The organism is Emticicia sp. MM (assembly GCF_001649495.1).
Genome location: NZ_LXHX01000014.1, coordinates 1 through 53,501, shown reverse-complemented (window position 1 = coordinate 53,501; position 53,501 = coordinate 1). Strand labels below are relative to the sequence as shown.

At 35.6% G+C, this 53,501-nt stretch carries 53 protein-coding genes and 1 pseudogene; 16 read left to right on the top strand and 38 right to left on the bottom strand.

Annotation, left to right across the window (positions count from 1 at the left end; translation table 11 throughout):
• Positions 1 to 90 precede the first annotated feature (90 nt).
• The 4 genes from A6M55_RS02195 to A6M55_RS02180 all read left to right on the top strand — a co-directional run bounded on the left by A6M55_RS02195 (position 91) and on the right by A6M55_RS02180 (position 2,382).
• On the top strand, positions 91 to 681 hold the full coding sequence (locus A6M55_RS02195) for a Crp/Fnr family transcriptional regulator (RefSeq protein ID WP_064196301.1): 591 nt from the start codon (positions 91 to 93) through the stop codon (positions 679 to 681).
• Between the two features lie 77 nt (positions 682 to 758).
• On the top strand, positions 759 to 1,187 hold the full coding sequence (locus A6M55_RS02190; RefSeq protein ID WP_229235462.1) for a DUF2141 domain-containing protein: 429 nt from the start codon (positions 759 to 761) through the stop codon (positions 1,185 to 1,187).
• 3 nt (positions 1,188 to 1,190) lie between these two features.
• Positions 1,191 to 1,613 (top strand): ABA4-like family protein, encoded by a 423-nt coding sequence (locus A6M55_RS02185; RefSeq protein WP_064196299.1) that lies wholly within the window; start codon positions 1,191 to 1,193, stop codon positions 1,611 to 1,613.
• Complete coding sequence (locus A6M55_RS02180) at positions 1,600 to 2,382, top strand: hypothetical protein (RefSeq protein ID WP_064196298.1); 783 nt, start codon at positions 1,600 to 1,602, stop codon at positions 2,380 to 2,382. Before A6M55_RS02185 ends, A6M55_RS02180 begins: the two co-directional genes overlap by 14 nt.
• Before the next feature lie 204 nt (positions 2,383 to 2,586).
• Here A6M55_RS02180 and A6M55_RS02175 read toward each other — a convergent pair whose 3' ends face one another.
• The gene (locus A6M55_RS02175) at positions 2,587 to 3,183 is read right to left on the bottom strand and encodes a DUF4136 domain-containing protein (RefSeq protein ID WP_015029668.1); all 597 of its coding nucleotides are present in this window, start codon (positions 3,181 to 3,183) and stop codon (positions 2,587 to 2,589) included.
• 182 nt (positions 3,184 to 3,365) lie between these two features.
• On the opposite strand from A6M55_RS02175, the gene A6M55_RS02170 reads away from it, so the two are divergent.
• Positions 3,366 to 4,004 carry a murein L,D-transpeptidase catalytic domain family protein gene (locus A6M55_RS02170; protein ID WP_082892901.1) on the top strand — a complete coding sequence of 213 codons (639 nt, stop codon included), beginning with the start codon at positions 3,366 to 3,368 and terminating at the stop codon, positions 4,002 to 4,004.
• Complete coding sequence (locus A6M55_RS02165; protein WP_015029666.1) at positions 3,976 to 5,688, top strand: murein L,D-transpeptidase; 1,713 nt, start codon at positions 3,976 to 3,978, stop codon at positions 5,686 to 5,688. The genes A6M55_RS02170 and A6M55_RS02165 overlap by 29 nt, the downstream gene beginning before the upstream one ends.
• Before the next feature lie 163 nt (positions 5,689 to 5,851).
• Here A6M55_RS02165 and A6M55_RS02160 read toward each other — a convergent pair whose 3' ends face one another.
• The gene (locus tag A6M55_RS02160) at positions 5,852 to 6,220 is read right to left on the bottom strand and encodes a hypothetical protein (RefSeq protein WP_064196297.1); all 369 of its coding nucleotides are present in this window, start codon (positions 6,218 to 6,220) and stop codon (positions 5,852 to 5,854) included.
• Positions 6,221 to 6,433: 213 nt separating this feature from the next.
• Between A6M55_RS02160 and A6M55_RS02155 the strand changes: the two genes are divergently transcribed.
• From A6M55_RS02155 to A6M55_RS02145, 3 genes are all read left to right on the top strand, one after another.
• Positions 6,434 to 6,988, top strand: a complete 555-nt coding sequence (locus A6M55_RS02155) for a hypothetical protein (RefSeq protein WP_156510962.1) — start codon at positions 6,434 to 6,436, stop codon at positions 6,986 to 6,988.
• Between the two features lie 13 nt (positions 6,989 to 7,001).
• Positions 7,002 to 7,955: a hypothetical protein gene (locus tag A6M55_RS02150; protein WP_064196296.1), complete on the top strand. Its 954-nt coding sequence runs from the start codon at positions 7,002 to 7,004 to the stop codon at positions 7,953 to 7,955.
• Between the two features lie 929 nt (positions 7,956 to 8,884).
• Entirely contained in the window at positions 8,885 to 10,228 is a 1,344-nt protein-coding gene (locus A6M55_RS02145) for a PAS domain S-box protein (RefSeq protein ID WP_064196295.1), read from the top strand.
• A gap of 112 nt (positions 10,229 to 10,340) precedes the next feature.
• Here the strand turns inward: A6M55_RS02145 and A6M55_RS17655 are convergent, their stop codons facing one another.
• From A6M55_RS17655 to A6M55_RS02015, 27 genes and pseudogenes are all read right to left on the bottom strand, one after another.
• Positions 10,341 to 10,451: an alanine racemase C-terminal domain-containing protein gene (locus A6M55_RS17655; RefSeq protein WP_304439653.1), complete on the bottom strand. Its 111-nt coding sequence runs from the start codon at positions 10,449 to 10,451 to the stop codon at positions 10,341 to 10,343.
• Positions 10,408 to 10,734 carry an alanine racemase C-terminal domain-containing protein gene (locus tag A6M55_RS17530; RefSeq protein ID WP_082892900.1) on the bottom strand — a complete coding sequence of 109 codons (327 nt, stop codon included), beginning with the start codon at positions 10,732 to 10,734 and terminating at the stop codon, positions 10,408 to 10,410. The genes A6M55_RS17655 and A6M55_RS17530 overlap by 44 nt, the downstream gene beginning before the upstream one ends.
• A 26-nt stretch (positions 10,735 to 10,760) precedes the next feature.
• Positions 10,761 to 11,003, bottom strand: a pseudogene (locus A6M55_RS17525) (alanine racemase); the annotation flags it as partial.
• Positions 11,004 to 11,018: 15 nt separating this feature from the next.
• Positions 11,019 to 11,570, bottom strand: coding sequence for a bifunctional nuclease family protein (locus A6M55_RS02130; protein ID WP_015029660.1), 552 nt, complete (start codon positions 11,568 to 11,570; stop codon positions 11,019 to 11,021).
• Positions 11,563 to 11,808 (bottom strand): hypothetical protein, encoded by a 246-nt coding sequence (locus A6M55_RS02125; protein ID WP_015029659.1) that lies wholly within the window; start codon positions 11,806 to 11,808, stop codon positions 11,563 to 11,565. Before A6M55_RS02125 ends, A6M55_RS02130 begins: the two co-directional genes overlap by 8 nt.
• A gap of 20 nt (positions 11,809 to 11,828) precedes the next feature.
• Positions 11,829 to 12,449 (bottom strand): hypothetical protein, encoded by a 621-nt coding sequence (locus A6M55_RS02120; protein ID WP_015029658.1) that lies wholly within the window; start codon positions 12,447 to 12,449, stop codon positions 11,829 to 11,831.
• Positions 12,450 to 12,455: 6 nt separating this feature from the next.
• Positions 12,456 to 13,598 carry a hypothetical protein gene (locus tag A6M55_RS02115; protein WP_064196292.1) on the bottom strand — a complete coding sequence of 381 codons (1,143 nt, stop codon included), beginning with the start codon at positions 13,596 to 13,598 and terminating at the stop codon, positions 12,456 to 12,458.
• A 29-nt stretch (positions 13,599 to 13,627) separates the two neighbouring features.
• Positions 13,628 to 14,680, bottom strand: coding sequence for a hydrogenase expression/formation protein HypE (gene hypE, locus A6M55_RS02110; RefSeq protein ID WP_229235461.1), 1,053 nt, complete (start codon positions 14,678 to 14,680; stop codon positions 13,628 to 13,630).
• Positions 14,681 to 14,709: 29 nt separating this feature from the next.
• Complete coding sequence (gene hypD / locus A6M55_RS02105; protein ID WP_015029655.1) at positions 14,710 to 15,813, bottom strand: hydrogenase formation protein HypD; 1,104 nt, start codon at positions 15,811 to 15,813, stop codon at positions 14,710 to 14,712.
• A gap of 40 nt (positions 15,814 to 15,853) precedes the next feature.
• Complete coding sequence (locus tag A6M55_RS02100) at positions 15,854 to 16,153, bottom strand: HypC/HybG/HupF family hydrogenase formation chaperone (RefSeq protein WP_015029654.1); 300 nt, start codon at positions 16,151 to 16,153, stop codon at positions 15,854 to 15,856.
• Positions 16,154 to 16,406: 253 nt separating this feature from the next.
• Positions 16,407 to 18,671, bottom strand: a complete 2,265-nt coding sequence (hypF, locus tag A6M55_RS02095) for a carbamoyltransferase HypF (protein ID WP_064196291.1) — start codon at positions 18,669 to 18,671, stop codon at positions 16,407 to 16,409.
• A gap of 4 nt (positions 18,672 to 18,675) precedes the next feature.
• A complete protein-coding gene (gene hypB / locus A6M55_RS02090) occupies positions 18,676 to 19,374 on the bottom strand; it encodes a hydrogenase nickel incorporation protein HypB (RefSeq protein ID WP_015029652.1) in 699 nt (232 codons plus the stop codon).
• A gap of 38 nt (positions 19,375 to 19,412) precedes the next feature.
• Entirely contained in the window at positions 19,413 to 19,754 is a 342-nt protein-coding gene (locus A6M55_RS02085) for a hydrogenase maturation nickel metallochaperone HypA (protein ID WP_015029651.1), read from the bottom strand.
• 127 nt (positions 19,755 to 19,881) lie between these two features.
• On the bottom strand, positions 19,882 to 21,396 hold the full coding sequence (locus A6M55_RS02080; protein WP_015029650.1) for a hypothetical protein: 1,515 nt from the start codon (positions 21,394 to 21,396) through the stop codon (positions 19,882 to 19,884).
• Complete coding sequence (locus A6M55_RS02075) at positions 21,371 to 21,694, bottom strand: hypothetical protein (protein WP_015029649.1); 324 nt, start codon at positions 21,692 to 21,694, stop codon at positions 21,371 to 21,373. Before A6M55_RS02075 ends, A6M55_RS02080 begins: the two co-directional genes overlap by 26 nt.
• Positions 21,695 to 22,000, bottom strand: coding sequence for a hypothetical protein (locus A6M55_RS02070; RefSeq protein ID WP_064196290.1), 306 nt, complete (start codon positions 21,998 to 22,000; stop codon positions 21,695 to 21,697). It lies immediately after the preceding gene.
• Positions 21,997 to 22,539 (bottom strand): hydrogenase maturation protease, encoded by a 543-nt coding sequence (locus A6M55_RS02065; RefSeq protein ID WP_064196289.1) that lies wholly within the window; start codon positions 22,537 to 22,539, stop codon positions 21,997 to 21,999. The genes A6M55_RS02070 and A6M55_RS02065 overlap by 4 nt, the downstream gene beginning before the upstream one ends.
• A 101-nt stretch (positions 22,540 to 22,640) precedes the next feature.
• Complete coding sequence (locus A6M55_RS02060) at positions 22,641 to 24,233, bottom strand: nickel-dependent hydrogenase large subunit (protein ID WP_082892898.1); 1,593 nt, start codon at positions 24,231 to 24,233, stop codon at positions 22,641 to 22,643.
• Between the two features lie 56 nt (positions 24,234 to 24,289).
• Positions 24,290 to 25,273 (bottom strand): hydrogenase, encoded by a 984-nt coding sequence (locus A6M55_RS02055; RefSeq protein ID WP_015029645.1) that lies wholly within the window; start codon positions 25,271 to 25,273, stop codon positions 24,290 to 24,292.
• Between the two features lie 262 nt (positions 25,274 to 25,535).
• Positions 25,536 to 26,150, bottom strand: coding sequence for a TetR/AcrR family transcriptional regulator (locus A6M55_RS02050; protein ID WP_015029644.1), 615 nt, complete (start codon positions 26,148 to 26,150; stop codon positions 25,536 to 25,538).
• Positions 26,151 to 26,207: 57 nt separating this feature from the next.
• A complete protein-coding gene (locus A6M55_RS02045; protein WP_015029643.1) occupies positions 26,208 to 26,570 on the bottom strand; it encodes a hypothetical protein in 363 nt (120 codons plus the stop codon).
• A 56-nt stretch (positions 26,571 to 26,626) separates the two neighbouring features.
• Positions 26,627 to 27,268: a TetR/AcrR family transcriptional regulator gene (locus A6M55_RS02040; protein WP_041693551.1), complete on the bottom strand. Its 642-nt coding sequence runs from the start codon at positions 27,266 to 27,268 to the stop codon at positions 26,627 to 26,629.
• A gap of 145 nt (positions 27,269 to 27,413) precedes the next feature.
• Complete coding sequence (locus tag A6M55_RS02035; RefSeq protein WP_015029641.1) at positions 27,414 to 29,888, bottom strand: bifunctional UDP-N-acetylmuramoyl-tripeptide:D-alanyl-D-alanine ligase/alanine racemase; 2,475 nt, start codon at positions 29,886 to 29,888, stop codon at positions 27,414 to 27,416.
• 73 nt (positions 29,889 to 29,961) lie between these two features.
• Positions 29,962 to 30,390, bottom strand: a complete 429-nt coding sequence (locus A6M55_RS02030; RefSeq protein WP_015029640.1) for a hypothetical protein — start codon at positions 30,388 to 30,390, stop codon at positions 29,962 to 29,964.
• A 21-nt stretch (positions 30,391 to 30,411) separates the two neighbouring features.
• Positions 30,412 to 30,867, bottom strand: coding sequence for a pantetheine-phosphate adenylyltransferase (gene coaD, locus A6M55_RS02025; RefSeq protein WP_064196288.1), 456 nt, complete (start codon positions 30,865 to 30,867; stop codon positions 30,412 to 30,414).
• A gap of 57 nt (positions 30,868 to 30,924) precedes the next feature.
• Positions 30,925 to 31,803: a DUF3822 family protein gene (locus tag A6M55_RS02020; RefSeq protein ID WP_015029638.1), complete on the bottom strand. Its 879-nt coding sequence runs from the start codon at positions 31,801 to 31,803 to the stop codon at positions 30,925 to 30,927.
• Positions 31,804 to 31,949: 146 nt separating this feature from the next.
• Positions 31,950 to 32,423 (bottom strand): NUDIX hydrolase, encoded by a 474-nt coding sequence (locus A6M55_RS02015; RefSeq protein ID WP_064196287.1) that lies wholly within the window; start codon positions 32,421 to 32,423, stop codon positions 31,950 to 31,952.
• 160 nt (positions 32,424 to 32,583) lie between these two features.
• Between A6M55_RS02015 and A6M55_RS02010 the strand changes: the two genes are divergently transcribed.
• Positions 32,584 to 34,011, top strand: coding sequence for an ATP-dependent RecD-like DNA helicase (locus A6M55_RS02010; RefSeq protein WP_064196286.1), 1,428 nt, complete (start codon positions 32,584 to 32,586; stop codon positions 34,009 to 34,011).
• Positions 34,012 to 34,022: 11 nt separating this feature from the next.
• On the top strand, positions 34,023 to 35,105 hold the full coding sequence (gene corA / locus A6M55_RS02005) for a magnesium/cobalt transporter CorA (RefSeq protein ID WP_064196285.1): 1,083 nt from the start codon (positions 34,023 to 34,025) through the stop codon (positions 35,103 to 35,105).
• 168 nt (positions 35,106 to 35,273) lie between these two features.
• Here corA and A6M55_RS02000 read toward each other — a convergent pair whose 3' ends face one another.
• Entirely contained in the window at positions 35,274 to 36,260 is a 987-nt protein-coding gene (locus A6M55_RS02000) for a glycosyltransferase (RefSeq protein ID WP_064196284.1), read from the bottom strand.
• A 4-nt stretch (positions 36,261 to 36,264) separates the two neighbouring features.
• Positions 36,265 to 36,888 (bottom strand): polysaccharide deacetylase family protein, encoded by a 624-nt coding sequence (locus tag A6M55_RS01995; protein WP_064196283.1) that lies wholly within the window; start codon positions 36,886 to 36,888, stop codon positions 36,265 to 36,267.
• A 91-nt stretch (positions 36,889 to 36,979) separates the two neighbouring features.
• On the opposite strand from A6M55_RS01995, the gene A6M55_RS01990 reads away from it, so the two are divergent.
• Positions 36,980 to 38,863: a M1 family metallopeptidase gene (locus tag A6M55_RS01990; protein WP_064196282.1), complete on the top strand. Its 1,884-nt coding sequence runs from the start codon at positions 36,980 to 36,982 to the stop codon at positions 38,861 to 38,863.
• Between the two features lie 49 nt (positions 38,864 to 38,912).
• Here the strand turns inward: A6M55_RS01990 and A6M55_RS01985 are convergent, their stop codons facing one another.
• Positions 38,913 to 40,355 carry a sodium:solute symporter gene (locus A6M55_RS01985; protein ID WP_064196281.1) on the bottom strand — a complete coding sequence of 481 codons (1,443 nt, stop codon included), beginning with the start codon at positions 40,353 to 40,355 and terminating at the stop codon, positions 38,913 to 38,915.
• A gap of 185 nt (positions 40,356 to 40,540) precedes the next feature.
• Here A6M55_RS01985 and A6M55_RS01980 point away from each other — a divergent pair, with 185 nt between their 5' ends.
• The 3 genes from A6M55_RS01980 (at position 40,541) to A6M55_RS01970 (ending at position 42,373) form a co-directional block, all read left to right on the top strand.
• Positions 40,541 to 40,834 (top strand): ATP-dependent Clp protease adaptor ClpS, encoded by a 294-nt coding sequence (locus A6M55_RS01980; protein ID WP_052315383.1) that lies wholly within the window; start codon positions 40,541 to 40,543, stop codon positions 40,832 to 40,834.
• Between the two features lie 122 nt (positions 40,835 to 40,956).
• Positions 40,957 to 41,562 (top strand): recombination mediator RecR, encoded by a 606-nt coding sequence (gene recR / locus A6M55_RS01975; protein WP_015029629.1) that lies wholly within the window; start codon positions 40,957 to 40,959, stop codon positions 41,560 to 41,562.
• Positions 41,563 to 41,668: 106 nt separating this feature from the next.
• Positions 41,669 to 42,373, top strand: coding sequence for a superoxide dismutase (locus A6M55_RS01970; protein ID WP_015029628.1), 705 nt, complete (start codon positions 41,669 to 41,671; stop codon positions 42,371 to 42,373).
• Positions 42,374 to 42,445: 72 nt separating this feature from the next.
• Here A6M55_RS01970 and A6M55_RS01965 read toward each other — a convergent pair whose 3' ends face one another.
• From A6M55_RS01965 to A6M55_RS01945, 5 genes are all read right to left on the bottom strand, one after another.
• The gene (locus A6M55_RS01965; RefSeq protein ID WP_064196280.1) at positions 42,446 to 43,789 is read right to left on the bottom strand and encodes a sialidase family protein; all 1,344 of its coding nucleotides are present in this window, start codon (positions 43,787 to 43,789) and stop codon (positions 42,446 to 42,448) included.
• A 278-nt stretch (positions 43,790 to 44,067) separates the two neighbouring features.
• Positions 44,068 to 46,524: a TonB-dependent receptor gene (locus A6M55_RS01960; protein WP_064196279.1), complete on the bottom strand. Its 2,457-nt coding sequence runs from the start codon at positions 46,522 to 46,524 to the stop codon at positions 44,068 to 44,070.
• Between the two features lie 91 nt (positions 46,525 to 46,615).
• Positions 46,616 to 49,042: a TonB-dependent receptor gene (locus tag A6M55_RS01955; RefSeq protein WP_064196278.1), complete on the bottom strand. Its 2,427-nt coding sequence runs from the start codon at positions 49,040 to 49,042 to the stop codon at positions 46,616 to 46,618.
• A 142-nt stretch (positions 49,043 to 49,184) separates the two neighbouring features.
• Positions 49,185 to 49,646 carry a Fur family transcriptional regulator gene (locus A6M55_RS01950; RefSeq protein ID WP_015029624.1) on the bottom strand — a complete coding sequence of 154 codons (462 nt, stop codon included), beginning with the start codon at positions 49,644 to 49,646 and terminating at the stop codon, positions 49,185 to 49,187.
• Positions 49,647 to 50,066: 420 nt separating this feature from the next.
• Entirely contained in the window at positions 50,067 to 50,282 is a 216-nt protein-coding gene (locus A6M55_RS01945; protein WP_064196277.1) for a hypothetical protein, read from the bottom strand.
• 208 nt (positions 50,283 to 50,490) lie between these two features.
• On the opposite strand from A6M55_RS01945, the gene A6M55_RS01940 reads away from it, so the two are divergent.
• Entirely contained in the window at positions 50,491 to 53,079 is a 2,589-nt protein-coding gene (locus tag A6M55_RS01940) for a DNA gyrase/topoisomerase IV subunit A (RefSeq protein WP_064196276.1), read from the top strand.
• 44 nt (positions 53,080 to 53,123) lie between these two features.
• On the opposite strand, the gene A6M55_RS01935 is transcribed toward A6M55_RS01940, so the two are convergent.
• Entirely contained in the window at positions 53,124 to 53,354 is a 231-nt protein-coding gene (locus tag A6M55_RS01935) for a PspC domain-containing protein (RefSeq protein WP_015029621.1), read from the bottom strand.
• Positions 53,355 to 53,501: the final 147 nt, after the last annotated feature.

Here is a 53,501-nt window from a genome sequence, read left to right as displayed (position 1 = left end):
TAAATTATTGACTATAAGATATTTATACAATATTTATAAACCGAACCTTCGTAAATTTTATAAAATTTTCACCTTTTAAGTATTAAATATTTGGAAACTCCCATCAAGTTATATCTCGAATCATACCAACAAATTTGTAAGGAAATTAATGATGAAGAACTAAGCTTTATCGAAGAACATTTGAGTATTTCTGAAATTAAAGCCAAACATTATTACTTAAAAGCAGGTCAAATTCAAAAATCAATCGGTTATGTCATTGAAGGCCTTATTAGGTCATATTACATTGACGAAAAAGGAGATGAAATCACCGTTGGTTTTATCAAAGAAAATGAATATGCCACTGATTATGGGGCATTTATTCGCCAAAAACCAAGCAAATATTATTTTAAATGCATCGAACCAAGCATTGTTGTTAATTTGCCATACACAACCATGCAGGAAGGATATAAAAAATATAAAAGTATCGAGCGTTACGGAAGATTAGTTACCGAAGAGGTTTTAGTCTTACAACAAACTCGCATTGAAAGTTTCTTATTCGAAAATGCGGAAGAACGTTACCTTAATTTTGTCAAACGTAATCCCAATTTATTCAATCGAATTTCACTTACTTACCTTTCCTCATATTTAGGTATTGAGCGTCAATCTTTAAGTAGAATCAGAAAAATGCTAATATCTAAATAATTTTGTAACAAATGTGACAAGTAAATGCTTATATGATTTCAGAATTTTGCCTCATCAAACAAAAAATATTCAGAATTATGAAATCTATTCTTTTGCTTCCTTTATGCTTTTTGCTGTGTATGAATATTACACACGCCCAAACACCACAATTTTCACTAAAAGTATCTAATATTAAAAGTTTAGCTACACTAAGAATTGCTTTTTACAAAAAAGAAAATAGCTTTCCTGACCAAAACAAATTTGAATTTGGCAAAGAGGTAAAACCCAGCAAAACTGGTGAAGTGCTACTCACATGGAATGATATTCCAGTTGGTGAATATGCCTTGGCTATTTATCAAGATTCCAATGGTAATAAAAAGTTAGATACCAATTTAGTTGGATATCCGAAAGAACCATTTGGTTTTAGTCAGAATATTAAACCTAAATTTTCAGCTCCCAATTTTGCTGAATGTAAAATAGTATTCAATAATCAAAATAACACCTTTTTCATCAATCTAATCGATTAATTTATGAATGCTTCAACTATTTTTCAGCTTGGTAACTCGATAGTACTACTAGGTTGGCTACTGCTTTTTTTCGCTCCCAAATGGAAATATACTCAACCTTTTATTCTCAACGGATTACTTGTACTGTTTGCTATTGTTTATGCTTACTTACTGCTCAGTGATATTGGTGATTTTAAATTTGATAGCTTTAGTACCCTACAGAATGTACGTGCTTTGTTCGAAAAAGACAATGCACTTGCCGCAGGTTGGCTCCATTATTTGGCTTTTGATTTATTTGTGGGTGCATACATTGTTAGAGAAATTCGAAGGCTACAAATGCCCCATTGGCTGGCCTTCATCGCCCTACCTTTTACTTTTATGTTTGGACCAATGGGCTACCTAATTTTCATCATCATCAAAACCATCAGGAAAAATGCAGTTGATTAATGATATATATAGAAGAAACAAGATTTTAGGGCATTTAGGAACCATAAATCTTCTCCTAGCGGGCTTATTACTAGCTTATTCATTTTTCAATGAAGAAGTTATTTTGGGAATAAACTCAATGATAAAACCGCTAAAATTTGCCTTAAGTATCTGGATTTACAGTTGGACGATGGCCTTTCTGTTGTATTATGTGAATGACCAAAAAAAAGTGAGAAAGTATTCTTGGTTAGCCGTCGTAGCTATGGGGTTTGAACAGTTTGCTATTGTTTCTCAGGCATTACGTGGAGAATTATCACACTTCAATCGTTCAGGTATTTATGGTATCGTATTATATGCTTTAATGGGTATTTTTATAGTTATACTAACCATACAAACACTTAGAATTAGCATTGTTTTTATACGTCAAAAAAAATATTCGATAGATAAACCTAAAGTTTTAAGCATTCAAATTGGACTTATTCTATTCGTAATTTTTAGTTTTTGGGGCGGCTACATTAGTGCAGCCAACACCCATACTGTTGGAGCAAATGATGGAGGCAAAGGGCTACCTTTTATCAATTGGAGTACGCTTGTTGGCGATTTACGCGTGGCTCATTTTATGGGTATCCATGCTTTGCAAATTATTCCAATCTTTGGTTTTTACATTTCGCAGAAGCTAAAAGAAACATCGGCTACGAATGCTGTTTGGGGATTCTCTGTTGTTTACTTTGTCTATGTCCTATTTACGCTTATTCAAGCAATGGCGGGTTTACCATTTTGGCGGATGTAAGTATTGATTTTCCTATATAAACGACCAAAAGGATTTAACCTTAAAGTTTTGGTTGTTGAGCGAAGTCAAAATGCCCAAATTTGGGCTTAGCCTTCGCTCAACAACTAATTTTGAATATATTACCCAATTTTGTATATTTTTAATACTTAAATCTTTGAAAATTTGCGATTTGAATATTTCTTTCTAACCAAAAACTATAAATCTTCAATTCACCGAAATCACTTTTTCAACATCTTGCTTTTTTGCTTTGGTTTCTCCTTTACTTGAAGGGAATTTTCTCAGAATACGTTTTACTTTTTTCTCGAAAACAGTAGCTGCATAAGCAGGATTATCAATGATTTCTTCAGCTGCTCCACGCCACACTAATTGTCCTGTTTGAGCATCTACAATATCAATAATCAGCGTCCCGTTATCATAATTTACAATTTCTGGACTTTCACAATATGTTCTTTGACTTAAATCGGGTAAATATCTTTCACCACGGTAAAAACCAGCCCCGCAAACCAAATTTTGAAACTTTTGTTCTTCGACATAAATATGAAAATCTACAAAAAAATCGGGTGTGGCAATATTTCTACGAAAACCTTTTTGAGCCAAAATCTTATCTACTTTTCGGATAATGGTTTCGTTTAGTTCTTCTGAACTATATAAAGGATGTGATGCCTTGGTAGCTTCGAGTTTATTCCAAGTATAATTTCGATATTTTTCAATGGCAATATTGGGTTCTCGCTCAATATGTAATTTTCTGCTACAAGCTCCTAATCCAATAACTAAAAATATTACAAAGCCTATTCTTTTCATGATTCTACAAAATTTTTATCAAAACTATAAATTTGGCATACATTCTATTATGATTTCGGTCAGTATTTTAAAATTTCATAATAATCAATTCTTAGAAAAATCTTATTTCTTGCAATATTTTTTATCAGAATTTTGTTAATATAAATAAGGTCTAAATCTCACCTGATTTTCTATTTTTTATCATGTTATCAAGTCTTCAATTTCTATATTTTTTTCTTAATTTTTATACAGTAAGTCCTCAAGAAGCTACCACCAATCCTTCTAAAGTTTACCACGAAACCGATGCCATTCATCAATTATATGACGAATGTAAATTGGCTGGAATCGTAAAATATGAGGCCTTTAGAGAATCAATTAAAGGGCTTTCGAAGTTTCATCCTGCCAAACCCATCATTACTATTGTGGATTTTTCTCTACCCTCAGACGTGGAACGATTTTTTGTGATTGATATTTCGAAGAAAAAATTGTTAATTTCATCTTTGGTAGCTCATGGACAAAAGTCTGGCGAAAATATAGCACACTCGTTTTCAAATAAAATGAACTCACACCAAAGTAGTTTAGGATTTTATTTGGTTGGAAGCCCAATAAAAAGTCCAAAACATGGTGATGCTCTCCTGCTGGAAGGTTTACAAAAAGGATTAAACGATAATGCTCGTCGTCGAGAGATAATTATTCATGGAGCTGCCTATGTAAGCAAATCATTTATCAATCAGTTTGGCAGACTCGGCCGAAGTCATGGTTGTCCAGCTCTACCAAACGACCTAATTCCACAGGTTTTACCTGTTCTTGCCAATGGAAGTTTGTTATATATTAGGAGTTAGAAAAACTAAAATTTTCTTAAAACTCATCACATTTTTTACTTTAATCTCAATAGTTGGCTCGATTTCGAGTTGTAAAAATAAGCAAAAAAAGAAGGTTATTTTAGCCGATGAAAGCGTTTATTCGGCAGAAAACTTTACTCATTTAACCGTTGATAGCCTTGAAATAGCTGATTTTTTCAAAACATTTGAAGCTAGCGATTCTATCAAGAATGAAGTTTTAGAGTTTTATAAGCGTAGAAACTTTCAATTTGCTTGGATTAATAAAGATGGACTCACTCATGCAGCTCCCGATTTCTACGTACAACTACAAAATTTTAGCGATGACTTTCAAGATAATTCACTAAAAAACCATACACTCGATAGTTTATTAGCTGAAGCTGAAAGTGACAGTAAAAGCTTTTTGAAGCAAAAAGACCCCATGCATAATTTAGAATTATTGCTCACCAGTACATTTTTCAAATTTGCCGATAAAGCCTATACGGGCACAACCAAAGACCCTATTGACCTTGAGTGGTTTATTCCTCGAAAAAAGAAAAACTACCAAATACTATTAGATTCTCTGGTGTCAGCGAAACAAACCAATAGAGTACAAGAGCCTGTTAATCAATACTATATCGCCTTAAAAGAGAAGTTACGTCAGTACAGAGAGATTCAGAAAAAAGGTGGTTTCCCGAAAATAATAACAACGCAAAAACCATTAAATACAGGAGATAGAGATTCTTTAGTGCAAAGTCTGAATGATTATTTAGTCTTAACTGGCGATTTAAAACAAAGAGATACTTCTTCAGTGTTTAGCGATTCTTTAAGTGTTGCCATCAAGCGTTTTCAGCAACGGATGGGTTTGAAAGAAACAGGAAAAATAAATGCGGCAACTTTATCCGAACTCAATATACCGATTGAAGCCAGAATCAAGCAAATGATGATTAATATGGAACGACTTCGCTGGGCCCCCGTTGAATTAGAAAATAATTATTTAATGGTAAATATTCCAGAGTTTAAACTTCACATATTCGAAAACAAAAAATTATCATGGGATATGTCGGTAGTAGTAGGGAAAGCCGCAACGAAAACCAGTATTTTTAGAGGCGATTTATCAATGGTTGTTCTAAATCCTTATTGGAATGTGCCAACGAGTATCATTCAAAACGAAATCATGCCAAAGCTTCAAAATGGCATTTCGTATCTTTCAAAGAATGATATGGAAGTCCTATCGGGAAATAAAGTCATCGACCCTTCAACTGTCGACTGGACTAAATATGCCAACAGCATTCCACCTTATAACTTCCGCCAGAGGCCTGGTAATAAGAATTCTTTAGGCAAAATAAAGTTTTTATTTCCAAATAGTTATAGCATTTATCTGCATGATACCCCCTCGAAAGGTTTATTTAATGAATCCGCACGAGCATTCAGCCACGGTTGTATTCGCCTTTCAGAACCTCGAAAATTAGCCTTGTATTTGCTTAGAAACAACCCAAATTGGAGTAGTGAAAAAGTTGATGAAATATTGGAAAAAGATGAAGAAAACTTCATTAAGCTCAAACCAGCCTTACCTGTTTATATTGTTTATTTCACAACTTGGGTAAGCAGCAACGGTCAACTCAATTTCAGGAAAGATATTTATGGTTTAGACAAAAAGCTTTCAGAGGAAGTTTTCAGTGAAATTACTGCAAAAAAAACTTTGTAAGGATTTCAGCAAGCAATTAAAATAGTATTTTTAAAGATTTTGAGTTCCTTAGGAGCTATCTATTTAGCAGCGATAGGTCGTTTCCTAAGGAACTCATTTCTATCAAATTAGGCTTCAGCACCGCAATTTTCAATCTCAAAACAGTCGAAAATTGACACGTTTCTTATTCCCCTATAACTTGTGTAGAATCTAATTTATGCTTTGTTTTTCGATTGACTTCTCTGCCTTTGTTGGTTAGTAAGTTTTTCTGCTTATAATTTCGTTGGATATCATCATTATTAACAGCCACCACAATATTTGACTTTTGATTGTTTTTGGTTTTTGCTTTATAATTTCGATTATTGGCATGCGGGTTCGTTGAATAAGCATTATTCAACTGGACTTTTGCTGGAGCATTAGAGGTATTTTTTCTACCCAAAAGCTGGTTTTGCTGTTTGTAGTTAGCCGAATTTGGAGCACTCGACTGTGCAAAGCTGGTGGTAGTTACCGACAACGTCGATAACACCACTAAGGCGTTTAGTATATTTTTCATTTTTCGAATAATATTTATTTTTTGTTTCTTGCAGAAACAATTCAAAATTATAGCTCAAATAAATACCGAGCAATAAAATAGATAAATTTTATAGGTAAAAATACCTATATTTCCAATTTTTTCAAGAATAAACAAAAGCCCCGCGAAGTTAAATATGAAGAAAACCATATATTTGTAAAGCTGTTTCTATTAAAACCAAACTACTTGTAGCCCGTGATAAAACTTTACACAATTACCTTACTATTACTTTGTTTCTCATTTTCCACCATTGCTCAAGATAAAGTATCATTTGGGGCCTCGTTCATGTATAATTTTCCTCTAAAAACTGTTGGCGTGGGTCTTCGTTCGCAGATACCTGTAAATGATAAGCTACTCTTGGTGCCTTCAGTAAAGTATGCACCACAATTCAATGAAATTCACGAAATTTATGCAGGCGTTAATGCCCACTTAGTGCTAATTTCCTCAGTAAACAAAGTTAGTTATAGAAGAAGTCAAGTTCAGCCACAAAAGCCTAATTTATATTTAAGCGTTGGAGCTGATTATAACCAATGGTTTAACTATATCAGCAGTGCTAATAGTAAAGCTGATAAGCAAAATATTCTACCTATGGTTGGCCTTGGCACCTCTTTTGGCTCTCATACCATGCGTTTTTTTGCGGAAGTAAAATATAATGCTCTTTGGAATGAATCAAACGGCGAAATAGGGCTATTAATTTATCCGGGATTTATTAAAGATAAGAAAAGAAACAATTGTCCAGTTATCCGATAATTCACTAAAAGAGATGAAAATTAAGCATTTATTCAAATTATTGCTCAGTACAGTACTTGTGGCGAGCATCCATGCCTGCTCTACTGACCGCTTGATTCCGGCCGAAGAGGCCGTTGACCCATTTAAAGATAAAGTTTTTGAAGGAGAATATGATTTACCCATTTTAAATAAACTGGCAAGTGGATCACAGAAATACACTGTTAAGAGTGTGGAAGACTTGCCAATTACAACTCCCAAGGGCACTAAAATATGGCTCTATGAATGGAATCTTGTAAGTCCGCAAGGTTCAGAAGTTAAATATCCATTTGATATTGAAATTATTGAGCTTTATAGCCTTAAAGACATGATTTTACATCGAAAACCTACCGAATCATACGGACGATTATTGAGTACGGGTGGTGCTATTTATCTTAGTGTATCTAAAAACGGTACCCCACTGCAGGTAAGTTTATATCCTCCAAATATCTCCATTCCTGCGGCCGTAGTCGATAAAGAGATGTCGTTATTTTATGAAGGATATGGAAGAAATGATAGATTCACTTGGCAACAGGCACCACCAGATACGGCAAACAATCCTAACCAACAAGAAGGGCGTGTTAGCATATTGGCTGGTAAAGGTTCGTATGAAATTTTCCCGAAAAGATTTGGCTGGATAAACTGTGATAAATTTGCTAATGACCCCAGACCACAAACAACTGTTTCGTTTGTATCAACCAAAGTACCATTAGAAAATGTTGCCATTTTTATGGTACTGCCTAATATCAACTCAGTTATTCAAGTCTTTAATGGCAAGTCATTAAATGTTCCTATTGGTGAAGATGTGAAGATTGTAGCCATCGCCCAAACAACCAAAGAAGAGGTGTTTTCCTTTTTCAAAGATATAAAAATTGAGGACCTACAAACCATTGAAATAGAACTTAAACCATCTACCGAAAAAGAGGTTTTAGATGCTTTAGAAAAACTCTAGGCTAATATGAGTTATCACAAATTTAGTTAGAAAAACTATTCATTGCCGTCAGTTAAAGCAGAAGGGGTCGCCTAGACGGCAATGAATTACTATTTGCTCTCTTGTTCGTTACTTTTATACAAACAAAACTTCAATAATCTTCTTTTACCTCCTATCTTGTTAGGCTTAATACAGAACTTTACTAATAAACTATCTTTTCTCGATTTGCCTAATAATAATCAAGCTATTACCACTTAGAGCAACATTTCTAAGTTTCTTAAGCATATATTTTTTGAAGGAAATAATACAAAAAGCATCAATGATTAATCGCACGAAAACTATCATTATGTTTTCTTTTGTCATTCAAGAAATTTGCTTTAACTTTCCATTGAAAATTGGATTAATCTAAAAATAGCTTTGAGTCACTTTAAATAATAGCCATTTAAAACTTAATAGACCTCATTTTGACTTCAATAGCTCAAAATTTAAACACATAAAGTACAACTCAAAGAAATTTAGTAAAAATCAAATGGTTCATACAAACTAACTACTACTTCAAATTCTATTTAAAAGAACTAGCAAAACATGTTGTTCGATTAACCTTAGACACATAACTAGAAATAGACCAAACAATACGTTAGTTTGAGTATCAATACAAAAGCAGGAATGAAAGCTAGACAAATCACGGAAAGCTTTTTGCTAGAAGCGTATATGCATAAGAACCATTTTAAGTTTTTTCAAATCAGATAATTATTTCTGGTTAACTGACAATTTGCTACCGAGAAGATAATCGAAACAAAATTTCTAAGGAGCATCAACTTGGCTAAAAAAAGTTGATGGGCTTCTTATCCATGTTTATAGATAGGAATGCTAATCAACGACATAGCTAATGAACGCTACCTTAGAAAGTCAATTAAACGTTGGACACAATCTTTTAATAAAACCTAAAAATGTTACAAAAGTATTTCAAAGCAATTTTGGATAATAGCCCCGACAACATTGTCTTAATAGGCAAAAATCATGAAGTAATGGCATTTAATAAGTCTATTAAAGAAGTGTTGTTTGAATACCACAAAAGGGAAATACAAGTTGGCGATTTATATTATCCTAACTTTGTTATTGAAGCAAACCGAAAAATTTATTTAGATGCTTTTGAATCTGCAATAAATGGAATTCCATTTACCATTCAAAACCTAACCCAACATGAAAATACCTCTTATTGGTTTGAATACAAAACTTCACCCGTTTACGACGAAGACGAATTAATTGGTGTGACTTTAAGTGCCAAGAATATAACAAATGAAAAAATAGCAGAGAAAAAAATATCTAATATGAGTGAAAATATAAAAGCCATATTAGATAATACTGATGAATCTATTACTTTACTTGATTTGGACTATAAGATTATCACCATGAATCAGATAGCCTTCCAAACAACCCTAAATAATACAGATGTCAATGCTATCATAGGCATGGATTTTCGAAATTTTATGCCCGACAAAGCCAATCTATTTTATGAATATTACCCCAAAGCAGCTAGAGGTGAAAGCTCATTAGTAGAAATTCCTTACCTTACAGCCTCAGGCCAGGAAGTATGGTATCAAACAAAGTTTAATCCTGTTTATAATCAAGAACTCAAACTTTATGGTGTTTCTATTTTCGCAAAGGATATTACTGAAAAGAAAAAGCTAGAACAATCACTAATCGAAAGTGAAGAGCGATTTAGAAAAATAGCCAATTCGGCACCAATTGGCATTCTTATTTCCGATAAAAGTTTAAAAATTTCATACGCAAACTTTTACGCCATGAAATTATTCAAATATGATTCTAAAGCGTTTTTAGAATTATATCTTACAGATATTATTGAAGATATTGAATTTGAAAGTCAGGATGTAATAAACATAGACAATTTTTCAATGAATATCGAAAATTTCATATGCAACAATGAACGTTTTACTGGTATTTCAAAAGAAAATGATAAAATAGAAATACTCTTGAGTTCGGAGTTTTTTAAAAGTAAAAAGCAAGATAACATTATATTTATTATTCAAGATATCACAGAACTTAACAATAAAAATAATACCATAATACTACAAAACAATAAGCTAAAAGATATTGCCTGGCATCAATCACATATCATAAGAGCTCCTTTGTGTAGGCTCATGACGATTGTTGAGTTGCTGCAAATTGATCAAATAGATGAAGCAGAAAAAAGATATCTATTTGATTCAATCACTACCAGTGCCCAAGAGTTAGACAATGTAATTAAAAATATTGTATCTCAAGCTGAGTAAACTATGGGAAAAGAGTGTTTTCAACTACGACTTTGTTTCTATTAAAAATGTATTGCCACCAACCATCTTTGATGAGAGGTAATATAGGAGAGTTAATTACTTAACTCCTATATTATTCTTTATAAAATACTCGTTTTACTCGTTCACTTACTCCCGTAAAAATTTCATACGGAATTGTATCATTCGTTTTGGCTAATTCTGTAATTGAAAAGTCTTTTCCCAAAAATTATTACTTCATCAGCTTCCTCACACTCTACGTCGGTTACATCAATCATGGTGATATCGATACAAACATTACCTACGACAGGACAAGCCACTCCATTAACCAAAACTTTCCCAACACCTTTGCTACAACCACGGTCAAAACCATCGGCAGAACCAATAGCAATCGTGGTAATTTTCGAATATCGTTCCAATACACCCTTTCGAATATATCCAACGGTTGTGCCAGCCTCTAAATATTTGATTTGAGAAATCACGGTCTTCAGCGTTCCAACCGTTTGCAAAGCATTTTATTTTGTTCTACTTCCTGTTACTTCCACGCCACTAAGTCCAATACAATACCTAAGCGAATCATATCAAATTGGGCTTCTGGGGAACGGATAATTCCAGCTGTATTACAGATATGTCTAAGCGGTTTTTGTCTCGATTTAGCAGCTAAAATTTGTTGTAATATTTGCTCGAATTTCTCAATCTGCAGTTTAAAAAAGGCATTATACTCACTTTCGTCTGCCCCTACTAAATGACTAAATATCGAAGCCACTTGAATAGTAGGGTTTTGATTGAGTCTTCACCTTTTTCTTCTTTCAATGGCATCTCTTACCCGAGCCGCACTTTCGTAATCTTCTTTTTTTAGAATCTTTTCTAATAACTCCTCTAATTCTGCTAAGGTATATTCTGCATAAGAACCCTTCTTTTCTTTGCCTTTATCATCAATTTCATAGCCTGCACTTTCTAAAACAGATTGACTAACATAAATCGGGCAAGAAAAACGCACAGCTAAAGCAATGGCATCGGATGTGCGAGAATCTATATCAAACACTTCACCATCAACTGATTGCAGGATAATATTTGAGTAAAATATTTCATTTTCGAGCTGATGGATATTCACTTCACGAAGCTTTGCCTTCAATTGGTCAATTACATTTTTGAATAAATCATGCGTTAAAGGTCGAGCAGGTTGAAGTCTTTCTAAGTGAATAGCAATGGCCTGTGCTTCCTGATTACCTACAATAATCGGAATCCGTTTTTTTGATTTTTGTTCTTCTAATATCAAAACATAATACCCTTTTTTGGATTCACTTTCGGCTAAAGCAATCACCGAAACTTCAAGTTTATTCATTTTGCTGTGAGATTTCGAGGTTTTTCTTAATAAACTCGCACATTTTACCAATATCTTCAAATGGTGAAATTACCCAATCTTCTACCGATAATCTATAAAGATCTTTGCCTTCCACTTCAACCGAAAAACCACCTTCTAAATCAAAGTATTTTCCCTCTTGTCTAAGAATCTTTATATTCATCTGATTCAGTGCATAAGCTACAAATTCGGACTCATTATAAATGGGTGAGTTTGACATAAAGTTTATACAGATCTATGTTATTGAAAAATGTTTTTATAAACAATGCTTATTCCTAAACCAACACAAAGCGAGGCAGAAACCAAGCCTAAACCAAATGAAAGCCAACGATTATTTAGGATTTTTGATGAAAATGGAAGGCTAAAAATTCCAGCAGCAAGCATCATACCTACAACCGAGCCAAGGCCAAACAAGGTAATATAAGCAAATGCTAATACATGGTCTTTGATTTGTGTGAGTACCGAAATTAATAAACCCCCGCTTCCTGCTAAACCATGAACCAAACCTACGCCATAAGCTAAACCAAATGTAGGCTCATTAGCATGTATATGCCCGTGCGAACGTTCTTGGAAAATACGATAAAAGCGAACAAACCCTAAACCAATTAACATTATACCTACACCTGCTTCAAAATACTTAAAATCGTTTTCATTTAAGATAAATTTACCAATCAGATAAATTGCCGCTACAATCAGAATAGTTGACGTATGCCCCAAACCCCAAAAAATACCATCTTTAATTGCCGCCAAAGTATTATCTCTACGTGTAACAATGCTGCTCACTGCCACCAGATGGTCGGCCTCAAACGAGTGAGAAAAACCAATGATTGCCGCCCCAACTAATGCAATAACATTTTCCATAATACATTATAAGATATCATAAATAATGAGTCGATGATTTCCTGTATCGGCCAAAACTAATTTTTCTCCATCAACGCAAATCGAAAAAGGCCAATAGAGTTGTGTATCGGTTCCAAAACGTGTTTGAGTATTTTCACTTCCAGTATTGAAATCATAATGCCCTAATAAATTATCGGCCTCAGGAGCGTTGCTACTCGGAATATTTTCAAACCACAAAAGCCTACTATTGCCAGTATCGGCTACAAAAATGCCATTTTTATAAAAAAACGAATCATAAGTCCAACTCATGGAATCTTGTTTAGGAGCGAGACTAAACTGATTCATTCCATTAGAATCAAAGTCGGGCTGACCAATAATTACATCAGCCGTTTTTGTAAAAGCATCTTTCCAATGATGCCAAATAAGTGTTCGATAAAATTGCGTATCGGTTATTGCCAAAACACCATTAGAACTAACTCGTAAGGAATACGGCCAAATGGGTTCATAATTTTCATAGTCACGCTCCGTAAAACTTGGCTTACCAATTACTTTACTGGCTGCGGCAAAATTTTCGGTTGGAATAGAATTATAAAATAAAATTCTTCGATTTCCCGTATCACAAATCCATAGATGCGTGCCATCAGAGAAAACACCATAGGGCCAATTTAGGCTTTGTGCAGAGGGAGTTGAACCAATACCTCTGATATTGGGTTCGTTTTGCTCGAAATTAGGTTGTCCAATGACCACATCAGCGGCTTGACCATTTTTCGTTGGAAAAGAATGCCATATTAAAACCCGATGATTCCAAGCATCGGCAATGATGAGTTTAGTGCCATCTGTCCAAATGCCTGAAGGATATTGAAGCGTACTGGCACTGACGGTACTTCCTGCATTTCTACCAGTGTCGGATTGCTCAATTTGCCCCAACACAATATCTGGATTTGCATAAGTATCTGAAGGAATTTGATTCCAAATGAATACTCGATTCTGCCCAGTATCAGAAACCATCAAATAATTTTGGTATTTCCAAACGCCTCTTGGTGCTAATAAAGGGTTATGCTCATTTCCTTTGAATATCTGATAAGAACCCACTAATGCTGGTTTATCAATTGCTGTTGCCGATAGACCACTACCAAGTGAGGGCGGTATTTTGGAAAGACTAATATTCATTTGAAAGTATTATTAAACTAAAAACTGGCTTAGCAAATTCGAGGTAATTGTTCACCAACGAGCATATTTATAACTCGTTTTCCACCAATTTTACTCTGCAATACTACTTGTTTAGGGTGTTCTTCAACCACTTCTCCGATAATAGCCGCATCCAATCCATTCTCTAAAGTTTTTAGCTTTGCTAGAAAATCATTTGCCACATCGGCTGATACTACGGCCATAAAAACACCTTCATTCGCTACATATAGTGGGTCAAGGCCAAGCAATTCGCAAGCACCATAAACCTCTTCTATGACTGGAATATTTTTCTGTATAATATTGATACCCAACTTAGTATCTCGTGCAATTTCATTCAGAACCGTGGCAACACCACCCCGTGTTGGGTCACGGAATAAGTGAATATCCGAACCAAATGTATCTAAAAGTTCTTTAACAATATGATTAAGATTGGCGGTATCACTTTCGATGCTAGTTTCGAATTCTAAACCTTCACGTACCGACATGATGGCGATTCCGTGTGTAGCAATGTTTCCACTGACAATGATTTTATCGCCCGCTTGTACTTTTCGGGATGAAATTTCAGCCTTAGGATGAATTTGTCCAACACCCGCAGTATTGATAAAGATTTTATCGCCCTTTCCTCTTTCTACAACTTTAGTATCGCCCGTAACAATGTAAACACCCGCTTTTTCGGCTGCAAATTTGATAGACAGTAATATCTCCCAAAACTCCTGCATGGTAAGCCCTTCTTCAAGGATAAAACTTAGCGAGAGATATTTGGGGATAGCTCCACACATGGCCAAATCATTCACAGTACCATTGATAGCCAATTCACCAATATTTCCACCTGGAAAGAAAACAGGGGAAATAACATAACTATCGGTCGAAAAGGCCAATTTACCTTCTAATTGAAAAATTGCACCATCGTGATGCTCATCTAAAATCGGGTTTTTCAGTAAATCAAAAACCCCTGATTCGAGTAATTTATTAGTTAATACGCCTCCACTTCCATGACCTAAGGTAATTACCTCAAAATCGAGTTGTGGCATGGGGCAAGAAAGGCTAAGTATTGAAGTATGCATTGAATTTTGAACTGAAATTTTAAAATCTTTTAAGCTAACACTTCTTCAGTAGCTTCAGAGTAATGATAATATGCTGCACAAGCACCTTCTGAAGAAACCATCGGAGCTCCTAATGGATTGAGCGGCGTACAAGCTTTACCAAATTGGCTACACTCAAAAGGCTTTTTAATACCTTTCAAAATTTGTCCAGCAATACAATCTGCACATTCTGGGACTTTCTGAATATTCACCGAAAACTTCTTATTGGCATCAAATTCAGCCATTTCATCGCTTACTTCCCAACCACTTTTCGGAATAGTTCCGATTCCTCGCCACTCTCTGTCATCGGTTTTAAATACTTTTGCTATTACTTTCTGAGCTTCTAGATTTCCTTCAGCTTTTACCACTCTACTGTATTGATTTTCAAGTTTTGCTTCGCCGTTTTCAAGTTGTCTGACAGTCATTAAGATTCCTTGAAGTAAATCTACTGGTTCAAAACCCGTTACAACCATCGGAATTTTATATTTTTCTACAATCGGTTCGTATTCATTCATACCCATAATCGTACAAACATGACCCGCTGCTAAAAAAGCTTCAATTTTTGCTTCTTCATCGTTTATTACTGCTTCCATAGCTGGAGGTACTAAGACATGTGAAGCTAAAATTGAATAGTTTTTTAATCCTAATCGTTGTGCATGAAGTACAGAAAGTGCATTGGCAGGTGCTGTAGTTTCAAAACCGACTGCAAAGAATACGACTTCTCTTGAAGGATTTTCTTGAGCAATCTTAACGGCTTCTAATGGAGAATACATAATACGAATATCTGCTCCGCTAGCCTTTGCTTCAAGCAAACTTTTCTTTGAACCAGGTACACGAATCATATCGCCATACGAACACAGAATTACATTTTTCTCTTCTGCTAAGTACAAGGCTTTATCAATCAATGTTAAGGGAGTTACACAAACTGGACATCCTGGTCCATGAACCATCGTGATTTGCTTTGGTAGAATATTCAAAATACCATTTTTCACCAAACTATGTGTTTGGCCACCACAAATTTCCATGATTGTCCATGGGCGAGTGGTAATCTTGTGTAATTCGGCAATGTATTGCTCTACTACCTCGGGGTCTCGGAATTCGGATAAAAATTTCATAAGCCCAATTGGGAATAAGTTCAAAATGATTTAAAATGCATTATAAAAACTTACTAATACCTTCATCAATAGAGTTTTTATCAATTTGTGCATGTTCTACAAGCTCATCAATCTCACCTATTTCCTCTAAATATTTAAAGGTTTTTTGTGCTTCTTCTTCATCCACTTTACTTATGGCCACACCTACGTGTACAAGCACGTAATCGCCTACTTGGGCATCAGGAACCATTTCGAGTGAAGCCTCTTTGGTAATACCTCCGAAAACTACTTTTGCCATTCTGACCAAACCATCGTATTGATATTCGATTGATTTTATTTTACCCGGAATTGCCAAACACATGTGAGTTCTATGTTTAAATTTAGAAATTTAAAAGCCTAATATTTTTGATTCATTGAATAAATTCAATGGTTATAAGAACAAGGGAATAATTTTGATTTACCTAAACCGTATAAATTCAGTTTGGGTGTTTTTTTAGGTTGAACGCTTTAAATACCTCTTAATTTGGTTAAAAGACATTCCATTAGACACTATAAAATAAGTATCCATATTGGGACAAATTAAATGCGTTTAACCTTGTACTTTTTGAAACTTTTTAAGGTGTTTTCAAAAAACTATAAAAAGCTAGTTGTCCAAATGAAATGCACTCATCATTGGGAGATAACTGCTTATGAAAAAAGAGTTCAAAATCATCAAGGTGCTGAAAGGCTAAATCTACCAAAACTGCATTTTGCCAAACTCCTCCCGAAAACGCCAATCGTTTGATTTTTAGACGATTAGCTATTCCTTGAATAAGCTTTATCAACGAAAAATGAATTTTAGCTGCTATTTTTTCTATACTTACATTTTTCTGAATATCTTCAAAAATTTGCTTAATCATTGGGTTTAAACTAACCTTATTTTCAGCATTACACACCAAATTATAACAAGTTATTTCAGTTGAGTTTTTATCAAAAAATTCCCTTGCTTTAGCCTCTAAATACATAGCAGCTTCACCTTCATAAGTAGATTTATTGAGGATACCTAACAAAGAAGCCAAACCATCTAATATTCGACCAACAGATGAAGTTTTGATATTTGAATTTTGAGAAAGAAACTTCTGGTAAAGATTCCATTCTGTTTCACTAAACTTTCTTCGGATAAATTCTTGGACATCTTCCACTTCATGCGTAATTGCCAAGGCCGATAAACGTGGTTCCCGTGCCATTTTATCTCCCATCAAATTCGAAAAATAATCAAAATGAGCAACTCGTTCTAGACCTAAATCATATTGATATTCAAAGAACTCTCCACCCCAAATTTGTCCATCATCGCCCCAGCCTGTTCCATCCCAGATAATTCCTAAAATTGGTTCTTTGCTTCCAAACAAATCATTTTCAGCCAAAACAGCAGCAAAATGAGCTTGATGATGTTGAATTTCAACTAAATTGAGTTTTTGTTTTTGAGCCATTGCTCTTCCTATTTCACTTGATGGATACATTTTGTGTTTATCAATCAAGATGGTAGATGGCTCAAAACTGATTACTTCCGATAAATGCTTGAGAGTATGTCTATAATTTTCTTGTGTATCAAAATCAGTTAAATCACCCAAATATTGGCTTATGTAAACATTATTTTCATGGGTAATGGCAAATGTACTTTTCAACATTGCTCCCATCGCCAACACATTATTTTTTAAAGCTAATGATGCCTGTATAAATGTTGGAGCTAAACCCCTCGAACGCCTCAGAACAATTTTTTGATTATAAATTGGGCTAAACCTCAGTACGCTATCATCTTGAGGCACTACGATTGCTCGATTATTTTGAATAATACAATCGGCTATTTCCAACAATTCTGCCAAAGCATTATCATCTTGATAAACAATTGGTGAATGACTCAGATTTCCACTGGTGGCAATTATGGGTTTGGCAAACGTTTGAGCAATGAGTTCAAACAAAGGTGTATATGGCAGCATAACACCCAATAAACCAGTAGTTGCCAATGTTGAATCTGGAGCATTTAAAAGCACAATTGAGGCCGTTTCATTGGCTAATGCCTCTTTCTCCTGCTCTTTTAAGCTAATTTCTTCTTCAAGCAATTTTAGGCTTGGATACATCACCGCAAATGGCTTGGTGGGTCGGTGTTTTCTTTGGCGAAGGATAGCAATTGTTTGTTCATTATTCGCATCACACATTAATAAATAGCCACCAATACCTTTAATTGCCAGTATTTTACCTTCCTTCAGTGCTTCAACACTTAGTTTTAATACTTCATCAGATTCGTTCGTAAGCAATGCTCTGTGCTTATTAAAAAATGAAAGTTGAACGCCACATTTCTTGCAAGAATTTGTCTGCGAAAAGTATCTTCGATTCTCAACATTATCGTACTCTTTCTGACAATCTGCACACATACAAAAAGCTTCCATGCTTGTCAATTCGCGGTCGTATGGAAGTTTCTGAGTGATTGAATACCTTGGTCCGCAATAAGTACAAGTTGTAAAAGCATATAGAAATCGACGGTCGCTTTGGGTATGAATTTCCTTTCTACAAGTTGGACAAATAGCAAAATCAGGGCTTAGTAAAACATTTGTTTTGGTATTTCTTTCACTTTTGATGATATGAAAACCTTTTTCAAATACTGGTTTTCGCTCGATTTCTTCAAAAGAAATATTTGTTATTTTCGCTAATTTTGGAGCTTCCTGTTTAATCTTTTCACAGAAACTTTCAATCTGATTAACAGGCAATGATACTTCCACTAAAACGCCCTCATTGGTATTATTTACCCAACCATTTACTTTATTTTCGATTGCTAAACGATAAATAAATGGTCTAAAACCAACCCCTTGTACCTGCCCTTTTATGCGAATTTCAAATACCATTATTTCATGCTAAGACACCTTTCTTTTCTTCTACCTTTTTCATGAGCCACTCACACCATTCATCCATTCCATCACCTTTTAGACTCGAAATCGTAATTACCTCAATATCAGGATTCACATCTCTTGCATCTTTCGTTACAGCTTCCACCGAAAATGGCACATAAGGTAATAAATCGGCCTTTGAAACAACCATTAGCTCACTTGTGAGAAACATTCGTGGGTATTTTTTGGGTTTATCGTCACCTTCGGTTGCGGCTAGAAGTGTTACTCGATAATCTTCTCCAAGGTCAAAAGCAGCAGGACAAACCAAATTCCCTACGTTTTCGATGAATAATAAATCAACACCTGTGAGGTCAATATGGTCGAGGGCTTGGTAAATCATTTGTGCTTCAATGTGGCACATCCCACCAGTAACAATCTGTAAGGCATTGATACCCACATCACGCATCCTTATGGCATCACGTTCTGTCTCTGGGTCACCTACCAAAACAGCTAAATTTAATTTGTCACGAAGACGTTTCCCCGTTTCTTGCATGAGGGTGGTTTTTCCACTTCCTGGTGAGGAGCAAATATTAATAACCAATATATTTGGCAACCGTTCACGAATGGCTTTTGCCACAAAATCATTGACTTTGAGTAAATTAAGCGTAGTATTATCGCATTGAACTGAGCCAACAGAAGCTTGATTTGACTTTGGTTTCATAGTTTCCGAGCAGGAAATTTTAAAGATTGAATGATAAATTATTCAGCAAATTCTACTCTACTGATCAGGAGTTCTTCGCCTTGCACTACATTTCGGCTCGGCTTACCACAAGTACACACAAAACGATACTGTTCTACTTCGCATGTTTTATTGCATGAATCACAATAAATCAAAATCGGTAGCACTTCTACATGCAAACTGGTATTTTGGTACTTTGGCTGATCTTCGAGCACTGCTTGAAACGCATTTTGCATCAGAATTGGCTGAACATTTGAAAGCAAGCCTGCCTTTAGAAAAATACCACGAATCTTTGGAATATCATTCGGGAATTCTTCTTCGAGGGTCTTAAAAATGTTTCGAACTAATGAGATTTCGTGCATGCCTTTTGCTATTCTTTCTCCAAAAATATCTTTAAAATCAGAGAAAAAATAGTAGATTTTTCATTTTAGAAAATGTTTTCTAAATCTTGACTTAAGCCTTAATTTTCAAGGAAAACACACCAAAATCTTAAGCTAATAGTTTGCTTAGCTCTTGGATTTTTTCTAAATGACGCTGAGCTTCTGACAACAATTTTGTATCGTTGGTTAAAGTAGAGATTTCATAAGCTTTGGCAGTCATTTCATCGAATAGCAATTGCTCTTGAAGTTCGTCTTCGTGATTGACAAACCAACATGCTTCCAAGAAATTTAAAATCGTTAAGGCTCTTTCGTAAGGGTATTCTTCTGCCGAACGAATTTCGAGTGATTTTCGGTAATAGTTTAATGCTTTTGCAAAATTATCACCTTTAACAGAAGGAGGATATTTTGTAAGTGCATTAGCAAAACTATTGCAAATCATGGCATACTCAAAAGGGTGAGTCTCTCTAGTAAAATGATTGAGAGCTTGATGAAATGAACTAACCGAAACAGCAGCCCAAAGACTTTTTTTCTTCACTTCATCAGGGATTTCGGAGTAAATTACCCCCAAATGGTGCTGAATTTCAGCAAAAATATCGGGTGCATTATCATACGTAAATATTTTGAGAGCTTCTTGATAAGCTTCCATGGCAGGTTTATAAAATTGAATATTTCCGACCTGAGCCCATGTGTAAAACAATACCCCTTTTCGGTATTGGGCATTGGCCAACAATTCGGGAATATCTTCGTTTCGGAGTATATCAATAGCACGGTTGATATAGCCCAAAGCTTCGGCAAAACTTTCCGAAATATTAGCTACGTATGCCGCATCTATCAATATGATTGCTACTTGTAAATGGTTTTGCTGCTTTTCGTAATATTTGAGCACTTCCCAAAGGGTATTTTTTGTTTTTTGCAACAAATTTTCATCATAAGGAATACCTAATTGTTTAAGCCAAACACCATACTGAACATTCATTAACTCGAATTTAGCATCATCAGAAATGGCTTTACTGATACAATCTTCAAGCAAAATTTCTGCATTTTCGAGTTCTTCAGTATCTAATAAAAACGAGGCATATTGTTTAGCTGTAAATGCTCGATACTCATCGTTTGGAGCCAACTCTAGGGCTTTTTGGTAAAAATCCTTCATCTGATAAGCACTTACAAAACTAAGAATTTCACCATAATGAGCCTTCACTGCTAGGTTGTGCCAATGGCGATATATATCAAATTTTGAATAGGATTCAATTGGAGTGATATTGGTGTTAAGTCCAATAGAAATGCCGTGTTGCAAACAATTACAAATATCAATATCACTTAATAAAATAGCATTGTTTTCGGCGAAATGATAGGCTTTCTCGAAATTATTAAGCTTAAAATAAATAACTGCTAACAGATTTTGTTCATCGAAAACGATTGGATTTGATAACAGAAAAGGCGGTACATCATTTTCCCAATGAATCGGGATTTTTATCTCCGATTGCTCAACTATTAGGTAATTGGTTGTGACTTTATTTAGGTTTTCCAATAAATCAAGCACTACCACTTCATTTAGTCGATACTCAGCATTGATTACTTCTTGAAGATGAGTAAACAGGTTAGTTGTAGCAAATATTGTAAGCATTTTCGTTAAGTTTTAGGGTTCCTCTGGCATCTTTTCTAATGCCTCTTTGAAATATTTGTGCGTATAGTTCTGCTTTTTTCTGAGAATCGTAGTGATCGAGATAATGACAGCGTAATTTGAGTGGGTTATAAATCGAAATAAAAAGCATCGTCAGGTGCCATCTCCCATTTTTCAAATCTATTATATAGCGAATCTCTGTATCATGTAGCCAAAGGTTTTCTTCGAAAATATCAAAGTCTTTTCTTGCTCCTTTTTGGTTTTCAGAGTATTCGAAATTTATGCTATCTGCGATATACATCTATAATTCGATGCTTAAAATTCCAGTATTTTTTAAATCATAGGTTAAGGTTCTGTCAGTCTCATCTAGGTCATTGTCTAAGATTAGGTCTTGAATAGATATCGTCTTGTCGCCATTCAAGTTTCGAAGTTTTAGTACAGCCCAAGTAGTTTTGTGCATTTTTTCAAAAAACAACTTTGAACGAGCTGCAATCAATAAGGTTTGTCGATCGGGATAATACACTAAATTTACTTTTTCTTCATCTCCAAAAAGTAAATCAACCTGTTCTTTCGCAAACCATATATGGCCGTTTTTCAGTTGAATCATTTTTTTCTACTTATTCCTAAAATATCATCTTTTAAAAGCTCTATAACTTTATCACCAGCACGTTTCACCTCTTCACTCAACTGAATATCAAGCTTTGTATTATTTACTGCAATCAAATAAACTTCAATATCTTCAGGGTAGGCTTCTCGTAGAATTTTCTTTGCATAAGAAAGAGCTTGATCCCATTTAAGGCTATGCAAGAATACCATTGGGTCATCTTGAATTTGTGCGTTGATTTCACTTGCAGGTAATTTATAAATTGTTCCAGCTGGTTCGCCTGTATTGATTACAGCATCAACAATGATAATACGATGATGGCCTTGCAATTGAAACAGCACCTCAAAAGCCGATGTACCCATGTCGAAAAGAGTAAAAGAATCATTATCCTCACTCACCAGTTGCTTCAATTCGTCGATAACATAAATGGCAATACCATCATCACTTCGGCAGGGATTTCCAAAACCCATTATGGCAGTTTTGCCTAATATTGAAGCCTTTTCTTCTATACTAATAGGTTTTTTTTCGTCAATTAAAACCATTGGATATGCTTATTTTAGGACACTTTTAAAATCTAGTCTTTTGTAAAAAAGCCCGTAAATAAAGTTAAATTTACGGGCGTAGTACTTTAGGTTTATTCAGTTTATAGTTTGAAACGTGCCATTTCTTTACCATTTTTGGCATCATGGGCGTGTACAGTACAAACCAAACATGAGTCAAACGAACGAGCCACCATGCCAACTTCTACAGGGTCATGTGGATCTTCAATTTCAGTTCCTTCCAAAGCTGCTTCGATTGGACCAGGGTTACCTCTATCATCGTTCGGGCCAACATTCCAAGTTGTAGGAGCCATTACTTGATAGTTTTTGATAACTCCATTTTCAATCTCAATCCAGTGAGCCAAAGCTCCACGTGCCGCTTCAGTAGCACCAAATCCTTTACCATCTTTTTCAGTTGGTTTAATGTAAAATTCACCGTTAAGGTCAATTTGGCGTAACCACTCATCAATGTAATCATACAAGCGTGCTGCTTCATGCAAGCGTGCTAATGTACGAGTGAATACATTTGGACCTAATTTTTGAATGATGTCTAAGAATAATGGGTCTTGAATCTGATGACTTGCATTTTTAGGATTTGCATTCATCAACACACGTGAAAGTGGACCTGCTTCGGCAGCATGACCAGCATAACGAGGTGCTTTGGCCCAACTATACTTGCCATTGAAATCTGAATTGGCCAAATTTTGAGATGGCATTGGTGTTGGCAAAGGTTCATTCCAAGGGTGAGCAGCATCCACATCTTTATACCAAGCGTGGCTTACGTGTTCCATTACATCCAGGTGATTGAAGTCGTGAAATTCTTTTCCATCGAAAAATCCACCTGAACTTATTACAGCATTTTGACGAGTTTCAATTTTAGGTTTATTCCATAGGTCTTTATGAATATAAGTGCCATAAGCAATAAATTTACCTACACCTTGACCAAATTTATGTAAGCCAAACTCCAAACCTGCTCTTATAAATAAACCTAAATCTGAGTTTTTCTGACTTTCATTTTCTTCTACCCAAGCCAATAAATCATCCCAAGTTTTGATTTGACGATAACGCTCTATCGAACAACCCAAGAAAATACTTTCGAGCCAATCTTTACGGAATTGATTCATAATAGCATGGGCACGAGTAATATCCTTCAAGGTTGGTGCACACATGACGCCACCCGGAACCATATAGCTTGAATGAGGCCATTGTCCACCGAATAAAGCATATACTTGCACTGGCAATGCACTGGCAGTAATGCCTTTCTGAAATGAAGTACCCACATAAGCGGCCCAACGCTTCACTACTTCTGAATAAAGTGGTTTATTAGCAAATTTTTTATTAGCCATGTCGGTTGCAAAAATTGCATAGAACCAACGAGGAATACTCTGAATTGTTTCGGTAGCTTGCCCCAAAGCACGGAGTAAAAGTGCATTAGGCGTAAGTGTGGTTTCCCACACAGTATCTAAGGCCGATGAGGCACAATAGAGGTGCGAGCCCCCACAAATTCCACAAATACGTGGGGTTACGATTAAGCCTGATTGAGGGTCTTTACCTGCCATGATTTGTTCGAAACCACGAAACATGGCAGCTTGTGTATGAGCACGGGTCACCACGCCGTCTTCCATATACACTTTTACGTCGAGGTCGCCTTCTACACGACCTACAGGTGATATATTTAATTCTTTCGAGATAGCCATTTTAACGGTTGATTTTTGAAATGATGATTGGGTAATTAGCAAACCTAGTTTTCTAATTAGATTGAGCTTTCGCTATGCGACTTTGTTACACCGAAAGCTACTTCAGTAGCGTGCATTGTCTTTTCAAAACCAGCTCTTAAATAATAACCAAGCTTAGAATTTCCAGCTGGTACATCTTGCGGAAAATACCCAAGATATTTAAGGGTTTTGAATACACTGCCTTTTTGTAAATCATGGTGTGGAAAACCAGGTTCAGTACAACCCAAACAAGGGTGATTCGCACGTGTTTTACTCGATGTGCGATTCCACAAAATACGGTTACAACTCGCTCTGGTCATCGGTCCACGGCAGCCCACCTCATAAAACAAACAACCATTACCTCTTTTACCGAATCCTCCATCTACTTTGTTGGCAAAGTTTACCACATTCGTACAGCCGGTTTGTACAAAATCAGTAAAAAATGTACTCGGACGATGGAATTCATCAATCTTTATATCACCAATACGGCCTGTTGAAATAGCCACTAAAATCTGTGTTACCCAGTCAGGGTGAGCAGGACAACCTGGTATATTAATTACAGGTAAACCACCTTTAGATTTATAGTTAGCACCCAAAAAACCGCCTTTTTCTTTCTTTAAAAATTGCATACCCGTAGATTCACTCGGGTTTGGGGCAACCGCAGGGATACCTCCCCAAGTAGCACAATCACCGATTGCGACTACATAACCTGCCACAGCAGCGAGTTCTTTTACCCAATCTTTCATTGGGCGGTCGCAGAAGTAGTTCATTGTACCTGTACCATTTGGTCCTTCGATAATACTGCCTTCATAGACAAAAATATCGCACTGAACTTTACCATTGATTATATCTTCGAGAAGATGTGTGACTTGGTGCCCAATTTCCAAGCCAACAGAAGGGTGCCAAAGAATGTTTATGCCAAAGTCAGTCACTAAATCAACGACTGTTGGCTCTTCGGCATTGAGGAACGACATGGTGTTTCCACTACATGCCCCACCTTGTAACCATAGAACATTTGCCATAGGACAGGTTTAAAAAAGAGTTGAAATTGTATTATTTAATGTTCAAATGTAAAATAATAAATTTAATTAGAAAAATTTTTCTAATATTTTTTAGAAATTATTTTCTAATTATAATTATTCTAAATTAAACGAAGAAATTGAGCAGTAAACAATCTTGATTTCCACAGCCCTTCAAACAAAAACATTGGAGAAAATCGTCTATGATTACCTTTTATCAAAGGTGAGACTAATTAGGAATAGAAAATATGATTTACATCATACTTCAAATAAAAATTGGGAGTATTTGACTGGCAAATTCGGAGGTTCCTTTCTCAGTGAGATAAGGACGGATATTATTCCAAACTGCTCCTTTAAATCGGGCTTCAGAAATTGGCTTATTTCGCATTTGTTGTTGGGGTATCCAAAATACGAGTGTCATCCAAATAGCTTCGGCCAAAATATCGTAGGTATTTTCAGGTTGCGGACTGAGGTCACCCCTTCGAGCATGAAAATCAAGACGTTTACGAATCTGAAAAATCATTTTATTCATAAACTCTTGCCATTGTTCTCTTACTTCGGGTAAAGGATGTTCGGAAGCGAATAAATCACTAATATAAAACTGATAATTTTTGAAGAAATCAAAGTAATGACTTATTTGTGAATCAAAATCTAAAAGAGAGGGCGTTTTAAGATAAGAGCCTAAAATTTGTTGAAAATCTTCGAAGAGCTTTTCGTATACAGAATGAATAATGGCTTCTTTATTTTTGAAATGATACGCTAAATTTCCCACACTGATTCCTATTTCGTCAGCAATTTGCTGCAAACGCACACTCGCTATTCCGTGGTCATTAAATAGCTTTATTGAAGCATTAACTATTCTTTCTTTTGTTTTATACATCTCTTCTTACCTTTCTACAAATAATAGATTATAACTAAAATTTGAATCAACTATCTACTAATTCGTACAAATATTAAAATTCTCAACTTTTACCTCCAAAGTCCCCCTTTGGTCTTTGGCAGCCATTCTTCGCATCAAACTCGCCGAAAGCGTTGCTTTTTTGGGGCATGAGTAAGACATGATTTGGCGTTTGATAAACTTCAACGGATTTGTGTGTAGGGCGAAGAGTAACTCAATATTCCATTCTCCACGCTTATAGATCAAATTATCAATTACTGCACTATCAGAAAGCCAATGGTCATCGTGGTAAAACTGAAAATCTTGTATATTACCCTTTGTATCAATAAAATAGGTATCATTCAATAGTTCTAACAAACTATTGTACATACGCTCATCTATTTTACAGGTCGATGAAGTCATTAAAGGTGTATTTAATTGATTTTTAATCAAAATTAGAAATTATTTTCTAATATAAATCATAACCAATTAAAATTTTCATTGTAGTGCATTTGTTTGTACTCAAGATTTCCTATGTGGGTGAAATGAGGTAGCAATAAAGCCCAAAGTGCTAATACATAATCTTCAATATTGATTTCTTCGAAAGTTCTGATTCTACGCTGATACAACCAAAATTCCATGGTCATCCAATATTGCTCAGCCAATTGGAGGTGTAGTTTTTCGTGCGATTCAACCGTAAAAGTACCACGTGCTACATTGAAGGAAATCATGTTTTCGATTTGCTGAATATACCAACGAGTGTATTCTCGGTATTTTTTCTTGATTAGTGGAAAGTTTCGTAGGATTTCAAAGGTATCAGAATAGAAGAAGCTAAATTTTTGCTGAATTGCGTAAGTATCTCGAATATGTTTATCAATATTGATAAAGAGAGGAACAATCTTCAAATCTGCAAGTAAAATCTTCTGGTTTTCTTCGATTTCTTCATAGATAGCCTCAAAGATTGCATCTTTATTTTTAAAATGATAGGCTAAATTACCGACACTGATGCCTACTTCATCAGCAATGTGCTGCAAACGAATACTCACAAAACCAAAACGATTGAATAATTCGATTGATTTTTCAAGAATTCGAGATTTTGTATCGGCCGAAGGTTTCATCATATTACATTTAAAGAATTACAAAAATAGCTTTTTTCTAATTCTTCTAAAACAAACATATTTGGCCATTCTGATGTTTCAGAATAGCCAACCCCAAATACTACTAAAGTATCTTATGAGTTCCAATAATTAAATTAGAAGCCTTGAATTATTCTTTAAAGAAAACCCTTTTTACTCGTTCACTTACGCCCGTAAGAATTTCATACGGAATTGTATCAATCGTTTGGGCTAATTCTGTAATTGAAAGGTCTTTCCCAAAAATTATTACTTCATCACCTTCCTCACACTCTACATCGGTTACATCAATCATGGTCATATCCATACAGACATTTCCAACGACAGGGCACGCTACGCCATTAACCAATACTTTGCCAACGCCTTTACTAAAACCACGGTCGAAACCATCGGCATAACCAATAGCAATCGTTGCAATTTTCGACTCTCTTTCTAATACCCCTTTTCGGCTATATCCAACCGTTGTGCCTGCTTGCAAGTGTTTAATCTGAGAAATTACGGTCTTGAGCGTCCCAACGGTCTGTAATGCATTTTGTTCTACTCCCGTAACTTCCACTCCATAGAGGCCAATACCAAGGCGAACCATATCAAATTTGGCTTCTGGGAAACGGATAATTCCAGCTGAATTACAGATATGTCTAAGCGGTTTTTGTCTCGGTATTGCAGCTAAAATTTGTTGCGACATTTGCTCGAATTTCTCAATCTGTAGTTTCGAGAAAGCATTATGCTCGCTTTCGTCTGCTCCTACTAAATGGCTAAATATCGAGGCCACTTGAATAGTAGGATTTTGATTGAGTAAGTCAATAACCGAAATAATATCTTGCTCCACAAAACCCAAACGGTGCATTCCCGTGTCGATTTTGAGATGAATTTTAAAAATTTTATTAGTAAAACGATTGGTAAAATTCAAGAATTGCTCAAAAAGCTTGAAGCTATAAATCTCGGGTTCTAAGTTATATTCAACCAACTTGGCAAATGATTCTGGTTGAGGGTTTAATACCATAATTGGCAATTTAATGCCATTTTGACGCAAAACCACGCCTTCATCGGTATAAGCTACGCCTAAATAATCAACTTTGTGGTATTCGAGTAAGCTTGCTACCTCAGCACTTCCACTGCCATAGGCAAATGCTTTTACCATTACCATAATTTTAGTACCCAGCCCTATTTTATTTCGGTAAAAATTGAGATTATTAGTGAGGGCATCAAGGTTTACCTCAAAGACAGTACCGTGTACCTTCAGTGTAAGGCGATTGATAATTTTTTCAAATTCAAACTTTCTTGCTCCTTTGACCAATATCAATGAACTTTGAAGCTGGTTGATTGGATATTTTTCAAGAAATTCTTGGGTAGATTGATAGAATACCGTTTTTTTATCTTCAAGGTTCGGCGTGTAAAATGCCTTTTGATTTCTGTAAATTACCTCCCCTATTCCTATTACTTTATCTATTTTTTTTCCTCTTACTAATTCTGCAATACTCTCATACAATTCGTTTTCTTCTAAACCTGACTGCAGAACATCACTGATTATCAGCACCTTATCTCGTTTTGTGTGCTGTTGAATCATAAAATTCAATGCCACTGCAAGACCTGCATAATCATTATTATAAGAATCATCAATTAAATAACAATCATTGATACCTTGCTTTAATTCCAAACGCATAGCTACAGGTTTTAACCAATCTAATCTTGATTGAATATCACCATTTGGAATCTCCAAATGAAGCATCAAGAAAATACAATGAGTAGCATTTTCAATCGAAGCATCATCAGCTAATGGAATCTTAAAATCATGGATTTGACCATTCCAAAGAATTTGTAAAGTACAGTATGTTGCAAATTTCGTTACATTCACAAAAGTTTTACTTCCTGCCTTTCTTGACCAATCAATTAATTTAATTTTGGGATTTACCGCTTTTAATAAAATTCTGATTTCATCATCAATATCTTCATAGTCCTTACAATAAATCAATACCTGGCATCTCTGAAATAAGCGAAGTTTTTCGGTAGCTTTTTGCTTTCTACTTCGAAAACCTTCATCGTGTGCCGAACCAATATTTGTAAAAATGCCAATGGTTGGACGAATAACCGGTTCGAGAAACTCCATTTCGCCAGATTTTGAAATGCCAGCCTCAAAAATACCTAAATTGTGATTTTCGTTTAATTCCCAAACCGATAGTGGAACACCTATCTGAGAATTATAACTACGCGGACTTTTAACTAAATTATAATCTTTGGCCAATAATACACTTAGCCATTCTTTTACAATTGTTTTTCCATTGCTACCCGTCACTCCAATTACAGGAATATCAAATTTTTGGCGGTGTTTTGCTACCAAGTTTTGCAGGGCACGAATAGCATTTTCTACTAAATAAATTTTAGCATCAGTCAAAGTAGATAGTTCGGCCACAAAGGCCTCTGACATGGCTTTTTTCTCAACCACAAATTCTCTTACACCTTTGTTATAAAGCTCTGCTACAAAAGCATGTCCATCATGATGTTCACCCTTAATGGCAAAAAAAACACTGTGTTCGGGTTGAGATACCAAACGGCTATCAGTAAGTAATACCGATGCTTGAGTAATAATTGGTTCGGAAAGGAAATTCACTTGGAAGAAGGGGAAAAATTAAATTCATTGAATCTTCACAAAATTTCGGAAGATTCAATGATAGATATATGTATTAGAATGCAGGCACAAATTCCATATTTACAAACTGCCCTGCACTTATCATTTTATTGTTTTCGGCCTGAAGGACCATTTTATCTTTTGAAAGCACAATAATTTTAAACTGACCTTTAAAGCCTAAAATATCAATATCTAATACTTGGTTATCTTGAATGAGATACCAAGTACCAGCATTTAAGATTTGCTTAGTAATGCGGTCTTTAGCACGAGTTACGTTATCATCACGAAATTCATAATCAAGAGCAAACAAAGCTTGAGCTTGAGAATTTAATTGATTTTGGCTTAAGGTTTTACCTTCGGTATCAGCAAATCGGTCGAGTTTCCAAAAGTTACCCGATAAAACTTTATTAGGTTCGGTAGGAGTCTCTGTTTTTTTACAGCTAAAAACAAACAATAAAGTAGCTAAAAAAAGGAGTTTTTTCATTATTTTAATTCATTATTATACTTAATCTAAATCATACGGCAAGAACTCATTTACTTTTGCACCATATTTATGCAATTCACGAACAATGGTTGAGCTAATCGGAGCTAACTCAGGCGAAGTAATGAGAAAAACTGTTTCTAAACCATCCACTAAATGCCTATTGACTTGTGAAATGGTATTTTCATATTCAAAGTCGGTTGTATTTCTTAAACCTCTCAATAAAAAATTCGCCCCATACGTAACAACCGCATTAGCCGTTAGGTCATCATAAGCAATAATTTTCACTTTGTTGGTATCTTGAAATGTTTCCCGAATTTTATCAGTCATCATTTCAAGCGGGAAATAGCGTTTTTTTGCCGAGTTTGTACCGATTCCAATAATTACTTCATCAAAAAGTTTGAGTCCACGCATCACGATATCGGCATGCCCTTTGGTAAAGGGGTCAAAAGAACCAGGGAAAAGGGCAACTTTTTTCATGTTATTTGTAGCTTTGTTAAGCGTTATTTTTGACTAAATCTCACAATAATCGTTTGATTAATATAGATAATACGAACTAAAAAGTGAGTAATATCGGTGCTCAGGCAAATCACTGAAATATTGACTAAAACGAATTTTTGAAGGATTTAGTGCAAACTTAATATTACTTAATGATTGTCCAAGTTGAATATATCTATCAGAAAACGAAGTAATTTCTCCATAAAAAATCACTGGAGTATCTGTTTGCAGGCCTAATTCATTCATCACAAATAAGACATGATAAACCATATCTTGGGAAGTTCGGAAATGAAAGCGATTACAAAAATGTAATTTTGAATCCTTAAAATAAATTATTGTGATGTAATAATCTTCGAAATAAATGTGTAATCCTTGATTATTTTTATCTTCAACAATTCCCTCAATTAGGGTGCCGATTACTGGTATAGGGTCGATTTTACGAGCGGGATACATTTCCTTGAACCAAGTAATTGTTTCTTTTTCGATACCAAAAATACAAACGGCTCCAAATCGGCTAAATCGAAAATCAATAATTTGTTCTTTTTCAGAAATGTTTCTCCCAGCAGCAAAATTAAGATACTTGGCGGCTTCATTACTCTCATAATACTCTTCAGGAATGAGCGTAAAATGATTAGCATTTACTGATAAACGAATGGTTTTCCAATAATTAGCTGCTAAAAACTGATGGTTTTGATAAACATTTTTTAGCGTTTTGAGTAATTGGTTTTCGTTTAATAATGAAAAAACATGGTAATCTTCCAACCACATGACTAAATCATAAATGGAATTATATACCGTAAAACGAAAACGGTCACGGCTCACCTCAATCAATAAATGACAATCGGCTATCTGATTGGTATCGAAGCGGTCGTCTTTTATCTCAAAACTTGGGGTTATATTTAAAGTAAGATTCTCCAATGAATTATATCAATTTAGGTGTTTAGCAAAAGTATCCTTGAGCAAGTTGGGGTTTTAGATTCAGTATACAATCGATACTCAACTAATAATCAGCACTTTGATAGCCAAACCCACTGCTTCTATTGAAATCAAATGCTCAAACGAATTTACACAATTATCTCGTCAAAACTTCCATATTTTTGCCAAAATTGATGTTTTTCGCTCAAATTTAAACTTTTTATTTCATCTAACGACATCCATTCAATTTTTTGAATCAGTTGCTCTTCATATTTCATTTCGGGGTCTTGTCCTAAAACCAGTTCTCCCCCTATTTTCTTGACTAAAAAAAACAATTCTATGCCGTGCAATGGTAAGTTAACAAACTCATTCATCAATACCATTTTCCCTACCTCTACTTCAAGCCCAGTTTCTTCGAGAAACTCTCTTCGAAGGGCATCTTCTATCATTTCACCTAATTCAACACCTCCTCCGGGCGGAGCCCAAAATGTTGTATCACCCAAAATGGCACGGTGTCCAATCATCAGCACTCGACCATTTTCGATGCAAATTCCGCAGGCCCGCACCCTAATTCTATTGCCATATAGTTTTTGGGCTGTACTTTTAGCATCTATTTCGGTCATTTCTTCTCTATTTTAGAATTAGCCCGCAAAGATAATGAATCAAACATGAGGGATTTAGCTATTCTTGAATGTTTTTAAAATTTAAAGGTTTATTTTGCATAAGAATTTGATGAATAAGACTTGAATAGATGTGTTTCTATTCTTGATGAAATATTAGAAAATGGCATTAGACGAAAATGTAAAACCCTCTGAACGATTCCTTAAAAAGTTTCCTTTTACACCAACATTTGGACAAGCGAAACTCTTCAAATTAATGGATGATTTTATTCTGGACGAAGAGCGTTTTAGAGATACTTTTATTTTGAAAGGTTATGCAGGTACGGGTAAAACCACTTTTGTAAGTACGCTTATCAAGGTTTTAAAAGAGTTTGGTTATAAAGCTGTGTTATTGGCTCCAACTGGTCGAGCAGCCAAAGTGATGTCGAGCTATTCGAAGCGAATGGCTCTAACTATCCATAAAAAAATCTATCGACAAGTAGAAAATGCGTATACTGGAGCCTTGGTTTTTGAGCGAATGAAAAATAACCAAGAAGGCACAGTATATATCGTCGATGAAGCTTCTATGATCTCTGATGAGCGAGATTTTGGCTCTAATAGCCTATTGCACGATTTACTTGATTTTGTATTTGAACAAGAAGCCAATAAGCTTATCCTCATCGGTGATGAAGCTCAGCTCCCGCCAGTAGGTATGCAAGTAAGCCCTGCCCTAAGTGCTCAACATTTAGAAGGGAGATACCATGCTACGGTCACCGAACACGTACTTACGGAAGTAATGCGACAAGGAGAAGGTTCGGGAATTCTGACCAATGCTACCGAACTTCGCAAGCAATTAAGTAATGAAGAGCCTATTATTAAACTAATTACGAGTAAATACAAGGATTTTTATCGAATGACGGGCGAACGTTTGGAAGACGGAATTCGATATGCTTATGATAAATACGGTAGAGAAAATACAACCATTATTACTCGCTCTAATAAAACGGCGGTTCAATATAACCGCTACATTCGAACGGCCATTAATTATTCTGAGAATGAACTTGACTCGGGCGATATGCTGATGGTTGTAAGGAATAACTATTCGATTTTGGGTGAAGAATCAAAAGCAGGTTTCATTGCCAATGGTGATTTCGTAGAAGTAGTAAAGATTCGTAGAGAAGAAGAAATGCATGGCCTACGCTTCGCGAATGTAACCTTAAAACTGGTTGATTATCCTGATGAAGAAGAATTTGATTGCAAAATAATCTTGGATACACTTTATTCAAACTCTCCAACGCTTACGGCCGAGGAAAATAAGATGCTTTACGAAAATGTCATGAAAGATTATTTTTGGGTAAAATCGAAGAAAGAGCGACAAGATTTACTCCGCAAAGATGCTTATCTTAATGCATTGCAGGTAAAGTTTGCTTATGCCTTAACCTGTCATAAATCGCAAGGTGGGCAGTGGGATGCCGTATTTGTTGACCAAGGTTATCTTCCACCCGACGCCGAAATTGATGGAGATTTCATTCGATGGCTTTACACAGCCATTACACGTGGCGTAAAGGAAGTATTTTTATTGAATTTCAACAAGCAGTTTTTGGAAAGCTAAGTAGTAAATCTATGTCGAAGAATCACAAGAAATACAAAAAGTATGTTCAGAAAAAGGCTTTTACTTCGCCCGGTACCCTTGCCTATGTGGGAAAAGATGTACCTATAAGCACCGTTGTAAAACTTACTGAATTTAACGAAGAAAGCTGCCAAATAAAAGAAGTAAAAACTACGAATGCTTGTCAGTTATTTCCAACCGATAATTATGTAAGTTGGCTTGATGTAGATGGTGTGCATGAAGTTTCGGTTATTGAAAGTATTGGTAAACATTTACATTTACATCCGCTTCTACTTGAAGATGTATTAAATACCGAACAAAAACCTAAACTTGAGCATTTTGGCGAACAAAACATTTTTATGGTAATGAAAATGTTACAGTTCAATGAGAATTTGAATGAAGTCGAAACCGAGCATGTTGCATTAGTTTTGGGTAAAAACTATGTAATTTCATTTCAAGAAATGCATAAATCTGATGTGTTTTTACCAATTTTTGCTCGACTAAAAGCTTCGGTAGGGAAAACTCGCAAAGGAAAAGCTGATTATCTATTTTATTCTCTCTGCGATTTGGTGGTTGATAATTATTTTGTGGTTTTAGAGAAGTTTAGCGAAAAATTAGAAGAATTAGAAATTAAAATCATTGAAAATCCTCACCGAAACGATCAAACCAGCCTGTACGAACTTCGCAGAGAATTACTTTTTATCAGAAAATCTGTGCTTCCATTACGTGATATGTTTGGCATACTCACCCGAGAAAACTCAGATTTGATTCACGAACATACAATCATTTACCTCCGTGATGTTTATGACCATATCTTACAAATACTCGAAACCATCGAATCTTATCGAGAAATGATAGAGAATATTCAAAATATCTACCTAACGAGTATTAGTAATAAAATGAATTCAGTCATGAAAACCCTCACGGTTTTTACGGCTATTTTTATGCCTCTTACTTTTATTGCGGGTATTTATGGCATGAACTTCGATAATATTCCCGAACTTCACCATCCAAACGGTTATTTTTATACACTCGGAAGTATGGTTATTATTTCGATTGGATTATGGTTTTATTTCAAATGGAAAAATTATGTTTGAGAGATTAATTGGAATAATATCTTATTCACCAAATGAAACGAAGGATTGTATATTTATTTGGCAAACCTTTGAATTTACCCGAAAATCTTCAACTTAATTAGCACCATTGGATTTCTGACAATCAAGCATCAACGAGAGCTAAAACAGCCTAAAGATTCTTTATAGAAATCAGTATTCTCGCCCTTTCCAAACGAGTTTAGTTGGCAATAAATAAACAACCAATTGCAAAAACCAAAATACGTACATGTAAATAGTATAAGCGGGAATGTATTTTAGCAATTGAGTTTGGTGCAAGGTTTTAAAGATATTTTGACCGATAAAGAAGTTTACCAAAAGATTTAGAATCATTATTATCAGGGTAGTTTTGCACGAAAATACACCAATAATTAGCAAAATAGGCAAAGCCAAGCCTTGAATAATGGCTGGATAAATGAGCAATGAGCCCGTAGAAATTCCGCCTGTAACCCAGCGTTTCCGTTGTTCAAAATAATTTTGTGGAGGTTTAGTTATAGCTAATACTTCTGGCCGAAACAATTGCTTAAAGCCAAATCCTTTATCAATAATTGCCTTGTAAATGGCATAATCTTCAACAATTGAAAAACCTATTTTTTCATATCCACCAACCGCCCAATACGCTTCGGCACTTACCACCATATTATTTCCCATTCCAGTAGTCGGTAGTTTAAAATCTGAAAAAGTTTTCATCAGATTCAAAGCAAAAAGCCACTCAATGGCTTGGCTTGCTTCAAACCAATTTCTGTGTTTTACCAATGATAAACCTACTCCTACCCCAGTGTTTTGCATTTCAGATAAAAAGCCTTCAATCCAATACTCTGGAACTTCAATATCAGCATCGGTAAAGAAAAAATACTCGCCAATGGCCAAATGAGCTAATTGAGCCAAAACGTTAGCTTTACCTTTCAGGTTTGCAACTTGATGCTGAATATTTACTAATTGAAAATCGCTATATCCATTATTTTTAGCAATAAAACTTTCAATAATTTGGGCAGTTTTATCAGTAGAATCATCATTCCCGATAAGAATCTGTATTTGCTCTTTCGGATAACTTAACTTGCTCAATGAAAGTAATAATTCGAGTATATTTTTCTCTTCGTTTCGAGCCGCAACCAGAATGCTTATAGAGGGTTGATTCATATAATTAAAGCTTTGAAAACTTAAATCCTTGTGCAGAAAAATGTTCTAAAAATTTTGGTAAAGCATAGGCCATGCGTTTATTGGCTTTGATGCTATCATGAAAAAGTACAATCGAACCCGACTCCGTGTATTTGATTGTTTTATTGAGAACTGTTTCGGGCGATAAATCTTGCGAGAAATCGCCACTCAGCACATCCCACATAATTATTTCATTGGTTGATAATATACTTCGTGCTTGACTACGTTTAATTCGTCCATAAGGTGGTCTAAATAGTTGCGTTTTTATACCAAACTTTTCAATTTCAGCCTTACATTTTTCAGTATTTTCTAAATATTGCTGATCTTCTGTAGCCCATCCTCGTAAATGATTAAATGTATGATTCCCTACAGAATGGCCTTCTTTTATAACTTTTTTGAATACTTCTGGATGCTTATTGATGTTATCGCCAATGCAAAAAAAAGTAGCTTTTGCCTGATATTTTTCAAGTGTTTCGAGCACAAATTCAGTTACTTCTGGTATTGGGCCGTCATCAAAAGTTAAAAAAATGGTTTTATCCGTTGAAGGTTTTCTCCAAACAAAATTGGGGTACAAAGCCCTCATCAAAAAATTAGTTTTATGCAGAAACATCGCTCATTCTCTTTTATGCAAAAGTCTGAAATTTTGGTTAGAAATAATATTTAATTTCTAAATTGCAATAAAAGAATAACCACAATATTTCATGCCTAAGTTTTTTAAAACTATACCCTTTTTCTTATTATCAATCATAAGCTTTGCTCAAACGCAACCTTTGAGTGGCCGTATTGCTAATTATGATATTTCTGTCAAACTTGACCCAATCAAGCACACACTTGAAGGCAAAGAAACGCTTGTTTGGAAAAACACCTCAACTGATATTATCTCCGAGCTTCAATTTCATCTATACCTCAATGCTTTCAAAAATAAAAACTCAACATTCATGAAAGAATCGGGCGGGCAGCTTCGTGGTGAAATGATGGATAAAAAAAACAAAGGGAATTGGGGTTGGATTGATGTAAAATCAATGAAAATTCGTAGAGGTGAAAACTTAACTTCTCAGATAAAATTTATACAACCCGACGATCTAAACGATAAAGACCAAACCGTAATAAGTGTAAAGCTCAATAAGCCTTTGCATCCTAATGAACGTATCACGCTTGATATAGACTTTAGTGCTCGTTTACCCAAAGTTTTTGCACGAACTGGCTACGCTGGCGATTATCATTTGATTGGACAATGGTTTCCGAAAATTGGTGTTTATGAAACCACAGGAATGAGATATGCCAAGCGTGGTCAATGGAATTGTCACCAGTTTCATGCAGATAGCGAGTTTTACGCAGATTTCGGTGTTTACAATGTCAGCATGACTGTTCCAAAGAACTTTGTTTTGGCAGCTACGGGCATAGTTCAACATGAAAAGCAAAACAGCGATAATACCAAAACCATCCGCTACCGAGCAGAAGATGTACATGATTTTGCATGGACGGTCTCACCAAGATTTGAAGTAAGCGTAAGGCAGTGGAAGCACGTAAAAATCAAGGCAGTAGTTCAGCCCGAACATAGTGGTACTACGGAACGCTTTTTCCAGTCGGCCATTGCGGCTTTAGAATATTTCGAGAAACACTTAGGTAAATACCCTTATACGGTTCTTACATTGGTTGACCCGCCGCTTGCAGGAGCTGGTTCTTCAGGCATGGAATATCCAACTTTTATTACTTGTGGCGAAACGATTTGGGGTTTACCTAAAGGAATTCGCTCGCCTGAAGTGGTAACAATTCATGAGTTTGGGCATCAATATTTTCAAGGAATGTTGGCTTCTAATGAATTTGAAGAGTCTTTTCTCGATGAAGGTTTTAATCAATATTTCGAAACGAGAATCATGGATGCTACTTATGGAAAAGGTTCGATGTTTAATTTATTAGGTTTTAAAATCAATGATTCAGAATTGCCTCGAATTTCATACGTGGGCATGAGTAATGTAAAAGTAACCGAGATTGCTCGTGAATCTTGGCGATACCCCAAAGGTACGTATGGGATAATGACCTACATGAAAACCGCTACCATGCTACAGACTTTAGAGAATTTGATTAGTAAAGAGGTGATGGATGAAGTCATGCAATCTTATTTTATCAGATGGAGATTCAAGCACCCTCCAGTGAAGGATTTTGTAAATATTGTGAATGAAATTGCTCCTAAAAAGACCAATTATAAGTTTGGGAAAGACTTTGATTGGTATTTTGAACAAACACTTTACAACGCTCCTGACCATGACTACGCAGTGAAGGAAATTTCGGGCAATAAATTTACCATTGAAAGACTCGGTGAAATGAAAATTCCAACTGAAATACTAATAAAATTTATTGATGGAAAAGAAGAAGAAATCAATTGGTCTGGCGAAGATTTTTCAAAAACTTTTAATTTCAAGAAAGACATCCAATCGGTAACAATCGACCCTCAAAACAAAATTTTATTTGACTTAAACCTGAACAATAATAGTAAGAGTATTAACCAATCTGCGTGGCCATTTGCGAAATATGCTTTAAAAATAATGTTTTGGTTGCAGAATCTGCTGAGTTTCTTGGGGTAAAGGAAAGAAAAAAGTTAGACTTCGCTTGAAGCGAAGTCTAACTTAAATATTATTCAGCTTTTCTCGACAAAAGCCAAAGCCCTACAAAAGTTATAAATCCATTGAGCATCAACTTCGAGAAACCAAATTCAAAATCAATTGTTGCTTTCGAAACTTCTTCAACTGCGTAAGTCAAAAACGGTGCAGCCACACAAACGTAAGGTACAAATTTATCTTTAAGCGGACGTTTGAGATATAATCCAAATGCAAATAGTCCTAATAATGGCCCATAAGTATAGCCTGCAATATTGAATACTGCAGATATTACCTCTTGACTATTCAGTGCTCTAAAAATGATAATTACAACAAAAAATACAGCCGTAAAACCTAAATGGACATAGTGCTTGAGACGTTGGCGTTTGGCCTCATCATATTTTTCGATGTGTAAAAAATCAACACAAAAGGAGGTTGTAAGAGCTGTAAGAGCAGAATCCGAACTGGCATAAGTTGCAGCGGTAATGCCCAATAAAAATGTTACGGCAGCCAATGTTCCAAATTTATTTCCTAAAGCTAAAGAAGGGTACAAATCATCGGTTTTAGCAGGAATTGGCAAGCCCATTTTCTCAGAATACATATAGAGCAATACGCCCAAACTCAAGAATAAGAGATTCACAAACACCAAAACTACATAAAACCAAAACATATTCTTTTGAGCTTCGTCAATACTCTTACAGGTCAGGTTTTTCTGCATTAAATCTTGGTCAAGACCAGTCATTACGATAGCTATGAATGCTCCTGAGAAGAAATCCTTCAAGAAATGATGTTTATTCGCCCAATCCCAAACAAATACTTTAGAGTATTGGCTATCTTTTACAGTAGAAAACAAGTCAAAAAATCCTAAATCTAATTGTTTACCTATCAAATAAATAGTCAACACTAAGGCTGTTAATAAGAAAAATGTTTGAAGTGTATCGGTAATAATGATTGTCTTTACCCCACCTTTAAAGGTATAAACAAAGATTAAGCCCATAGCTATCAAAACGGTCAATTCGAATGGCACACCCAACGAATCGAAAATAGCTAATTGCAATACCTGCACCGCTACATACATACGCACAGCCGAACCAACTGTACGAGATAATAGAAAAAATGCTGAACCCGTTTTATAAGACCAAAAACCAAATCTTTTTTCGAGATAGCCGTAAATAGAAATTAAGTTTAGACGGTAATACATCGGCATCAAAATTGTGCCAATTACCCAATAACCCAAAGCATAGCCCAAAACTACTTGAAAATAAGAAAATTGAATTTTTCCAACCGCTCCAGGTACAGAAACGAACGTTACGCCCGAAATTGATGTTCCAATCATACCAAAAGCCACCAAATACCATGGCGATTGGCGATTAGCGGTAAAAAAAGTATTAGTATCGGCTCCTTTAGCTGTGTAAAATGAAATGGCAATTAGAACAAGGAAATAGATTACTAAAATAGTTAAAGCAAGGGATGAAGTCATACAAATGCGTACTTATGGTTTAAAATCTTGTTCAAATATCAAAACTTTTTTTTCGATAACAAAACGACTCTTTCGTAAGAATGAATTATCTTAGCATTATAAAATGCCCAAAAGAGTAGACACAAAAGTCCAAATTACTTTTTTTCTTTTATTAATAAACCAAATTTGTGCAAAAGTTTAAACAGATGACAACGTTACCAAGTCCAGAAATTGAAGTTATTGAAGAGGTCGTTGAAGACCTCGCCGATATTAAATTATGGGAATTAGTCGTTTTCAATGATGATATAAATACCTTCGACCACGTGATTGACACCCTTATTGATGTTTGTCAACATACTCCTGAGCAAGCCGAACAATGTACATTAATTATTCATTACAAAGGAAAATGTGGTGTTAAATCAGGTGATTTTGAAGAATTAGCGGCCATGAGAAATGAGATTTGTCGCCGCCATATCTCTGCTGAAATAATGTTGAAATAGGTCAAAGTTAAGAATTGAAGAAATCGTTAAAATGCTTCATGCCTTGAAGAATAGTTTAAACTGATTAAAATAAAATAAATATACGCTGTTGACTGTCAACTGTTGACAGTGGACTTAATTTCATGAATTTCCCCTCAAAACTGATAGAAGAAGCGGTAATTGAAATATCAAAGCTACCCGGAATTGGCAAGAAGTCGGCTTTGAGAATGGCACTTCACTTACTGAAACGTGATGAATCACAGACATTACTCTTAGCTGATGCCCTTACAGCAATGCGAACCAAGACCACTTACTGTAAACAATGCCATAATATATCTGATGAAGAACTATGCCTTATTTGTAGTTCTCCACGCCGCGATACCTCAGTCATTTGCATAGTTGAAGACACACGCGATGTATTAGCTATTGAAAATACAGCTCAGTATCGTGGGTTATATCATATTTTAGGAGGAATTATTTCACCTTTGATGGGTATTGGCCCTAACGACCTTCACATAGAATCGCTTATTAGAAGAGTTGAGCAAAACGCTGAAATTCAAGAGATTATTTTGGCTCTCAGCCCAACTATGGAGGGCGATACAACGGCATTTTACTTACAAAAAAAGCTTAAGCCTTTCGGGAAAAAAATCAGTACTATAGCTCGTGGAATCCCGATTGGAGGAGATTTAGAATATGCCGATGAAGTTACCCTTGGGCGTAGTATTATTAGTCGCGTATCTTATGAATAGATATTCTTCGAAAACGTTAAATTTTCGTTAATGTAAACGAAACACTAATATGTATTGTTAGAAAATAGTAGATTTGATTGTTTAATACCTAATGTCTAATAAACCAATGAATAGAAAAGATTTTATCAAAACCTTTATAGCAAGTACTTTCGCTTTTAAATTAGGCGATGTTTTTGCATCTGCACCTGTTTTTTTCGACGGAATGCACACTCTTGCTCCGCTCCCTTACGCAAACGATGCTCTTGAGCCACATATCGACAAAATGACGATGGAAATTCACCACGACCGTCACCACAAAGCTTATGTCGATAACCTCAACAAAGCCATTGCAGGAACTGATATGGAAAAACTTTCAATCGACCAGTTATTGAGCAATATCAGTAAATATCCTGTTGCGGTAAGAAATAATGGTGGAGGTCACTGGAATCATACATTTTTCTGGCAAATTATGGGACCAAATGCTGGCGGAGCTCCATCGGGTAAATTAGCTGATGCCATTACAGCAACTTTTGGTGGGTTCGATAAAATGAAAGAAGAATTTGGAAAAGCAGCTACTACTCGTTTTGGTTCGGGTTGGGCTTGGTTAATCGTTACGCCTGACAAGAAATTGAAAATAGTTTCGACTGCCAACCAAGATAATCCATTAATGGATGTGGCAACCGACAAAGGAACGCCAATTTTAGCTCTTGATGTTTGGGAACACGCTTATTATTTGAAATATCAAAACAAACGTGCCGATTACGTAGCCGCTTTTTGGAATGTTGTTAACTGGAAAAAAGTTAACGAAAACTTTGAAGCAGCGATGAAGTAATTAGCTAATTGATAGACTAAAAGAGGCTTATTTCGGTGAGAAATTAAGCCTCTTTTTACTTATTTATATTCATCACTCCACAAACTTAGCCGCTAACACAGTTTTTTTATCGGCTTTCAAAACTTCATAAGCTACTAAAACTTTTCCATTCACTACTAAAGTGCTGGCATTTTGTCCAAAGTCTGAGGAAGCAACTTTCTGACTATCAAGTAATTTCCCATTGATTACTTTACTGTAAAAGATATTACTTGGGCCGTTTTCGGCAATTTGTTCCCAAACCCAAACAGCCGTTTTATCATCCGCCGCAATAGAGGCATTCTTTGCCGAAGAATCTAATACTTTCAATAATTTACCTGAAGCATTGGTCAAACGAACACCCGATTGTCCATTCTGTGTACCAGAAAACCACGTAATAAATTGGTCAGTTTTCGTAGAAGCAGAAGTAGCTCCCGAATGTGGACAACCTTTGATTTCCCATTTATCAGCATATAAAGTTTTTGGTGCTGAAAATGTTGCTCCATTATCCTTCGAAACAATGTGGGCCATATCCCGAATATCATTGTTATTATCTCGATAGACCATGTGTAAAGCCCCTGCTTCATCCACAACCATACTTATATTACAACAATCACAAACAACTGGGTCGATTAATCTTTCAGGTTGAAAAACACCATTTTTTGTAATTACCAAACGCAAATCACGTTCTTCAAACTTTGTACTACCTTTTACATCTTTCAAATAAGCTACCGCTACTTCATCATTAGGCAATACCACCGCATCAAAGAAACCACGTGTAAGTTTTGTTGTATCGGTATCAACCGAAGTTGGTGTTGACCAAGTATTTCCTCCATCTTTAGAAACCGTAAATCTTATTTCCGAACTACGTTTTGGTCTGGCTGCTGGTACTTGTTGCGAAGCAAGTGCATTATGATTATTATGATTGGCTTCTTGTGTCTGAGTTGTTGGTCGGGCTTCTCTCGGAGGCGTAGCTCCTACACGGTAAGAAAAAATAGCAACCATTTCGCCATTTTTCTTGAAAAGGAGTTTTGGACGAGCCAAGCGACCATTGCCTAAACCTGCATCAGCAAAAACCAATTTCTTTTCAGCATAAGTTTTTCCATCTTTTGAAGTTGCAAAATATAAAGCAACTTCGTTCTGAGGGTCTTTTTCAGTCCAATATAAAACCACTTCTCCTTTATTGTTTTTGGCCAAGGTTGGTAAATTATATGATTTATTATGGTCTATTGCAAAAGGTGAATCGCCGAAGTTACTTGCAATCCTACCACCTTTATGATTAACTGATACATCAATAGTTTTACAGATAGTCATTTCATGACTATCTTCTTGGATATTAATGAAAGAAAAGCCAAAGAGTCCAACAAAAAATAGGTGAATGGGCACTAATAATTTTAACATTTTTGAATTGTCTTAAGTTGTTTAACAAATATTTCTTAAATCAAAATACAGTTTGTTGCGTACCTACGCTACGCCTATAATCTTGTAATCTTTTACAGTTGCCAATATTTAGTACCTAACGGTACATTTCTAGTAAAATTGCTATTTTAATTCGTTTAAGCACGCTTACAGAAATAGCTTCGACTTGAGTTCTATTAGATAAAAATCCTAATTACAACGGCGAACCATTCGTAAAGCTAAAATTTTGAATAACCCTGTAATTCAATAATTCTCAATATTTAGAACTTATAACTCAATGTTGTTGCAAACTGGCGTGGAGCAATCGGATTGATGCTATAACGGTCATGAACGATATAATTCATGGTATTGAAAATATTTGAAACCTTGGCAAGAACAGAAATTTTACCAAAAGTATATCCCGCCGAAATATCCGTAGTTGTAAAGGCAGTTAATGGAATCAAAGCATTATAAGCACTCAAAGCAGCAGTTGTATTATTTAAGCCACCATTTAAGCCCACCACATTGTTATTCCCTGCAAAACGCTTACCTGTGTAGAACGCTGCAATACCCAATTTTAGACCTTTTAGTTTAGTTTTATCGAAAGTATAGAATAACGAACCGTTGGCCGTATTTCTTGGGTTTCTGATTAGCTGCTCTCCCTCAACTTGCGAACCAACCACACCCGTTGTATTGGTATAACGCATGAAGTTATGGCCATAACCAAGCAAGAAATAGAAGTTTTTCGATAATACTCCGTTGAAATCAATTTCAAAACCATCACTTGTTGTCTCACCCGATAACTCTCTAATACTAGTATTTGTGTTTGGATTACCATTTTTATCAAAAAGAGCCGTTTGAGCAAAATTGCTATTGATAATTTTATAAACACTTGCGTTAACCGATAATTTTCCATCTAAAAACTCATTTTTTACCCCAACTTCGTATTGGTCGATGATTGATGGTTTTAGGGCATCGCCATTAATATCGGTGCCTGTATTGATAGTAAAATTATTGCTGTATGAAGTATAGATAGAGGTTGTCTGGAATGGCTGATAAATCAAGGCGAGTTTCGGAGAAAATGCAGCGTCTGATTTATCGGCAGTTGTGCCACGTCGTGAAACATTTTTTTCAAGATTCAAGATAGTCGATTGAAACGCTGTTTGATAAGAATACCTCAACCCAGCTAATACTTTGAATTTAGGACTAATTGCTATCAAATCTTGTATATAAACACCGTAGCGGTTTTGTGGAGTTGTTGTGCGAGCAGTATCAGCGATGGTCGGAATATCTGTACGAGCCACATATTTTATAGGGTCGAAAATATTAATTTTATCATAGGCAGTACCTACTACCCCAGCAGCTGATATGAATTTAAAAGTATGGCTCACATTCTCTATTCTTAGGAAATCAGCCCCCACTAATAATTGATGATTGATTTTTCCAGTTTTAAAACTTCCATTCAAATTTACTTGAGCAGTATAATCTTTTTCAGCTGTATTCACCGCACTTAATGCTCGTGTGTAGTCTCCATTGGCAGTAATGGCATTGGGTACTCCTGCTCCAAAACCTTTCACGCGTGTATCTTGCACCGAGCCAATAGCGGTAAGCTTCCAGTTGTTATTGAAACGATGGTTGATAGTTAAAAAACCAGCGGTTTGGTCAGTATTATTATAAGCCCACGAAGTATTTATAAAACGATTTCTCGGAGCTTCGGGCAATTCAGTAATCGTAATTCTACTGTTAGGTGTTCCTACGCCTGCATCTGGTACGATATTACTTTTCAAATAATCAGCCTGTAATAAAACATCGGTTTTGTCACTAATTTTGTATAATAACGAAGGTGTAACATATACCCTATTTGTTTTCACAACATCACGGTAGCTTTGAGCATTTTCATAAGTACCCACTGCTCTGAAAGCCAATTTCTTACTAATCGGCCCATAAACATCAACAGTCGGCTTGTACTGATTGTAGCTTCCAACAAGCATTGAGGCCTGCCCACCCCAATCGAAACGAGGCTTTTTCGTAACCATATTGATAATCACACCACCTGAAACATTGCCATAAAGTAAAGCCGAGCTTCCTTTCATTACTTCGACTGATTCTAAAGTGCTGGCATCAGGAAAACCCATGGTATTACTGATTGTACCGTTCTTGAAAATACTTCCTCCTGCTCCGGCAATACCAACACTATATCCACGAGAAGAGAATGTTTCGGCAACGCCCCCACGCGTTTCAGTAAGCGAAACCCCGCTGACATTCTTCACTACATCGCCAAGCCTAATGGCTTGTTGGTCGGCAATAACTGTACTACTTACCACGGCTGTACTTTGTGGCAAATCAAGTGGACGGATATTGGCTTTTCCTAAAGTAGCAGTACGATTTGCGATATAAGTCCCCGAAATAACGATTTCTTTTAGCATTTCGGCATTTTCTAATAATTCGAGTGAAAGGCTAAGTGTTTTTCCTTCTTCAATTCTTATTTTTTGTTCCAACGTTTTATATCCAACAAAAGAAGCTACTAACGTATAATTTCCACCTTTGATATTGCTAATTGAAAACTCACCTTTTTCGCTCGAAGTTGTACCTTTTTTTAGCTCCTTCAATTGAATTGAAACATAAGGGGCAACTTGTCCTTCGCTGTTTTTTACAATTCCTTTGACTTGTCCAGTTTGAGTTTGAGCTTGAACTCCAATCGCCCAAAGCATTAATAAGGAGTAGATTATATTTTTCATTTTTCTTTGGTTTAATTTTTATTTAGACTAATTATAAACAAACTCGATTTTAAAAGGAAATTCTTTGAATTTCCTTTTAGTATATTGGTTATTAAAACTTAAATCCTGCTGAAACGTAGAATGTACGGCCATCAGCTGGTAAAATACCTGGGCCTGGGTATCCACCCGCACGGCGTGTAAAGTATCTTTCATCAGTTAGGTTATTTACCCCTGCTTTAACATTGTAGTGCTTTAAGAATTTAAAGCTTGCCGAAAGGTCTTGTACAGTATAGGCTGGAATCACCCCAGTTGTGGCAGCCGAATTGGCAACTTCGGTATTCGTAGCATCGGCATAAGCTTTGCCAATATCGCTCATTTGCCAAGTAATTGAAAAGCCTTTCTTTGTATAAGTAATTCCAAAACGATTAATTTTTCGAGGAGCATTCTCCACTCTTTTTCCCGAAAGATTACCTTCTACTATTTGTCCATTTACTACCGAAGTCGTCTTGAAATCACGATAAGTAGCATCAATATAAGCTATGGAAGCAAACATACTAATATAACCAATTTTGGATTTTTTGAAGAAAGCCGTGACTGGGTCAAACTCAATATACCCTTCAAAACCTTGGCTAACTGAACGTCCTAAATTGGTGCGGAACTGATAACGTTGGTTGGCTGCATTCGTTTGGGTTATTGTTCCAATTCGATTATTATAATTTACATAGAAATAATCAACATCGAAATTTAAGTAGTTAGCTACTTTTCCACGGTATCCAAAGTCAAAATTATAACCACGGGCATCTTGCAGATTTTCGTCAATCACATCAGTTGTAGCAGGAGGTGTAAGGTCAGAAATCAATACAGGGCGATATGCTTGTGAGATATTACTATAAAACTCCGATTGCTCCGTCAGATGGTACTCCGCTCCTCCACCAAAGAGTAAGAAACTACGATTTCGAGTGGTTGGAGTTAGATTATTGGCAACACCATTTGATAAACCCAAACGTCCGTGCATGGTTGAACTGATATTTTCAATTCTTCCGCCAGCAGTTACTAAAAACTTCTTACTAATGCGGAAAATATTCTCAAAATAAGCAGCTTTATTGATATTATTAAAATCTAAATCACGTGGATATTCGCCTTCGATACTAAATTCCATATCTTCCCCAACCGACCCTTTTCCTAACTGCTTACGGTCGATATTACCATTGTAGTACCTTAAACCACTCGCAACTGTATTATTTAATCCAAAAAATTTATAGTCTGTAATGAAGCGTAATTCTGAACCATAATTATTGTAGTAGTCTGTATCTACCTGACGATTTGAAGCAAGGTTATCTACAGTTGTAATAGCCGCTACATTCCCAACACTACTACGCTCGGCAATCACGCCAAAGGCTTTCCAACTTAATTTTGTTTTTTCACTGAAAACATACTCAGCCGAGAGCGAAGGAACTAACCAAGGCGTACTAAACCAATTTCGACTACGCACACTTTGGCGTGCATCTTGGGCAAACTGAGCATCGGTCAAGCCACCTGCTTGTTGGCTTTTGTAAGTCATGTAGGTAGCCTCTGCTCCTATTTTGAATTTATTCGTAATGGCATAGCTCAATTCGGCGTGAGCGTGGTCAGTGTTGTAATAGCTATTATCTCTCCAACCGTTTCCAAAACGTTTTTGGTAATAGGCAGTATAACTTAAACGACCTTCAGTTCCGCCGATATAATTAAATGTACTAAACAAGCCATTACTACCTGTTGTATTCTGAGATTCTACCGTAATACGAGTAGAAATATCAGGCTTGCGAAGTACGAAATTCATCAATCCCCCAAATTGTGGGCCGTATTGTAAAGAAGAAGCTCCACGGACAATTTCGATGCGGTCAACTACTTCCATTGGTGGTGTGTAATAGGCTTCTGGATAACCCATTGGATCGGGTGTAATGTCATATCCATTCATTCTAACATTAAACTCCCAAGAACGATTCGGACTTAAACCACGAGATGCCACGCCCAACTGAATACCCGAACCATCATTTTCCCAAACCGAAATACCGGGTGTTCGACTAAAAATCTGACGGCTATTGTTCATTGCCAAATTGGCATTGAGGTTGTCAAGTTTTATAACTTCGTTTTTCTTAGTCGCATTTATGGAATAGCCATCTACTTCTGCTAAATGTTCATTCCCTCTCACGCCGCGGCTTGCTACCACCTGTACATCTTTGAGTGTATAAGTCTCTTCCATTAAAGAAACATCTACTATTTTCAATTCATTTTCTTTAAGTTCAACCGCAACTTCTTCAGACTGCAAACCAACGCTCGATACAACTAAAGTATAATTTCCCTCTTTTAATCCTTTAATAATGTATTCACCTTTGCTATTGGTCTGAACTCCCCTTACAGTGCCTTTTAATACGATGCTTGCTCCAATTACAATCTGCTTTTGATTATCTGCAACCTTGCCACTAATAGCCGCTTTTTGTCCATAAGAAAGCATTGGGACAAACAACAAACTTAAAATAGTATAATTCCAAGAGTTCATATTTATTTCTTAATTTTGTTTAGACTAATTCTAAATAACACCACAAATGTAGATACGAATTTTTAAACGACAAGGATTTATTTAGAATAATTTTAAATAAGGATTTGAAATACAAAAAATCAAATGGGTATTCGAACGAGAATTAGGTATTTTTCTTACAATTCTCTCGTTGACATTGACCGTAGATTATTAGCGAATGGTCAATAATAGACATATCATAGAACTCAGAAATAGTATTTTGAATAGCTTGAAGACGAGGGTCACAAAATTCAAATACACGATTACAATCTACACAAATTAAATGGCTGTGTTGTTTTCTACCAAAGGCCTTTTCGTAGCAAGCTGCATGTGAACCATTAAACTGGCGTTTTTTTACAAGCCCCAACTCCACCAACAATTCAAGTGTATTATAAACAGTAGATTTACTTACAGAAAAATTACGTTCGACAAAAACATAATACAATTCATCAGCTTCAAAATGGTCGTTACGCTTATAAATTTCTTCTAAAATCTTATATCGTTCGACTGTCTTACGGAGCCCTAATTCCTCAATTTTGGCATCTAAAATTGCCTTAGCTTCCTTATAATGATTTTGCTCAAGCATGGCTCGTATTTTTTATTATGTGGTTATTAATCTTAGTTTTTGCAATTTCACCATCTCTAAGTGCTATAAAAACTGCTATCAATAAGCTTTATATCAACAAAAACTGACAAACTAATTGATGAAAACTTCCGTCCATTTAAATATTTTATCTCTAACCTTCAGGCTTATATTTTAAAGAACTAAAAGGATTTTAAGAAACTACTAATCTTCACAAGAACAACTCTTTGTTTCTTCTAAGGGTTTTAAGAAACTTTGGTTAAACCCATAAATTTTAACTGATAATATTTCTACTTTCTTCAAAAACTACATTTGTAAATCTAGTTAGTAGTGCATAAAATTTAAAAAAAGTGTGCAGACCTAGCTGTCTTGGCAATTTTAAAACCGAAAATTAAACGGCAGTTTTAGCGTTTATTTAAATTATTAATTACTTATCCTAAAGGATTTAGAATCGAAATCTGCTTTTCTTACTGTACAATCAATTGTTTCATCTTGTATTGAATCTGTACCTAAAATTGAAATCTGCATACTCAAATAATCAATCGTAAAAGCCTTAATTCCTACACTATTCAACTCGTTTTTTAATTTCTGTAAACTAAGAGATTCTTGTAAATCAACTAAAAATTTGAGAATTTTCATGTTAGAATCTAGTTTAAGGTAATAACCAATAGTGCTATTATTTAGAATTAATCTAAATAATAGCACAAAGATAGACAGAGAAAATTAAAACCCAAACTTTATTTAGAATATTTCTAAATAACAAAGTCACGCTCTCAGAAACCCATAGAATTATGCCATTTTTTACTACATTTGCCTTATATTATTATGCTTTCGCTAACAGACTATTATGAGTGACGAAACACCAAAGTACGACCCCCTACAGCAAAAAGAAGTAATCGACGACATGTTTGAAAACTGGTTTCTCGAATATGCTTCATATGTAATTCTTGAGCGTGCCGTGCCTGCCATCGAAGACGGTTTAAAACCCGTTCAACGACGCATTTTGCATGCCCTTAAAGAAATGGATGATGGACGTTTCAATAAAGTAGCCAACGTGATTGGCTCAAGTATGCAATATCACCCACATGGCGATGCTTCAATTGGAGACGCAATCGTGACGATGGGACAGAAGAATCTCCTACTCGATACACAAGGAAACTGGGGAGATGTTCGCACGGGCGATGGTGCGGCGGCTCCGCGTTATATTGAGGTACGTCTATCGAAATTTGCGAATGACGTTCTTTTCAACGAAGATACTACCGAATGGCAAATGTCTTATGATGGCCGTAAGCGTGAACCAGTAAATCTTCCAGCAAAATTTCCCCTCCTACTTGCTCAAGGAGTAGAAGGTATTGCGGTTGGCCTTTCTACTAAAGTAATGCCCCATAACTTCATTGAGTTGTGCGAAGCTTCTATCTCTTACCTCAAAAAGGAACCATTCCAATTATATCCCGATTTCTTGACGGGTGGTATGGTTGACGTGACCAACTACAATGATGGTGCTCGTGGAGGAAAAATAAAAGTTCGTGCGAAAATTGCCGAAATAGATAAGAAAACCCTCGAGATTCAGGAGATTCCATTTAGTACAACTACATCATCTCTTATCGAGTCAATTATCAAGGCGAATGATGCTGGCAAAATAAAAATCAAAAAGGTTGAAGATAATACCGCCAAAGATGTTTCGATTATTATTCACTTGGCTCCTAATACTTCACCAGATATTACGATTGATGCTCTTTACGCTTTTACAGAGTGTGAAAGTTCAATTTCGCCGAATGCCTGTGTGATTGTTGACAACAAACCTCATTTTATTACAGTAAGTGATATTTTAAAGCAATGTACTGAGCAAACTAAACATTTGCTTCAGCGAGAACTGGAAATTAAGCGGCATGAACTCAAAGAAAAACTACTTTATAGTTCGCTAGAAAAAATCTTTATTGAAAATAGAATCTATCGTCAAATCGAAGAATGTACAACTTTCGAAGATGTAGTAGCCACTGTTGACCGTGGTTTAGAACCATACAAAAAAGATTTTTATCGAGAAATAGTTGAAGAAGACTTACTCAGATTACTTGAAATTAAAATCAAACGTATTTCTAAGTATGACTCATTCAAGGCCGATGAACTCATGAAACGCCTACAAGATGAATTGGCCGAAGTAGAAGATAACTTGGCTAATATAGTGCGTTTTACGATTTCTTTCTACCGTGATTTATTAAAGAAATATAGCAAAGGCAGAGAACGCAAAACAGAAATACGTCAGTTCGAAGCAGTTCAAGCAACAGTGGTAGCGGCCAATAATCAAAAACTTTATGTTGACCGTGAAGGAGGCTTTATTGGCTACGGACTAAAGAAAGACGAATATGTAATGGATTGCTCTGATATTGATGATATTATTGCCTTTAAACGTGATGGCAAATACGTTATCACAAAAATCCAAGAAAAAGTATTCGTTGGAAAAGACATTATTTATTGTTCGGTTTTCCGTAAAAACGATGAACGTAAAATTTACAATGCTATTTACATTGATGCTAAATCGGGCACTTCTTATGCCAAACGATTCTTTGTAACGGGCATCACGCGTGATAAAGAATATGATGTGACGATGGGTAATCCGAAGTCGAAAATCTTATACTTTACCGCCAATGATAACGGCGAAGCAGAAACAGTTGCCGTTAATCTTACAGCAAACTCTACTGCCAAGAAAAAACAATTCGACTGGGATTTCTCGACTTTAACTATCAAAAACCGTAGCTCGATGGGAAATGTTGTTACGAAATTTCCTATTCGTAAAATTGCATTCAAATCAGCCGGTAAATCAACGCTTGGAGGAGTAGATATTTGGTTCGATGCGGTAATAGGGAAGCTTAATCGTGATGAACACGGACAGTATTTAGGAAATTTTGGTTCGGAAGACAAAATCTTAGTTATTTACAAAGATGGACATTATGAATTTACCAACTTTGAATTAACTAACCGCTATGAACCAAAAGAAATTTTGATTGTGTCTAAATATGATGCTGAAAGCCCTGTTTCGTGCTTACATTACGAAGGAGAAAACAAGATTTTCTACATTAAGCGTTTCAAAATCGAGACCACCACTATGGATAAAAAGTTTTTGTTTATCTCCGACACCAAAAATTCTCGTTTATTGGCCGCTAGCCTTGATAAATATCCTCGATTTGAAATTAAAACCAAATCTGATAAAAAATCACCAGTCGAAACTCAAACGATTTTGGTTGATGAGTTTGTCGATATTAGAGGTTGGAAAGCAATCGGGCAAAAAATCAATGCGTATGATATTGTGGAAGTGAAAATGCTTGAGCCAAAAGTAGAAGAGGTTATTACTTCGACTGATGACAAGACTTCTGATAATGACGATTCACAAAATGATGATAATCAAGAAGATAACGACAAGCAATTAGCTTTATTCTAATGTTTTTTAGGCTTCCTAAATCTTCAAGATTTGGGAAGTCTCTACTAAATTTCCCAAACAGTTGGGTTTTGGCGTCGGCGAAGATGTTTTCTTACTTCCATCCAAAAAACCAGTACTAAATAAAGTATGATTGGCGAACCAAAAGTGAAGAACGACGCATAAATAAAGTACAAACGAATACTACCCGCCGAAAAATTAAGCTTTTCGCCAAGTCGTGAACAAACCCCAAAAAGTTGGTTCTCAACTAAGTATCTGAATCTTTCCGTTTTTAGCATTGTCTTTGAAAAAGTGAACACGAAGTTAATACAAATTTCTTTTTTGTCAAGGGTTTAACGAAAAAATAATAAATCGTAAAGTTCTTTTATCCAATAAATTATAAAATAAATACAAATATAATTTACTCAAAAACTTGTTTTTTGATA

Coding starts and splice junctions, on each gene's coding strand:
- A6M55_RS01985 (WP_064196281.1), bottom strand. CDS start 40,355: ATGACTTCATCCCTTGCTTTAACTATTTTAGTAATCTATTTCCTTGTT.
- A6M55_RS02180 (WP_064196298.1), top strand. CDS start 1,600: ATGCAGTTGATTAATGATATATATAGAAGAAACAAGATTTTAGGGCAT.
- A6M55_RS02070 (WP_064196290.1), bottom strand. CDS start 22,000: ATGATTCAACTGAAAAACGGCCATATATGGTTTGCGAAAGAACAGGTT.
- A6M55_RS02145 (WP_064196295.1), top strand. CDS start 8,885: ATGTTACAAAAGTATTTCAAAGCAATTTTGGATAATAGCCCCGACAAC.
- A6M55_RS02115 (WP_064196292.1), bottom strand. CDS start 13,598: ATGAATATTAGTCTTTCCAAAATACCGCCCTCACTTGGTAGTGGTCTA.
- A6M55_RS02125 (WP_015029659.1), bottom strand. CDS start 11,808: ATGTCAAACTCACCCATTTATAATGAGTCCGAATTTGTAGCTTATGCA.
- A6M55_RS02175 (WP_015029668.1), bottom strand. CDS start 3,183: ATGAAAAGAATAGGCTTTGTAATATTTTTAGTTATTGGATTAGGAGCT.
- A6M55_RS02030 (WP_015029640.1), bottom strand. CDS start 30,390: ATGAAAAAACTCCTTTTTTTAGCTACTTTATTGTTTGTTTTTAGCTGT.
- A6M55_RS02120 (WP_015029658.1), bottom strand. CDS start 12,449: ATGGAAAATGTTATTGCATTAGTTGGGGCGGCAATCATTGGTTTTTCT.
- A6M55_RS02185 (WP_064196299.1), top strand. CDS start 1,191: ATGAATGCTTCAACTATTTTTCAGCTTGGTAACTCGATAGTACTACTA.
- A6M55_RS02065 (WP_064196289.1), bottom strand. CDS start 22,539: ATGGTTTTAATTGACGAAAAAAAACCTATTAGTATAGAAGAAAAGGCT.
- A6M55_RS02010 (WP_064196286.1), top strand. CDS start 32,584: ATGGCATTAGACGAAAATGTAAAACCCTCTGAACGATTCCTTAAAAAG.
- A6M55_RS01990 (WP_064196282.1), top strand. CDS start 36,980: ATGCCTAAGTTTTTTAAAACTATACCCTTTTTCTTATTATCAATCATA.
- A6M55_RS02165 (WP_015029666.1), top strand. CDS start 3,976: ATGGAAGTTTGTTATATATTAGGAGTTAGAAAAACTAAAATTTTCTTA.
- A6M55_RS02015 (WP_064196287.1), bottom strand. CDS start 32,423: ATGACCGAAATAGATGCTAAAAGTACAGCCCAAAAACTATATGGCAAT.
- hypB (WP_015029652.1), bottom strand. CDS start 19,374: ATGAAACCAAAGTCAAATCAAGCTTCTGTTGGCTCAGTTCAATGCGAT.
- A6M55_RS01935 (WP_015029621.1), bottom strand. CDS start 53,354: ATGCTAAAAACGGAAAGATTCAGATACTTAGTTGAGAACCAACTTTTT.
- A6M55_RS01995 (WP_064196283.1), bottom strand. CDS start 36,888: ATGTTTCTGCATAAAACTAATTTTTTGATGAGGGCTTTGTACCCCAAT.
- A6M55_RS01950 (WP_015029624.1), bottom strand. CDS start 49,646: ATGCTTGAGCAAAATCATTATAAGGAAGCTAAGGCAATTTTAGATGCC.
- A6M55_RS02170 (WP_082892901.1), top strand. CDS start 3,366: ATGTTATCAAGTCTTCAATTTCTATATTTTTTTCTTAATTTTTATACA.
- A6M55_RS02040 (WP_041693551.1), bottom strand. CDS start 27,268: ATGATGAAACCTTCGGCCGATACAAAATCTCGAATTCTTGAAAAATCA.
- A6M55_RS02085 (WP_015029651.1), bottom strand. CDS start 19,754: ATGCACGAAATCTCATTAGTTCGAAACATTTTTAAGACCCTCGAAGAA.
- A6M55_RS02075 (WP_015029649.1), bottom strand. CDS start 21,694: ATGTATATCGCAGATAGCATAAATTTCGAATACTCTGAAAACCAAAAA.
- A6M55_RS02080 (WP_015029650.1), bottom strand. CDS start 21,396: ATGCTTACAATATTTGCTACAACTAACCTGTTTACTCATCTTCAAGAA.
- A6M55_RS01980 (WP_052315383.1), top strand. CDS start 40,541: ATGACAACGTTACCAAGTCCAGAAATTGAAGTTATTGAAGAGGTCGTT.
- A6M55_RS02060 (WP_082892898.1), bottom strand. CDS start 24,233: ATGGCTATCTCGAAAGAATTAAATATATCACCTGTAGGTCGTGTAGAA.
- A6M55_RS01940 (WP_064196276.1), top strand. CDS start 50,491: ATGAGTGACGAAACACCAAAGTACGACCCCCTACAGCAAAAAGAAGTA.
- hypF (WP_064196291.1), bottom strand. CDS start 18,671: ATGGTATTTGAAATTCGCATAAAAGGGCAGGTACAAGGGGTTGGTTTT.
- A6M55_RS02050 (WP_015029644.1), bottom strand. CDS start 26,150: ATGTATAAAACAAAAGAAAGAATAGTTAATGCTTCAATAAAGCTATTT.
- A6M55_RS02160 (WP_064196297.1), bottom strand. CDS start 6,220: ATGAAAAATATACTAAACGCCTTAGTGGTGTTATCGACGTTGTCGGTA.
- A6M55_RS01945 (WP_064196277.1), bottom strand. CDS start 50,282: ATGAAAATTCTCAAATTTTTAGTTGATTTACAAGAATCTCTTAGTTTA.
- recR (WP_015029629.1), top strand. CDS start 40,957: ATGAATTTCCCCTCAAAACTGATAGAAGAAGCGGTAATTGAAATATCA.
- A6M55_RS02100 (WP_015029654.1), bottom strand. CDS start 16,153: ATGTGTTTGGCAATTCCGGGTAAAATAAAATCAATCGAATATCAATAC.
- coaD (WP_064196288.1), bottom strand. CDS start 30,867: ATGAAAAAAGTTGCCCTTTTCCCTGGTTCTTTTGACCCCTTTACCAAA.
- hypE (WP_229235461.1), bottom strand. CDS start 14,680: ATGCATACTTCAATACTTAGCCTTTCTTGCCCCATGCCACAACTCGAT.
- A6M55_RS02190 (WP_229235462.1), top strand. CDS start 759: ATGAAATCTATTCTTTTGCTTCCTTTATGCTTTTTGCTGTGTATGAAT.
- A6M55_RS01960 (WP_064196279.1), bottom strand. CDS start 46,524: ATGAAAAATATAATCTACTCCTTATTAATGCTTTGGGCGATTGGAGTT.
- A6M55_RS01970 (WP_015029628.1), top strand. CDS start 41,669: ATGAATAGAAAAGATTTTATCAAAACCTTTATAGCAAGTACTTTCGCT.
- A6M55_RS02150 (WP_064196296.1), top strand. CDS start 7,002: ATGAAAATTAAGCATTTATTCAAATTATTGCTCAGTACAGTACTTGTG.
- A6M55_RS02055 (WP_015029645.1), bottom strand. CDS start 25,273: ATGGCAAATGTTCTATGGTTACAAGGTGGGGCATGTAGTGGAAACACC.
- A6M55_RS02045 (WP_015029643.1), bottom strand. CDS start 26,570: ATGACTTCATCGACCTGTAAAATAGATGAGCGTATGTACAATAGTTTG.
- A6M55_RS02000 (WP_064196284.1), bottom strand. CDS start 36,260: ATGAATCAACCCTCTATAAGCATTCTGGTTGCGGCTCGAAACGAAGAG.
- A6M55_RS01965 (WP_064196280.1), bottom strand. CDS start 43,789: ATGTTAAAATTATTAGTGCCCATTCACCTATTTTTTGTTGGACTCTTT.
- A6M55_RS02130 (WP_015029660.1), bottom strand. CDS start 11,570: ATGAATAAACTTGAAGTTTCGGTGATTGCTTTAGCCGAAAGTGAATCC.
- A6M55_RS01955 (WP_064196278.1), bottom strand. CDS start 49,042: ATGAACTCTTGGAATTATACTATTTTAAGTTTGTTGTTTGTCCCAATG.
- hypD (WP_015029655.1), bottom strand. CDS start 15,813: ATGAAATTTTTATCCGAATTCCGAGACCCCGAGGTAGTAGAGCAATAC.
- corA (WP_064196285.1), top strand. CDS start 34,023: ATGTCGAAGAATCACAAGAAATACAAAAAGTATGTTCAGAAAAAGGCT.